A 57,671-nucleotide genomic window follows, 5' to 3' on the forward strand; every position below is an offset into this window, starting at 1 on the left:
AGGGAGAAGATTCGAATGGCAATTCTAATATCTGAAGAAGCAATTCATACATTTCATACAGAATGGGGTTTAGAAGAAGGTCAATATGTACGAATTTATGCAAAGTATGTAGGTGGAGGGGGAGATGCGTTTTCTATTGGTATAAACGTTAGCGCAGACCCAATTGATCCTGTACTTGTTGAGCCGATCGGCGGTTATCATTTCTTCGTTGAAGAGAGTGATGCATGGATTTTGAAGGATACACTATTAAAGATTGATAGGAATGAAGACGGGATCGTCCTCAACGTCGAATAGTCGATTCACAAACCTGTGGTTCGTTAGCAGCGCGAAAGTCGAAATTGCTCAATAAGCATACTGGGACTCGTTGGCCGCTGGCTTGCTCGTCCACCGACGTTCTAACGAACCGTAGCACGCTTATTTGCCCGAAAACTGCTCTGTTTCTGCTCTAACGAATCGAGGAGAGCTTATTGCATCGATCTCAGTTGCAATTAGGCCAAATTGAGGCGAATAGCGCGCCTGTGGTCCGTTAGCAGCGCGAAAGGACTGAAATCGGCTCAATAAGCACACTAGGATTCGTTAGCCGTCGATGTGCTCGTCCAAACAGCGTTCTTAACGGACTGTAGCAAGCATATACACCCCGAATCTCGTCCACCAAGGTTCTAACGGACCGTAGCACGCTTATTTGCCCGAAAACTGCGCTAATTCCGCTCTAACGAACCGAGGCGTGCTTATTGCATCGATCTCGGTTGCAATTAGGCCAAATTGAGGCGAATAGCGCGCCTGTGGTTCGTTAGAAGCGCGAAAGGCCCGAAATCGGCTCAATAAGCACACTAGGATTCGTTAGCCGCCGGTTTGCTCAATCCACCAAGGTTCTAACGAACCGTAGCACGCTTATTCGCCCTGAAACCGCGCTAATTCCGCTCTACCGAATCGAGGAGAGCTTATTGCATCGATCTCGGTCGCAATTAGGCCAAATTGAGGCGAATAGCGCGCCTGTGGTTCGTTAGCAGCGCGAAAGGCCGAAATCGGCTCAATAAGCACACTGGGACTCGTTGGCCGCTGGCTTGCTCGTCCACCTAGGTTCTAACGGATCGTAGCAAGCTTATTTACCCGAAAACTGCTCTGATTCTGCTCTAACGAATCGAGGAGAGCTTATTGCATCGATCTCGGTCGCAATTAGGCCAAATTGAGGCGAATAGCGCGCCTGTGGTTCGTTAGCAGCGCGAAAGGCCCGAAATCGGCTCAATAAGCACACTAGGATTCGTTAGCCGTCAGATTGCTCGTCCACCGACATTCTAACGAACCGTAGCACGCTTATTCGCCCCGAAACCGCGCTTATTCCCCAATCCCCCACAATAAGCACAATAGGGTTCGTTAGCTGCCTAGTCGGCAACCAACGAACCCTATTTATCAAGCTTCCATTAGCCTTGCAAATCCAAAACGCCTTGGTAAATCGTATCGAACAGATCTTGCAAATACTCTTCCTCAATGCACGAGAATGCGACGCGAAGATCTGTCTCGCCAAGAGCGATCGTTCCGATCTGATATTGATCGAGCAAGTGAACGCGCAATTGGTCGGCATCCACCGTGTTCAGCTTCAAGCACATGAAGTAGCCGGAGTTGAACGGGTAGTAGTCCCAGACGTCGCCGTATTTGCCGCTGTCGAGGATCGCTTTGACCTTGTTCGCACGGCCTTTCATGACGTTGAACTTCTCTTGCTTCTGGCTCGCGAATTCTGGAGAATTCAGCGCATGAAGCACGAACGTCTGCGAAGGATGCGAGCAGCTGGAGATCGTCGCACGGATGATGCCGAGTGCTTTTTGCTCAAGTGCTGCTAACGCTGCAGCTGATTCCGACGCGAACGTAATGAACCCGACGCGGAAGCCCCATACATATTCCTCTTTGGTCGCACCGTCGACTTTGATCGGCAGGATGTTCGGATGAAGTCCCGCTAATTTACCGAACAATGATTCTTGCAACGAATCTTCGAAGAAGAGACCGAAGTAGGCATCGTCGGTGACGACCACGAGCTTGATCCCCGCTTCCGCTCCCGCTAGAAGCGCTGCGATGATCTGATCGCCGTCTTCGAGGCTCGGCGTGTATCCCGTCGGATTGTTCGGGAAGTTCAGCACGACGATGGCTTTGCCTTTATCCTTCTGCGCGAGAATCGCTTCGCGAAGTCCTTCGCTGTTGAATTTATAATCTGGGGTATAGAGCGGGAAGTTCACGATTTCTGCTCCGCGGCGAATACCGAAGGTCAGCTCATAGTTCTCCCAGTTTTTGTCCGGATAGATTACCGCATCGCCTGCATCCGCGAACAAGTCCGCCACGATGCTGAGGCCGTGCGTCAGCGCGTTCGTTACCATCGGATTACCGAAGGATTTGCCTTCGAGCGATGGGTTTTCTTGTAGCATTTTGTTCCGCCAAGCGGTGCGGAGCTCCGGCTTCCCTTGGGGTGGCGCATAAGGATAGAGATCCTTCGGTGCATAAGCGGACAGCGTGTCCTGAATGACGCTCAGATGCATCGGCCCTTTGCCTTCTGTCGCAATCCCGATCGTTGCATTATATTTTTTCGCTTTACTACCAGCTTCTGCCGATTGGCTTAGAATGCCTTCCTTTGGGAAGTAAATCTGTTTCCCTAAAGTCGATAACATCGCGTAAACTTGTGGCGTTTCTTCTTGCAAAGTGTTGTTTAATTGCTGGGCTAATGGATTCATTTTTTTGTCATCCTTCCAGAATCAGTCTCATGAATGAGGTCTGTGAATTACGATACTTCGTGCCTAAACACATTCCTCATATTATAGCATTTTGGAAGGCAACCGTCACTTCCAGGATGGAAATTTTCACCGGTGGTGCGGGCAATATTTTTTCATCAGAGCGATGGTCTCCGCATCGAGTTCGGCTTGGCGCTCGGCAAGGCCGGATGTAATCTGATCGAACTTCGATTCATTGGCATTTTGTCCAAATTTGAACTTGGCCGTGATCGATTCGACGGAGAGGCGAACCATGGCGACGCCAGCCACCTGCTTCGCATATTTGGAGTCGGTCATGTCAAACGGCGCGTACCCGCCTTCGGGTTGCAATTTCTGCATGAACGCCGTGAAGACACGGGCTTTCTCCTCGAGATCCTCCATGACGGAGGCCGTCCCTTTGAGCAGCACCGATTTGAAAAAAGCCGTTGCTGGACAAGCGTACGTCGGATCGGTGAAGTAGGACGGGATGAGCGCATATTCTTTGGCGACGGAGAAGGTGACGCGCGCATCGTTTTTCATTTGGCGCATCTTGTCCCCGATTTTGCTGCCGTGAAAATAAATATCCCCTTCGAAGTACACATAGTTCAGCGGCGTAATATGCGGCCAGCCATCCTCGCTGATGGTCCCTAGAAATCCGAAGGTCATTTCCGTTAAAAAGGATTCAATTTCTTGTTCTTCTTGGATCGAAAATTCTTTTCTGCGCATGGTTCTGTTCCCCTTCTTCTTCTTTTTCAACTAACAATAACGGGGATGTTGACAATAAAAAAGAACCAATTTAGAGTATTTTTATTAGACCATTTTGTTAGGTGAGAGATGAAATCGGCGTAAGGGGGAACGGAAATGGATTTCGGCTTGCCATTTGCATCCTATTTACAGGAATATCGCTATAAATATTTGGCCTTGTTCCACGCCCTTCGCGCAGCGATACTAGAAGGGACGATTCCGCATGGGGCGAAGCTGCCTTCAACACGGGAAATGTCGAACTTGTATCAATTGTCTCGTGGTTCGGTCAATCAAGTATATGACATGCTGCTGGCGGAGGGATATGTGACAGCTGCAGTTGGCAGCGGCACTTACGTAACGTATGAGCTGCAGGAGACGCAGGCCGCAGACGCTGAGATTCCCCTGGAGATCGAACTATCAACTTGGGGAAGACGCGCCGCACAAGGGAGGGCGCTGCCTCGCGAACATTGGCCAGAGCCAATGAAGCAGCCGTTCATTAGCCTGGAGATGGGGAGGATGGTCTCGGAGGCATTCCCGACGGATACGTGGAACCATGTGCTCTATCAAGAAATTAGGCAGTTCGAATCTGTTAGAGGGGACGTTGAATCTCCAGATACGCTGGGACATGGACCACTGCGTGAGGCGATTGCGCTCCATTTGCGCCGGATGCGCGGGATTCAAGCGGATCCGAAGCAAGTTGTCATATGCAATGGTTCGATGCAGGCGATTGCCCTGCTTGCGCAGCTGCTCATCGATCCGGGAGACGCTGTCATCGTGGAAAACCCAGGATATATGGGGATGAAAAGGGCGATCGAAGCGGCCGGTGGGAGAGTTACACCGAATGCGGTGGATGAACATGGGATTTTGGTGCAAGACTGGGAGGAGAAGCTTGTCTTCGTTACCCCGAGCAGACAGTTCCCGACCGGTGCCGTGCTGAGTCTGGAGAGAAGACAACAGCTGCTCGCATGGGCTTCGAGGCGCAACGGTGTTATTATAGAAGATGATTATGATAGTGAGATTCGGTATGGCGGCAGGCCGATTGAGCCGCTCAAGTCGCTCGACCTAGAAGGCCGTGTCGTCTATGTGGGCACATTCTCGAAGACGATGTATCCCGGGCTTCGGATCGGTTATGCGGTCCTGCCGACGTGCCTCGTTGAGCCGATGCGTCGCGCGAAGGAAATCTACGAGCCAAGTCCCATCTCCATGATGGAGCAGCGCGCACTGGCGGCTTTTATCCAGAATGGGCACTATGAACGGCATTTGCGGCGCATGCGCCGAGTATATAGCAGAAAATATGCGTTCTTTTATCGAATGATGCAGGAACATGTCGGTCATTTGTTTAATGTATTACCTTGTGACGCTGGGATGCATGTCTATGCGTCGTGGCGAGGAACGGCTGATGACTATGCAGCCTTTCGAAGCGCTGCAGCAGCGCATGGTGTAGGGTGGACGGATGGCGGAAGATATATCTATTTACCGGACACGCCGATCGCCGCTTGTTTTGGGTTTGCGCATTTGCATGAGGAAGAGCTTCTTCAAGGCATTCTGCGAATGAAGACAGCATGGGAAGACAGACACACGTATTTACGAAGCAGAGCAATGAAGAATTAATAGTGGATGTTCAATTCTTGGTGTGGAAGAGCCGACGTTTTGAACGCTCATTAGAAGTATGAAGCTTTCGCAGATCTGTAGGAGGGAATCGAATGATTGATGTATCACCTTCATCATTTGTATTAAAACCGGCTTTTGCCAAAATCGTATGCGAGCCGAACTGGAAATGGGCGAAGCGGGAGAAGGCGCTGGAGAATTATGATCTATTCTATGTATGGAGCGGCGAAGGCGAGTTGATCTTGAATGATGAACCGTACCAAATCGGCAAGGGCAGCTGTTTCTTATTCCGTCCCGGAGATCATACAAGCGCGACGCATAATCCGCAGAAACCGCTTGTTCTTACGTACATCCATTTCGATGTGGAAGAGGCCGTGAGCATGATTCCCGCTCGTTATCGGGTCATCCAGGATACACTTGATTTTGAATATTTATTATCTCGGTATGTTCGCTTGTTTCTCGTGCAGACGTTCGCCGCGGATGTCGAGGCGAAGCTGATGCTTAAGCAGATGATGATTCATTTGCTCCGGGAAGAGCAGGATGTACCCGTGGAGAAGAAAGTGAGCAATCAGATCACGGAGGTGATCCATGAGATTGCCAATTACATTCGCCAGCACCCGAGCGTGCAGCATCGCGTAGAGGATTTAGCGAAGCGTGCGCAGTTGTCGCCGCGGTACTTCTCCATTAAATTCAAGGAACTAATCGGGGCTTCAGTGCAGTCCTATATCATTCGGACGCGGATTGAACGGGCGGAGCATTTGCTCCATCATGCGGGGATGAATGTGACTGAAGTCGCGGATGCACTCGGCTATCGGGACATTTTCTTCTTTAGTCGACAATTTAAGCAGTATACTGGAAAAAGTCCTTCGGAGATTCGTTAGAAATGTTAGGAATAAAGAAGGATTTCACATAATGCATGTTCCTATTTTGGAAAATTATGTTATAATTAGAGCACAATAGACCCGATGCTCGGTTGCATTCCCAACAAGTCGGATGACGGAGGGGGTGTTGCTATGGAAGTAAAGGATGCATTAACATTGATGCTCTCATTTGGGCTATTTCTCATTACTTTGCTTTCGTACATGAAAAAAAAGTAGACCTCCCTTGATTATCTTCGCGGATAAGGGAGGTCTTCAGATACGATGCTATGCAGCCGGCCGCCTGTGAAGGCGATCTATTGTCAGGACCTCTAGTGCGCCAACACTTCCGGTCCTTATGAACGCTCTCCATCCCGCCAAGGATGGAGGGCGTTTTGTGTATGATTATGCAATGATTTGTATAACGTTTGGGGTGCTGCCCCTTCACATAACGCTATTCTAACATAGTTGCCAATATTTTGAAAAGGGCAAATCGCACACCCGCGTCCGAATTAGGCTTTGGGATGGAGCGTGCCGAGGGCTTCGCCCATCTTCACTTTGGAGCCAAGCGCTAAGTCGCTGCGCGGCGTAAATGTCCGGTTCTCGGTAAGCAATACGACGGTAGAACCGAATTCGAAGTAGGCGAGGTCTTGCCCCTTCTCCCATGATTTGGGCAGCGGCTTCACATATTGAATGCTGCTGACATTCATCGCGCCGACCTTCACAACAACCACTTCACCGTATTGATGACGTATGTATGTAATCAGCCTTTCGTTCCGGCTAAGCACCCGCTTCATATGATTCAGTCCGAAGTCGTTGACCGGATAGACTTTCCCAGGCACATGCTCGGATTCAACCAAGCTTCCTGCGACAGGGGTATGAATACGGTGGTAGTCGGTTGGGCTTAAGTAGAGTACGAAATAAGTTCCGTGCTTATACTTCTGCGTATAAGGGGATTGATTGAGCAGCTCTTCGATCGTGTAATCCTGTCCCTTTACATTCAGCAGCAGACCATTTTCAATCGGACCCATGCCGGTGATCAGTGCGTCTACAGGGCTGACGAGGGTATCCGGATTCGGATCAATGGGACGAAGTCCTTGTTTGAGTCGTCTTGTAAAAAATTGATTCAACGTACGATATTCATGTAATTCTTTCTCCGCATCTTCAATCGGTATTCCGTAAATTTTCGCAAATCTCGGAATGAGATGCCGGCTTGCGCTGGAATGGGCGAACTTCCCCGTAAGCTGAGAGATCCACTTGCGCGAGGAGAGCTCGGTCATTAACCGCAGCAATGTTTTGGCCATGTTTCTTTCACCCTTCCTTCTCATCCGTTAGTTTGCCATATAACGCAGGGTAAATCAATACGGAAGATGGTAGGGGCTTGGTGGGCGCTCGCGCAAAACAGCCAGAAAGCCGGGCAAAACCGGGTCTATGCAGCTACCTGTTCTGCCCGTCACGAGGTCCATGCAGGGCGTTACCCCAAAGTTAGTGGCTTGTGCGGCTCCGTTGAATGAATATAGTCTGTATGCTCTCGTCCCCAGCTGCACATCTGATCCAGGATCATGCGCAGAGAGTGTCCGCGTTCTGTCAAGCTGTATTCCACCCGAGGCGGGATTTCTTGGTGAATGACGCGATGGATCATTTGGTCCGCTTCGAGCTCTCGAAGCTGCTTGGCTAGTGTTCCTTGCGAGACATCGGGAATGATGCGCCGTAATTCGCTGAATCTTTTAGTCCCCTCGGTCAGCAGGATGAATAGAATGAGGGGCTTCCATTTTCCTTCGATGACGTTCAGCGTTGTCAGAACACCTCTTAACCTGGGTTCATGGTCATACCTCTGCATATTCTAGCACCTCCTATTTCTCCCCTTAGTATACGAATCCTGCAGATGCATTGCACCCCATTTTATGGCTCCTACCCGCTGCCTCCCGTCACGCATGAAGGTACGAATTTTCGTACCTAGTACGAATGAAGTGCGTACTTCCACAGGATCGGAATCCAAGCTAATAATAGAGTGCATAGGGTTCATATTCTGATAAGAGATGAGGAATGCAAGATGGCAGGACATACACTACATAAGCAACGAATTGTGATTATTGGCGGCAGCACAGGCATTGGATTCGCGACGGCACAGGGAGCCATTGCGGAAGGCGCGCAAGTCGTAATTGCTGGTCGTTCAAGGTCGAAGCTCGAACAAGCGAAGGCCGTGCTAGGGGACGGGCACGTAGAGACGTATACCGTCGATAACCAAGATGAAGGGCAGTTACAGTCGCTGTTCGAACAGATCGGCTCCTTCGATCATTTATTTACCCCCGGCGCTTCGTATGTTAGAGGGCCGATCACCGCTTCTTTGGAGGTTGCGCACAGCTGCTTCAACGCGAAATTTTGGCCGCAATATCATGCGGTGAAGCATGCGATACCGAGGCTGGATCGTCATGGTTCCATCGTGCTCATGTCAGGCGCATTCGGACAGAGACCGCTTGCGGATGGTGCGTCCTATGCGGCTTGCAATGGCGCGATTGAGAGCCTTGGCAAAGCGTTAGCGGTCGAGCTAGCTCCGATCCGGGTGAATGTGATCTCGCCGGGTACGATTCGTACGGCATTTAATTGGGAGGAGACGCCGCAATCGGTTCGCGATGCATCCTATGATGCGTATGCGCAAATGAATCTGCTGGGCCGGGTAGGACACGCAGAAGAAGTCGCTCACACCGTGCTCTACTTGATGAGCAACGGTTATACGACGGGCAGTACCTTGTTCCCGGACGGCGGGTATATCCTGCGCTGATCGTCAAGAGCCCCGCGGGTCTTTGGGGAGGCCAGCGGGGCTCTTTTCGCATTTATATATTGTGCTGCTTCATTAGATGACTCGCATACGCCATTGGATTGCGGAAGGTCGATTTCCAGACCTGTGTCAGTCCCGCTTCGCGGAAGCTGTAACGCTGATCCCGTCCATTGCATTCAATGAACATCGGTATGCCGTTTTCCGTTAGGCCGATATCAAGCCCCACATCAGCTAGATGGGGGAGTGACACCTCCAGACGTTTGACAATATACATAGAGAGAAAGCTTACCTGATTCATCAGGTATCCCTTTGATTGATTCGGTAGAGCTTTTGCTATCACTCGATCCGCTGGCAAGCTGGTGCCGCCTTTAGCGAGATTGGTGACATATCGATGATGGGCGGCGACACGGGCGATCATGCCGGTGATCTGCCATTCGCCGTTCACGCTTCGCTGCACGGATACTCTGAGGTCGAAGGGACGACCGTTGTATTTCGCGAGCGGGATATATTGTTGAATGAGGTATTGTTCTTTACCGATTTTGCGCTGTATGACTCCAGGCAGCTCACCCATCCGACATTTGACCGTTCTCCAGACGGTCTTTCTGCCTTGAACCGGGTAAGTTGCATGCCATATGCCATGGACGCGCCTGAGCTTCATGACTCCGCGTCCGAGACTGCTGTTATTCGGCTTCAGAATCAAATCAGCGTGTTGTTCCATCATATGATGCAGGTTCAAGGGATTGAGCGGCAGCGTCTCCGGCAAATGGGTCTTGAGCAGAAGATCATGTCGGAGCAATTCATGGACGTAGAGCTTCCCGTAACGATTTTCTTCGTTAAATACATAAATTCCACTCTCAATAAGAGACCGAATTTGGTGCTGCACATCGGATTTGAAATAGATCGCTCGATTGTGCACAACATGTGGGGTAGGGACGCTTTTGCGAATATAGCCGTATTTCGATTTCACATAAGCGGTTGTGAAGGGTTCCCCCGGCTCAATATCTGCGAGGCGAAAATAACACGGGGTGATACCGAATTCTTGACCGGCCTCTTCGTAGGCGGATAATGATTCATTCTGCGTTCTGCCTAACGGTATGCCGCGATACGCACTGGCATTGAGTAATATGCCCACATAGGCTTCCCCCATGAGCTTCTCTCCTCCTGTTCTATCGGATACATAGACGTTTGATGCTTGTATGTTAGTGTATGAGTTAGGTGAATGATTCGAAAAGGCGGTTGCAGGCGGTGATTTGACCATTTTTGGCTGAGCACAGATCGTAAGCGGACGAAGGTGTATATGCTGTGGTATAGATTCTGAGTAACCTCTAGAAGGGAGAACTGTGATGGCGCGACCTAAAGTGGCAGTTGTTACGCCAGGCTCCTTTCCCATTCCATCGGCTCGGAGCAGTTCTGTGGAGCGGGTGGTGGAGCAGGTCATTCCACTGGTGCAGGATCGGCTTCATTGCGTTATCTTCGGCCGATCTGCGAAGCATCTACCCAGCTATGGAACGGTGCATGGCGTGCCTTGTTACCGGGTTCCGTACGGGAATGGGGCAAGGTACATTCAAGCGGTTATACGGCAGCTTCTCCTTCTGAGGCCGGATGTGATCCAGGTGGAGAACCGACCGAGATATGTCTTGTCGATTAAGAAGCGTATGCCGCGTGCACGCGTGATTCTAAGTTTGCATTCAACGACATATATCTCCCAGGCTGTCATATCCAAGAAAACGCTGCGGCGATCACTGCAATGTACAGATTGTATTATGGTGAACAGTTTTTTTCTGAAGACGTATTTGGTGCGTCGATTTCATGGACTGGATGCGAAGATTTTCGTGAATCATTTAGGGGTGAATATGGACCAATTCGAGCCGCGCTGGAGTGAGGGCGGCAATCTTAAGCGGATCGAATGGCTGCATCGACAGGGTCTTACGGGACGCAAAATCATTCTGTTCGTCGGCAGGCTCAAACCACAGAAAGGGATTCATTATCTTCTCGAGTCCATGTACAACATTGCTCGGTTGGAACCGAGTGCCATGCTGGTGGTTGTCGGCGGCGCCTTCTATGGGTCGAGCCGCAAAACCGCTTATGTTCGTAAGTTGGAGCAGATGGCCAAACGCATACCGCAGCATGTGCGATTTGTTCCCTATGTGCCGTATGATCAAATTGCGCGATGGTTCAACATTTCGGATGTTGTTGTTGTGCCTTCATCGAGGAATGAAGCATTTGGACTTGTTAATGTGGAGGCAATGGCAGCAGGGGTGCCGGTCATTGCCGCAAACGCGGGCGGTATACGGGAAATTGTTCAGCACGGGGTAACGGGATATTTGGCGAATCCTCCGCAGCTGGCTAAGGAGCTCGTGAACTGCATTGTGCCTGTTCTTCGAGATCCTGCGCTGCAATTGCGATTAGGGCTTGGAGGGGTATATCGGACACAGCAGTATTTTACGTGGAAACACACGGCAGAGCGCTGGACAGAACGCATCGAACAGATGCTGCGGATCTGACCCACTCCGCATCAATCATTTTTCTAGCATAAAAAGTAGTGCTTATCGTCCTTTTCCGGATGATAAGCCTATTTCATCATCCTTCTAACGGGACTAGCTGTGTCGTGCGTAGGAAGGGGATCCATCGGATTATCTTTTTATGGTTAGGCATGTGTCATGTCTCTAGACGAATGCATATGATGCAAATGACGATCTATGCAGGAAGGAGAGGGCATATGAAAAAAATGAAAAGATCGGCGAGATCGACGAAATCGAAAAAGCCGCTTTATTATGTCGATAACCCGAACTCTCGCGAATTAAGCTGGTTGGAGGAGTACAAACCGCAGGTATCCGTTAATAACCGCGAAGCAAAGGATGTATCGATTAATGCGATGACTCCACTTCCAATTCGGCCTGAAGTACAGATTGAACCTGAACCTCATGCAACAGAAATATTGCCAGAAATAATTGAAAAACCTGTCGAAGACATACAAGAGATCACGCTAGATGATGTAGAACCGCAAGCCGAACCGGAGAAAGAAACGGACACCGAACGTGTGATGGAGGCCCAGCAAGAGAAGGAGCCTGATCCGCAACCTAAGCCGAGGAGAAGCTCAAGTAGTATAACGAACGAAGTTGAAGCGGGACAGCGTGTACAGATGAGAGGGAGATCGAGACGATCAGAATCTCAAGTCGAAGCAAAGACATCTACGCTTCCTCGCGCACCCGAAGAATTAAAGAGCAATCTGGTGCAGCAACCATCACCTCCGCTACAACCACCACCATCACAACCACCACAACAACAATTGCAAACGCAACACCCAACAGATGATATCGATGATGAGGGGAATAGTCTTTCCCGTCTATTCTCACCGTTTGGGCGGAACAAAGGCGTTGTGTATACGGATGACCTGGTTGATGGAGCCGTAACGAATGAGAAATTGGCTCCGTATTCCATCGACAGTTCCAAATTAAAGAAGGAAAGCATCACGGCTGACGCCTTGAAGGATTACGCGATTCAGAGTATCAAGATTGCCGACGGTGCGATTAATGCCGCCAAAATTGCACCGGAGTCCATTTCAGGCGAACACATGGTTCGTCAATCCATCACCAGCGGCAAAATACGTGACCGCTCGATTACAGGCGAGAAGATCAAAGACGGCAGTATTACTTCGGAGAAATTGGCCGATAAAACCATTGATTCCAATAAAATCGCCGAGGGTTCCATTCAGACCAAACATTTAGCAGATCTTATCATCTCGGGCGATCTGATTCAGAATCAATCGATCACATTCGAGAAAATACGCAGCGGTGCGGTACAGACGGAGAATCTGGCGAATGAAGTGATAGATACATCGAAGCTAAGCGACGGTGCAGTAACGACCGATAAGCTGCATGATGAAGCGGTGACAGAGAGTAAGATTTTCCCGGGCAGCATCGCCGGTGTTCATTTGAAGGAAGGTGCCGTAACGAAGCGGCATATCGCGAACAAATCGATCCGTCGCGAACATATTGAAGACGGGCAAATTGTGTCGCAGCATATTCTCCCTCAATCGATTGATTCCACGCATTTGCAGCCGAATTCAGTCACCTCTGGACTTCTCGGTTCGGGTGCTGTGGGAAGCAGCCATATTCAGGAGGAAGCGATCAAGCAAGCGCATATCGGAATGAATGAAGTGCAGACGTGGCATGTGGCAGATCAGAGTATTACGTCTGCGAAGCTAGCAGATCAATCCGTACCGACAGTAAAAATTGTTGATCATGCCGTGACGACCTCTAAAATCGCAGACCAGAGCATCATTGCGCAGAAATTAACGGATGAAGTTATTCAAGCCCGTCATATGGCTAAAAATTCGGTGATTTCCGAGAAAATTGCGCAGCTTGCCGTTGATTCTAACCACATTAAACCGGAAGCCGTCGGCTCGGAGCACATCCAAGAACATGCCGTGATGGAACAGCACCTGCAGAGCGGCGCCGTTACATCGGATAAAATCGTTGCACGGTCCGTGCAATCCGACCACATTCAGCTTCACAGCATTCGAACAGAGCATCTGGCGGATGACTCGGTAACCTATCACAAGATCGCCCCAAATAGCGTAATGACGGATACGATCGCAGACGGTTCTGTGACGGAAGCAAAGCTTGCATCTCAGAGTGTTACTTCTGATATTCTGGCAGATGATGCTGTTCAGACGTTCCATATTGCAGATAAGTCGATTATCTCCTCGACAATCGCTCAGGACGCGATTCAATCTAATCATATTCAAGCCGGTTCGATCGGCAGTGATCATCTGCAGCCGTCCTCTGTAGGTCAATCGATGTTAAAGAACGAGGCGGTGACAGCCGACAAAATTGCACCCAATGCGATTCGAGACCGTCACATCGGACCAGGTATGGTGTTCTCCCACCATCTGGGGGATCATGTGGTTACATCGCTCAAGCTCTCGCCTGAAAGTGTATCGACAGATAAGCTGAATGATCATGCCGTAACCACGACCAAACTTGGGAATCAAAGCGTGACATCCGACAAAATTGGGATCGGAGCGGTTGAGACAGCCCATTTAACGAAGGGGGCAGTCAAGTCGGATACGATCGCAGATCAAGCGATCCATTCGGAGCATATTCAAGATCAATCGATCGGCACGCAGCACTTACAATTTGATGCCGTTGGCACAGAGCAGGTGCAAGACGGATCAATTACTTCCGAGAAGCTCACACGACAGAGCATTACGAGCGATAAGATGGCGATCGGTTCGATTGAAGGGCAGCATATTCGCAATCAAGTCATTCACAGCAGCCATTTAATGCCCGAGATTATCCAATCGCAGCATTTGAAAGATGAGAGTATCACAGAGAATAAACTCGAAGACGGCAGCGTTACGAGCAATAAGCTCGCCTTAGAGAGCGTGACGGAAGACCATCTGGCCCGTTACTCCGTATCCCAAGATAAAATCCAAACGGAAGCGATCGCTTCCATGCACCTGCAAGAGCAATCCATCCATAGCAATCACCTCAGCAATCAATCTGTAGGAGAACGTCATATCCAGTCTGATGCGATCGTAACCGAGATGATTCAGAATCATGCCATAACGAGCGACAAAATTGGTGCAAGCGCCATTGAAGGCAAGCATATCGGCCTCGAAGTGGTATCCGGCAAACATCTGCGCGTGGAGTCTGTTCAAGGATATCATCTGAAAAAGGGCGTCATTAGCCTATCGCATTTAGGGCAAGATGTGCTGAGTGCAGATTGGATGCCAGACAATAGTATAGATGGCGAAAAAATAAAACCTGGTGTCATTGATACAGACCATCTTGCGAACCATGCTGTTACTGGAAGCAAATTAGTATTTAATTCGGTTACATCCGATAAGATCGCACCTGGCGCAGTTCAATCCGAACATGTACAGCTGGAGAGTATTCAGAGCAAACATTTGCAGCCTCAAAGCATCCAATCCAGCCATGTTCAGAATGGAGCCATTCAAGCAGAACATCTTGCCCAAGGTTCCGTGTTCTCCATGCATATTAAGCAGGAAGCGATTCAGGAAGGGCATTTGCAGACCGGATCGGTGGGTTCGGCACAATTGCAATCGAGCAGCGTATCGGAATCGAAGCTGGTAGCGGGATCGGTAACAGCCTCGAAAATTGCGCCGGAGTCTATTCATGGGGAGCATTTGGCAAGAGAACTCATTCAAGCCGAGCATCTAAGTCCATCAAGTATCGGCAGCGTGCATTTACAATCGGAGATTATTGATTCAAGCCATTTGAAGCATGCGGTTGTTTGCTCGGAGCATTTAAATGAAGGCGCCATTGTATCGCATCACCTGCGGGAGCAAGTCATTACGGAAGCGCACATTCAGAGCAATGCGATACAAACGGGCATGCTGCAGGACTATAGCGTGACACGGAATAAATTGAATGACAGGGTCGTCTCAGGCGATAAAATTGCGCTGAAATCGGTAGCAGCGGGGCATATCGTGGATCAATCAATTCAATCCGAGCATTTGAATGAAGGTATCGTTGAAGGGAAGCATATCGGACATTCGCAGATTGCTGCCGAACATTTACAGCCGAATAGCGTTACAGAAGCTCATTTGCAGCATGGAATCATTCAAAGCGCGCATCTACAGGATGGCATCGTGACCAGTGAACATTTGCAGGATCATGTGATCCAAACACGCAACTTGCAAGAAGGATCGGTCACGCGCGATAAGCTCAGTAACGGCTCTGTAGGTCGAGACCAACTGGGTCATAAAGTGGTAACCTCCTCGCATCTAGCATTCGAAGCGGTTGGTTCGGCACATATGCAACCCCATAGTGTTTCGGCAGCACATTTGCAAGAAAGCATCATTAACAGCAAACACTTGCAGGATAACATCGTGCAGAATGCACATTTGCAGGAGGGTTCCGTTCACACCCGTCACTTGGAAGAAGGGGCCGTAACTATTGATAAGATGAGCGTGGGATCGGTTGGCCGGACGCAGCTTGTTGATCAGGCGGTAACATCGTCGCACTTGGCATTCGAATCCGTCAGCACCGAACATCTGCAACCTCAGAGTGTATCGGGAGCTCATCTGCAAGAAGGGATCATCGAGCGTATACATTTGCAGCATGGCATCGTGGCGAATGAGCATTTGCAAGACGGCGCGGTTCACACCCGTCACCTGCAGGAAGGTTCGGTGACACGAGATCAGCTGAGCGATGGTTCTGTAGACAGCAAGCATTTGGTTGATAAAGCGGTAACGTCGTCGCATCTCGCATTTGAAACGATCAGTTCAGAACATTTGCAACACCAAAGTGTTGCGGCAGTCCATCTGCAAGAAGGCATTGTTCATGACATTCATTTGCAGAAGGGAATCGTGAATAGCAGTCATTTGCAAGAGGGGGCTATCGAAACCCGCCACTTGCAGGACGGTGCAGTGACGAGAGATCAATTGAGCACGAAATCCGTTGGCGCAGAGCAGCTTGTTGATGAGGCAGTGACCTCAACACATCTAGCACCGGGCGCAGTAAGCAGCGCACATCTGCAACCGCAAAGTGTTACAACAGCTCATTTACAAGAAGATATTGTCCAGAGCGCACATTTGCAGAATAATATCGTGGGCAAGGAGCATTTACAGGAACATTCGGTTCAGACGCGGAACTTGCAAAATGGGGCGGTTACCCGTGAGAAATTGAGTGATGGATCGGTAGGTCAGGAACAGCTGGTTCCTCATGCCGTAACGTCTTTGCATTTGACACCAGGATCCGTTAGCTCCGAACATCTCCAGCCGCATAGCATTACAGAATCGCATCTAACCGAAGGGATAATTCAGAGCGCACATTTGCAGCATGGTATCGTGACCAGTGGGCATTTACAAGATAACGCTATCCAAACGCAGAACTTGCAAGACGGAGCGATTACACGCGATAAGCTAAGCGATGGATCCGTCGGTCGGGAACAGCTCTTGAGCAAATCTGTAACTTCCTCGCATTTGGCGCTAGAATCCATCCGCTCCGAACATCTGCAACCTTTCAGCGTATCCGGATCCCATTTACAAGAAGGTATCGTTCAAGGTACGCACTTACAGGAAGATATCGTAGGTAGTGAGCATTTGCAGGAAGGCAGTATTGCGTCTCGGCACTTGCAAGAGGGATCGGTAACACGTGATAAGCTCAGCGACGGTTCTGTAGGCAGCGAGCAACTGGTTGATAACGCGGTAAAGTCGTCACATCTGGCCTTAGGGGCAATAAATTCAGAACATTTGCAACCGAACAGCGTTGCGAGAGCTCATCTGCAAGAAGGCATCGTCCAGAGCATGCATTTGCAGACGAACATCGTGAATAGCAGACATGTGCAAGAAGGATCCATTGGAACTCGGCATTTGCAAGCAGGTGCGGTTACGCAAGATCGAATGAGTGTTCAATCTGTGGGCAGCGAGCAAATCATTGATAAAGCAATAACCTCCTCACATCTAGCTCCGGGCGCAGTAAGCAGCGCACATCTGCAACCGCAAAGTGTTACAACAGCCCATTTGCAAGAAGATATTGTAGAGAGCGCACATTTGCAGAATCATATCGTGGGCAGCAAGCATTTGCAAGAACACTCGGTTCAGACGCGAAACTTGCAAGATGGAGCGGTCACCCGTGAGAAATTGAGTGATGGATCGGTAGGTCAGGAACAGCTGGTGCATCATGCTGTAACATCTTTGCATTTGACACCAGGATCCGTTAGTTCCGAACATCTGCAGTCGCATAGCATTACAGAATCGCATCTAGCCGAAGGCATTATTCAGAGCGCACATTTGCAGCATGGTATCGTGACCAACGAGCATTTACAAGATGACGCGATTCAAACGCAGAACTTGCAAGACGGGGCGGTCACGCGCGATAAGTTAAGCGATGGATCCGTCGGTCGGGAACAGCTCATAAGCAAATCTGTAACTTCCTCGCATTTGGCGTTCGATTCGATCCGATCCGAACATCTGCAACCATTTAGTGTATCTGGAACCCATTTACAGGAAGGTATCATTCAAAGCACGCATTTACAGAAAGATATCTTAGCCAGTGAACATTTGCAGGAAGGCAGTATTGCGTCCAGGCACTTGCAAGAGGGATCGGTAACACGTGGTAAGCTGAGCGACGGTTCTGTAGGCAGCGAACAACTGGTTGATAACGCGGTAACGTCGTCACATCTGGCCTTAGGAGCAATAAGTTCAGAACATTTGCAACCGAACAGCGTTTCGAGAGCTCATCTGCAAGAAGGCATTATCCAAGGCATACATTTACAGACTAGCATCGTGAATAGCAGACATGTGCAAGATGGATCCATCGAAACCCGGCATTTACAAGCAGGTGTGGTTACGCAAGATCGAATGAGTGTTCAATCCGTGGGCAGCGAGCAGATCGTTGATGGAGCAGTAACTTCCTCACATCTAGCACTAGGCGCAGTAAGCAGCGCACATCTTGAGCCGCATAGTATTACAACAGCCCATTTGCAAGAAGATATTGTAGAGAGCGCACATTTGCAGAATCATATCGTGGGCAGCGAGCATTTGCAAGAACATTCGGTTCAGACGCGGAACTTGCAAGATGGGGCGGTCACCCGTGAGAAATTGAGTGATGGATCGGTAGGTCAGGAACAGTTGGTTCATCATGCTGTAACATCTTTGCATTTGACACCAGGATCCGTTAGCTCCGAACATCTCCAGCCGCATAGCATTACAGAATCGCATCTAGCAGCAGGGGTTATTCAGAGCGCTCATTTGCAGCATGGTATCGTGACCAACGAGCATTTACAAGATGACGCGATTCAAACGCAGAACTTGCAAGACGGAGCGGTCACACGCGATAAGTTAAGCGATGGATCCGTCGGCCGGGAACAACTCATGAGCAAATCCGTAACTTCTTTGCATTTGGCGTTCGATTCGATCCGATCCGAACATCTACAACCCTCTAGTATATCCGGAACCCATTTACAAGAAGGTATCGTTCAAAGCACGCATTTACAGAAAGATATCTTAACCAGTGAACATTTGCAGGAAGGCAGTATTGCGTCCCGGCACTTGCAAGAAGGATCGGTAACACGTGATAAGCTCAGCGATGGTTCTGTAGGCAGCGAACAACTGGTTGATAACGCGGTAACGGCGTCACATCTGGCCCTAGGAGCAATAAGTTCAGATCATTTGCAACCGAACAGCGTTTCGAGAGCTCATCTGCAAGAAGGCATTATCCAGAGCCAGCATTTACAGAATCATATCGTGAGCATGGAGCATCTGCAGAATCATATTGTGGGCAGCGAGCATTTACAGGAACATTCGGTTCAAACGCAGAACTTGCAAGATGGGGCGGTTACACGTGAGAAGTTGAGTGATGGATCGGTAGGTCAGGAACAGTTGGTTCAACATGCCGTAACGTCTTTGCATTTGACACCAGGATCCGTTAGTTCCGAACATCTCCAGCCGCATAGCATTACAGAATCGCATCTAGCAGCAGGGATTATTCAGGGCGCACATTTGCAGCATGGTGTCGTGACCAGTGGGCATTTACAAGATAACGCTATCCAAACGAAGAACTTGGAAGACGGAGCGGTTACACGCGATAAGCTAAGCGATGGATCCGTCGGCCGGGAACAGCTCATGAGCAAATCCGTAACTTCTTCGCATTTGGCGCTCGAATCGATCCGATCCGAACATCTGCAACCATTTAGTGTATCTGGAACCCATTTACAAGAAGGTATCGTTCAAAGCACGCATTTACAGAAAGATATCTTAACCAGTGAACATTTGCAGGAAGGTAGTATTGCGTCCCGGCACTTGCAAGAGGGATCGGTAACACGTGATAAGCTCAGCGATGGTTCTGTAGGCAGCGAACAACTGGTTGATAACGCGGTAACGGCGTCACATCTGGCCCTAGGAGCAATAAGTTCAGATCATTTGCAACCGAACAGCGTTTCGAGAACTCATCTGCAAGAAGGCATTATTCAAGGCATACATTTACAGACTAGCATCGTGAATAGCAGACATGTGCAAGATGGATCCATCGAAACCCGGCATTTACAAGCAGGTGCGGTTACGCAAGATCGAATGAGTGTTCAATCCGTGGGCAGCGAGCAGATCGTTGATGGAGCAGTAACTTCCTCACATCTAGCATTAGGCGCAGTAAGCAGCGCACATCTTGAGCCGCATAGTATTACAGCAGCCCATTTGCAAGAACATTCGGTTCAGACGCGGAACTTGCAAGATGGGGCGGTTACACGTGAGAAGCTCAGCGCGAGTTCCGTAGGTAGTGAACATCTCGTTGACAGAGCGGTAACGTCGGCCCACTTAGACTTTGGAACGGTTAGTTCCGAACATCTGCAAGCCATGAGCATCTCGGGCACGCATTTGCAAGATGACATCGTCCGAAGTTCGCATTTACGAAATCGTATCGTGAGCCATGAACATTTGCAGGAACATGCCGTGCACACTCAGAACTTGCAAGATGGAGCGGTTACCCGGAATAAGTTAAGCAATGAATCGGTAGGCAGCGAGCAGCTCGTTGATCATGCAGTGACCTCTTCCCATCTGGCAGAGGGTGCCGTCAGATCCGAACACATCGGGCATGCCGCGATTACGATAGATCATTTGCAGCAGGGAATCATCACGCAACTTCAAGATATCAGTCTCAGCACGCTGGAGCTGCGAGAAGGCAGCGTATCGAATGAAATCTTGCGTGACGGCGCTGTGACAGCGAATAAAATTGCTGCCCACGCAATCAGCTCTTCGCATCTCATTGGAAGCTCCATTCAATCCGAGCATATTGGAAGCGGTCAGGTCGAAGCAGCGCATATTCAAGAACATGCCATCCAAGCGGCCCATCTAAGCCCGGGGATTGTCGATCAGACCCATATCGCAGAGCAGAGCATTGACGAAACCCATTTGAGAGAAGCTTCTGTGTTAGGCCGTCATATTGGGGATGATGAGATTGCGACGGATCATCTTCGCTCTCAATCAATTGTATCTCGCCATATTCAGCCTTCGTCGATTCTTTCCTGGCATTTGGGGCCGAACAGTATTGGCGGAGAGAAGCTTCAGGATCATTCCATTACACCTCAAAAATTATCCTTCCAGCCGGTGCAAACCACCGCTTCGCAGCAGTCTACCATACAGCAATTCGGAATGACGCCGTTCTCCTTCAATTTGCTTGACGAGAAGCTGGAAGTGACGATTCCTTTTGAAGAGAGCTTCGCAAATACCGATTATGTCATTGTAGCGATGACGAACCAATCTTCTTGTTATGTATCTTTGAAATTGAAAAATGAACAATTTGCAGTTGTCGATGTGGTACGCAACCGATTTACACCGGAACCAAACGGGATCATATCTTGGATAGCCATGGGTCCAAAAGGATAAAGACAGCAAGACGCGAGTGAGTTCACTCGCGTCTTTTCGTGCGAGGATATTCGAATGGCAAGGAAAGGCGGGGGTTCTCCCATCAGCATCAGTACAACTGCCGTTACATAAACCAATGCACAACATAAAATGTCTTGTGTATAGGTCAAGGATAGTACAAGGGACTCTTCTCTCCATAGGAGGTGAATCGACTTTGATTGTAAACGCTCGGAAGCGTAAGACCAAACCCCGTCAACGTGCTCACACCTTCCGATCCCAGTCCCAGACACCGTATCTTTCCGTAATTATTCCTGCCATGAACGAACGGCGCACGATTGCGAAAGTCATTCGAGAAGCGAAGAAAATACATCCGAATACCGAAGTAATTGTCGTTGTGAACGGGTCAAGGGACGGAACGAAACGCATTGTGAGGGCTCAACGGGTCACGATGCTTGCATACGATGAGCCGTTAGGACATGATGTGGGCCGAAGCATTGGAGCGAATGCGGCAAAGGGACAAATCTTGTTGTTCATTGATGGAGATATGATCATCTCCCACAAACAATTACAGCCTTTTGTGAGGGCCGTGGCGGATGGAACGGATGTAGCGCTCAATGATTACTCGGGACCGACACATAAAAGCGTTGTGCACGGGGTCGTATTAGCCAAGCATGTGCTAAATGTGATGCTGTCTAGATCGGACTTAAAAGGGGCATCGATGACTGCCGTCCCGCATGCGATTAGCAGGCGCGCATTAGAAGTCATTCAATCTTCCCAGTTATCCATTCCGCCGCTCGCCCATGCCATCGCGATCCAGAGCGGACTTAACGTCAGAGCGGTTAAGCGCATTAATGTGGGCCGATTAAATCCAATTCGCGTTCGCCATAAACAGGGGGATCCGTTAGAGAAGTTAATCGTAGGAGATCATCTGGAAACGATGGATTGGCTAAGCAGACAACGGGGGGCGCGGGGGGGATTCACGGATTTAACAAGGCAACGAGAGATCGTGAGGTGAGAAGATGAGAAAGCGAAGAAGGGTGCTCTCATCCAAGCAGAATCGGGCTTCTAGCATCAAAAAGAAACGATCCAGTCGACCGTTATTATCGCGTAGCGTCATTCCTGCCACCCCTAAGTTCGACCCGCCAACTCGTACGGTATCGGCAATATTATCGGTCTGTAATGAGGAAGATTCCTTAGAGGCGGTTCTTCACGAGCTGATGAAGCTGCAGGTTCATGAAATCATCCTCGTGATGAATGGCTGCACGGATCGCAGTTATGATATCGCACGCAAGGTACCCATCGCGAAAATCATCCACTATCCGGATCCGATTGGACACGATGTAGGCCGAGCGATCGGCGCTAAAATGGCTGTATCCGATATTCTGCTCTTCCTCGATGGTGACATACCGATCCCGGCGCATGCCTTAGCCCCGTTCGTGCATGCCGTGCAAGCGGGTGTGGATGTGGCGCTAAATGATATCACCCCGTATTTGTCCACCTTTGATCGCCGTGATGCCCTCAGCCATTGCAAAGAATTTCTTAACCGGAGTCTAGGGAGAGGGGATTTAAAGGTAAATTCCATGACAGCCGTTCCTCATGCACTTTCTCGCAGAGCCTTGGAGACGATCGGATATCCTCATCTGATGGTTCCGCCGAAGGCGCAGGCGATCGCGATAATGAGAGGATTACGCGTTGAAGTCTGTTGCTCCGTCAATGTTATTGAACGGAACAAAACGCGCCAGATCAATGTCGGACACGTTAATCCTGTTGCAGAGCTCATTATCGGTGATCATCTCGAGGCGATTCGTGAAGCGATCGATGTATTAGGAAGCCGGATGTCTCTGCCGGATCATTCGCGTAAACGAATAGCCTCAAGGAGGAACGGTCGATGAGGACGACAAGCATCATCATTCCAACCTACAATGGCCAGAGGCATCTTGAAGCATGTGTCGCCTCTGTTCGCAAGTATACAGAAGTACCGTATGAGCTGATCATCGTGGATAATGCCTCGACGGACGACACAATTGATTATTGCCGAAGGGAAAAACTGACGTTTATTTCACTTCCCCATAATACTGGCTTCCCAATCGCCTGTAACTATGGTCTGCGTGCCGCTCGGGGCGATGCGCTGCTCTTACTGAACAACGATGTGATTGTATCGCATCGATGGTTATCGAATATGCTTACGCTGCTGAATCAGCATGAGCACGTTGGTATTGTTGGCCCGATGGCGAACTATGTGAGCGGACGTCAGAAAGTGGTCTATCCCTACCATAGCTTGGATGAGTTTCAACGTATTGCTTATGAAGTCAATCAATCAGATCCTTCCAAATGGCGGCAAGTCGAGCGGCTTGTTGGCTTTTGTTTTTTATTCAAACGTGAATTAATGGAGCGAATCGGGTATTTGGATGAACAATTTTCGCCGGGGCATTTCGAAGATGATGATTATTGCTATCGCGCAAGAATCAATGGTTATCACCTGTTCATCTGCGGCGACACGCTCGTTCATCATCATGGCAGCGCCAGCTTTAATGAGCATCCGAGTGCTGCGTTGCGTCAATTGATAGATCGAAATTACGCCATATTCAAGAACAAATGGCATGTAGATCCTCACATTTTTATATAAAAATGAATTCCGAGAGGGAGGGATTTTCGTGAAAGGCATTATTCTAGCCGGCGGAACGGGATCACGTTTATTTCCGCTAACAAAATTGATTAATAAACACTTGCTGCCCGTCGGGAGATTTCCAATGATTTGCTACGGGATTGAACGTATGAGGAAAGCGGGAATCCAAGATATTCTGCTGATCGTCGGCAAATCATCCGCGGGTCTATATACAAATTTCTTAGGAAGCGGAGAAGAATGGGGCGTTAATATTTCCTACAAAATTCAAGAGAGCGCCGGAGGAATCGCCCAAGCATTGAATTTAGCGCGAAGCTTCGTATCGGCTCAGGATCGATTCGTCGTGCTGCTTGGCGATAATTTGTTTCATGACGATTTGACACCTTATGTAGATGCATTTAATCAGCAACCTTCCGGAAGTGCACGTGTTCTGTTGAAGCATGTGAATGATCCCAAGCGGTACGGGGTGCCTGTGTTCCATATGAGCCAACCCAACCTTATTCAATACATCGAAGAGAAACCGAAAAATCCGCAATCCAATTATTGCGTAACCGGTATCTATATGTATGATTCGTACGTATTCGAAGCCATTTCTCAAATTGCGCCATCTGCCCGTGGAGAATTAGAAATTACAGATGTAAATAATGTATATGCCAAGTTAGGCCGTCTGCAATTCGATATTCTTCGAGGTTGGTGGACAGACGCGGGTACATTTGATTCTTTAGATGAAGCGGGTAGAAAGCTTCGGGGTTTGAAGCTGTAACAGCTGAATGATCGCGGTCAATTGCCGAGAAGTCGATTACGAATGTGGTAAAAAAGAAAGCGGGGTGACGGTATGCTCGTTCTATCAAAAAGAAATCGCACCACAAAAGCAGTACGCAGCAAAGCTGGAAAAAATTCGTACAAACCGCAGAAAATCCGAAAAAAGCGATGGGCTGTTTCTCATAAATTCGGTTATAAGTCGTACACAAAGAAACGAACTAGCGTGGCTTATCTGCGTAAGAGGCATCACGCCAAAGAGAATCACACCCTAAGTCATAGGCTCGCGCAAGAGATGACCGAAAATGAAGAACTACCTTCCGTGCAGGAGGACGATCAGAAGCAAGGTGGGCACGATGGACACAGTCGCAGTTCATATGATCGTGGATTCGATGCGGGTTACTATGAAGGCGGTGAAGGGATTCTCGCTCAGATGATTCCCGTATTCAACGTCTTGCCGGATATCGATGTGCGTGAAGTCATTCGACTTGGACTTGGGCAAGTGCAGCATCAGCTGCAGCCTTTAGTTGATCCGTTTACGATTTATCACGAAATGCAGGCAGCGATCGAGTCGAACCAACCAATGTCGCTCGTACGGTTAGGCGATGGCGAGATGCTGACGCTCGCGCATGATTTAGTTATAAGTACGGAGCAGGCTCGCGCGGATGGCCCTTTCCTATCCTATGCAGGTGTCAATTTGCCGGATCATCATGGCCGAACGATACTCGCTGATTCTATCAAAAGGGCGACGATTGTAGGGATTCCAATCTCACGCATGCGGAATTTCCAAGGATTGCTGTTTCCTGCTTTGCGAGCCCACGGCATTGATTACCGCGATTTGCGGATGACCCTATCGACCATCAATTATTTGTTCTATCAATTGGGGTATTTAGCGTTGTTGCTCGAGGGGCGCCGTGTTCTACTCGTCGGTAATGAGGCGCCGGCCCTCGCGCCAGTGCTTGCCTCACGAGGCATCTCGATCATTGGGATCGTTACGCCAGTACATGGGATACGTGATGTGGACCGTGTTATTGGAGAAATTGCGCAACATTCATTTGATATCGCACTCGTAGCAGCGGGTATTCCTGCCGTTATTATTACGGAACGCATTGCGACAGAGCTAGGGCGGGTAGCGATTGATTTTGGCCATTTAGCCGACAAAATCGCCAAGGGACAACCGATCTAAATGCAGATCAGAATGGAGGTGGAACGGGATGTTAAAGACCAAGCAGAAGAAGACGGGATCTATGCAGATACAAAATCAATATCAAGTTGGATTTGAAGCGGGATACCAGGAAGGCTTCCAGACCGGTCTATCCAGGTTCTCCATCCTGTTCGAAGGCACAAGCATTATCATTCCTACTTATAATAAATTGGATTTCTTGCGTCAGTGCATCGATAGCATTCGTAAATATACAGAGGTTCCGTACGAAATTATTGTCGTGGATAATGGTTCGACGGATGGAACACGCGATTACTTAAAATCATCTGCGATGGAAATTCGTTACCATATGGATGATCATAACCGCGGGTTCGCAGGCGCTGTTAATATCGGGCTTATGATGGCCAAGGGCAAGACGATTGTTGTGCTTAACAACGATATTATCGTCACGCAGAACTGGCTCTCGAACATGCTTCGATGTCTGCACAGTGATGAACGGATTGGGGTTGTTGGGCCTACGACCAATTATGTGAGCGGTGATCAACGAATAGATGTACCGTACAGCACCATTGCAGATATGCATCAATTCGCGAAGCGATATAATGCCTCTGATGCGAGCAAATGGCAGCGAACAGACCGCCTCGTCGGGTTCTGCTTCCTGTTTCGCCGTTCTTTATTAGAACAAACCGGTTACATGGATGAGGGCTACGAAGTCGGCAATTTCGAAGATGACGATTGGGTCGTCCGCGTCCGCCTTCAGAATCTTGCGTTGATGATCGCCCGCGATACGTTCATTCATCATTTCGGAAGCCAGAGTATGAAGGAACTTGGCACGCAATTCCATGCCGTGAACGATCGGAATCATATGTTTTTTTCGCAAAAATGGAGTAACCCCTATGATCTCATATATCAAGTGAAGCTAATGGCTGAAATGTATGGTATGGTCCCTCAGAAACGATCGACGAAAGATTTCTATCCATCACATATTGTCATTAAAGGAATCGGACCACAGTTGTATTGGATTGAGAACGGAGAGAAGCATCCATTCGATACCGCAGGGAATCAATCGCCGCCGATTACCCCGTTGTCCCAGCTTGAACTACGTTATTGGCCGACAGGAGCTGAAGTCTCGATTGACCATGTGAAATCACGATGGGATCATGCAGGCTTACCCTCTCCAGATGGGATTGAGGACCATTCGGGTGTCGTCGTAGAAAGTGCAAACGGAACGTTATATCAGCTGGAAGGACGCACGAAAAGACGTATAACGAATGAGTATGCTGCCCGCCGTTGGCATTTGCAAGATCGTCCTCGCACGGCTTGGATGGATGACCAATTGAATCAATTCGCGGAAGGGCTTCCGATCATTGCCCCTCCACTTATTCGAGATCATCACTTGTAGAGGTTATTCGAAAAGGCAGCATTTGTCCGCATCAGAAAGTGATGTTCTTTCTGATTGGCGTCTAAACCTACATTACGATCGCGGTCGCTCACTCTAGAATTTGCTTTGATAAAGGTTTATACATCACGAAGTCATTCAAGAAGCATATCCGACATCGAATCTTGCGTTCACCTTCTAAGTCCGGTACTCATTTAGGTTTCGCCTAAACTCCGTTTCTCCTTCTTCAGGTTCTCGCAACCTTCTCGGTGCTGAAATGCCGACTTATTGAATTCACATTTGTAGGTTGCTTACCCACATAGATAATCGTCTGTGATCTGGGCGAATGCTCTGTAGCACGGTACATTTGCCAGCATATGCTGTAAAAGGTAGTGCTAAGGGCTCTCTTTGTTGATTTTCCAATTAGGGAGGGGGGTTCCCGTGCAGAACAAAATAACAGATATCATTTTGCATATGTCGAATTCACAGCAGCATATGGCTTCGATTATTGAAGCAAAGCGTCATGTAGCGGTTCGGATGGCACAAATTATTCATGCGATTCCTGATCAACATCCGAATTTCGAGGGTGTAAGCGGGCTGATTGAAGGCTCGGGGATGATTACGAAAAGCATCGTCTCTTATCTGAACGTTATTGCGGATTTGCAGGAAGCGATGGCCGAAAATCTGACCCATGTCATGAAAGAAATCGGTGAGCGGCAAGAAGAATAAAAACCAGACAATGGATTGCAGAGGTTGTGAGACATGAGAGAACAAGCGTTTCTTCAAATGCTGGAAGCTTCCGCAAGGATGCAGTGGAATGTTGCAATGATTCTCGAGGCGAAAGCCGTAGAAGCTGAGAAGGTTCGCAACTGGGCGCTTAATCATTTATCGGAGCATGCCTTCACGAGCCATACGGAATTGCTCAAAGAGTCACTCGGCATTCACGATCAACTGGTGGATGTGATCGACGGATTAACGAAACTGGAGAACGGACTTGCGCACAATTTAAAGGTTGTTCTAAGTCGGGAAGCCGAAGGGGGATTTGGCGGCGGGTTTGAAGACCAGTTTGGAATGGGAGATTTCGATGATGGATCTTCATCGCCAGGAATGGACCGCAAGGGTTAATTTTGTGAACGCTGTTGCCAGAAGCCAGAGCGCGTTATCACGGATATTAGAGTCGGTGGCGGATGTCGCGGGGCAAGACGTCTCGAAAGAGCTTGCCAAAAAACTATGCGACAATATTCAAGTACTGACCGATTATCAGAGTGCGCTGTGTCGACTGGCACCAGGAATTCGTTTCACGCAACGACAAAAAAAGGGAACTCCTACAACGCCATGGACCAATGCTGCCTACATTCGGACAACGAACATCACCCGAGGAGTACAGGAGGAAAATAGGTATGGCCAAGATTGTAAAAATCAAAAAAAAAGTGCTGAAGAAAAAAGGAAGACTAAGAAAAGCTAAGAGTCCTTTGCTTAAAAAAAAGCTAAAATCTCAATCTAAGCGTCTTTTCAAACGAAACCTACGAAAAAAAATAGCAGGGAAAAAGCGCCTTCGTAAAGTGGTAAGAAAGCGCCGTGTGAATTCGGCGCTGATCGGTAACCCCGAGCATCACGGCCAAGTATTTAATAAAGAGTTCGACCAAGCATATAATGAAGGGTTTAATGCTGGATTTGCACAAGGCTTCGAGGATGGTCATAAGCAAGAGTACAGCAATCAATAGAACAAAAAGAGGTATCTCATACAGTGAGATACCTCTTTTTTAATTCACCCATTTCATATGGGTCATTCGCCAATTTTGGAGGAACTTGGTTATTCGTCCATGATGCAAATGTCTGCTCAGCATATATAGTATAGACCTATTAATTTAACTATAGACAGGATGAATGAAGTGGAGAAGGCAATTCATCGTTATTCGAACAGTGGAAGGAATGAAGGGTATCAGCTTGGGTATTCGAATGGCTATCGGCTGGGAAGTTGCCAAGCGGTTCTCAATCGAATTCCGGAGGAGCACCATCCTGTTCGTAACATGAAGGTCGTGTATATTCCGCAAGGTTTTGATGCCATCGACTTGGGAATAACAGAGTCTCTCCGGGGGCTGGTGAAGGATCTGATTGTTGCAGGCAGCGCAGAGATGATGTCGGTTGTTCCAAGAGAAAGGCCGGATTTGGTGTTAGTCATGAATGGCTTGCATGTGTTTCCACCAGAACATCATGACCACATGGACCAAATCCGCCAATTGGGAATCAAGACCGCGTTATGGCTAGCCGACGACCCTTATTTTACGGACTATACCGCAAGCAATGTGCATCACTACGATTACATCTTTACCCATGAGCAGAACTGTGTTTCCTTCTATAAGGAACTTGGCTGCAGTCAAGTCCACTACTTGCCTTTAGCGATGTCCCCTGTGACATTTCATCCCAAACATGTCGCAACGCAGTACTTGTCAGATATATGCTTCATTGGCAACGCCTTCTGGAATCGTGTGTCGTTGTTTGACACGCTAGCTCCTTATTTGGCAGACAAGAAAACGGTTATTGCTGGCGGACATTGGGATCGCTTAAGTCGGTATGATCTTCTTAAAGACCGAATTAGACACGGCTGGGTTCCGATTGAAGAAACGACAAATTATTATAATGGAGCCAAAGTTGTAATCAACATTCATCGTCCTACGGAAGCGGGATCCGATAACAACAACAGCAGGAATATTATCGGCACTTCGATCAACCCGCGAACCTACGAAATTTCAGGGTGCGGGACGCTGCAAATTACCGATGTGCGTGATGATTTAAGCCTACTATATCGGCCAGGATATGACATCGAGACATTCTCGACTCCTGAAGAGCTGCAGCAAAAAATTGAATATTACTTACAACATGAAGAAGAGCGAATTCGAATCGCACTTCGAGGTCTCCATACGACAAGGCGGAAACATATGTATACCGATAGACTAGAGCGTTTATTGGATATCGTCTTTCGTTCGTAGCGGGTTTCATCGTAATCCCCTAATATTTCGTGTGTGAAGGAGTGGCGTTATGACATTTCGTTTTACAACGGGCGTATCCGTACCTAAATCCCTGATCAGCCGTTATTCGGTAGGAACGAAAACGCGTAGCAAATCAAAATCGAAATCCAAGAGAAAAATCCGAATAACGATCTCACCAAAAACAGAAACAAATCATGCAAGAGATATTGTCGATGAAGTCAGAAGACAAGGTAGAGATACCGGGTTTGATCGTGGGTTCGATGAAGGATATTTGCGGGGACGCGCCAATGTGATTATGAACACGATTCAAGATCCTCCAAGGGTACGCCCCATTCATGTCATGTACGTAGCGTCGGGTAAAGGATTTCCATATTCTCCGCTTGATGAAGCAATCATTTCGACCCTGCAGGGGATGGTTGCTAGAGTTACACCAACCGATCCGAGACAACCGATTGCCTCGCAAGCCGCAGAATTGAATCCGGATCTTGTACTGGCGCTGGATGGGATGGAACTGCCGATTGAACAGATTCAAGCGGTTCGATCGCTCGGCATTCGCACGGCAATATGGCTAACGGATGACCCGTACTATACGGATTTCACTTCAAAGATGGTTCCGCATTACGACCATGTTTTTACGCTGGAATTAAACTGTGTTCCGTATTATCAAGCGCTGGGCAATCCTAATGTTCATTATTTACCGTTTGGATTTCATTTGGGACAATACCGTCCGCTAACGACATTAGCTCCGGTCCGCCGCGACATTAGTTTTATTGGGTCTGGGTATTGGAATCGAATCGCCTTCTTTGATGAATTGACGCCTTACTTGCAAGATAAGAACGTGACGATTTCCGGTCTCTGGTGGGATCGACTTCGGGATTATTCGTCCATCAAGGGGAAAATTGAACTGGACAAATGGATGGGACCGCAAGAAACGTCCGATGTCTACAACGGATCCAAAATTGTGATTAACATGCACCGTTCATACGAGGATGACAGCGTGAATAACAATGCAAGCAGAATACAGGCTATTTCACCGAATATTCGTACCTTTGAGATCTCTGCGTCGGGTACGTTGCAACTAACGGACGTCCGTAGTGACCTGGCTCGGTTCTATACGCCTGGTGTTGAAATCGAGACGTATTCTTCGCCGCAAGAGCTAAAGGATAAAATCGATTTTTATTTAACGCATGAGAAAGAACGTCGGGAAATTGCGCTACGCGCTTTGTCGCGTACGCTTCGCGAGCATTCATATAACAAGCGTATCGATTATATGCTATCGATGATCTTCGAATCATAAGCAACAGATGAGGCCCTCTCCCGGTATGACGCAAGTTATACCGGGTTCTTTCATGATTGAAATGGGACAAAGTGGAAATTTGTACGAATGTGTACGGTTCAAGTGTCGTGCCGATGCGATCGCCCTTCTAATATATTGTACTACCACATGAAAGGGGGGTAACGATACCTGTTCATGCAGAGGTAGTTCAAAAAGCTGACTTTCCGTCTTTTTGAACACATGAGCACTGGATTTCATGAAACGGGGCTAAATTATGAAGCCGAAAATAATGTTGTTCTCACACATTTGCAACGCAATTTATATTACGGGAGCCGAGAAGCTGCTCTTGTTCTTTGTACAAGAAATACTGCCCCAATATCATTGCGTGATTGTCGTACCGAATGAAGGAGCCTTAACGCATCAAGCAAGAGCTCTCGGGGCCGAGATTATCATCCTGCCTTGCCCACTGCTGTATCTGATCTATCAACCCACGGATTATATTAAGGCCGAACTTGAGTTATTGAAGCAAAAAGATGCCTGGGGCCATATCCTCTATTTATTACGCACGAACAATCCCGATATTGTGATGACGAACACATGTGTTCATGCACTGCCTGTCGTAGCTGCCAAAAGCCTTGGGATTCCAACCATATGGCAGATTACCGAGACCATGGAGCAGAATGAATGGACGCATCTCTCGGTTGAGATTATTCATCAGAACGCTGATGTCATTCTCGGCATATCAGAAGCTACGGTGCGGTCTTTTGTAGGTGAGGATGTAAGGAAAAAGATCACCATTCTCCCACCATCTTGGCGCATGGAGGAACTGCAGCCGGAAGCGTGGGGGCATAACCGAATCTCCAAACGCAAACAGCTTCGTATTCAAGAATCCAGCATGCTTATCGGGTATATCTCCTCTTACATTTATCCAAGTAAAGGGCTTTATCATTTTATCAAAATGGCGCTGCAAATTTGTGAGGAATACAGTTTCACCGAATTTGTCATCATCGGGAAACCAAAAGATGAGACGTATTTTCAGAAATGTATTTCATTAATCCAGAATTCAAAATATTTTCATCGATTTCATTTCATTCGTTTTGAAGCGAACATTCAAGCTGTATATCCAGCCATGGACATCGTCGTCGTGCCCTCTCTAAGTCATGAAGGATTCGGTATGACGGCGCTCGAGGGACTTATCTTCGGCAAGCCGGTTATTGCTTATCGTTCTGGCGGGCTGAGTGAAATCTTGCAAGCAACAGGTAACAGCGAGTACCTGGTAGACGTTGGGGATATCGATGGGTTAGCAGCTTGTGTACGCGATCTGCTTAGTCATCCCTTCAGAGTGCATCAGGTGGGAGCGCGTAATCATCTTCACGTGCAGGCTGCGTTCGGTATCGATAAGTATCGAATGGACCTTCAGAACGTGCTAGCCAAACCGGAGTTGCATGTTAAGAAAAGTCCGGCAGCAAGCTCAGTTCGAGCCGCAAAGAAGATGAGCCGCGTGAAGAGAACGAAGACATCGGCAAAAGGAAAGAAGCGTAAACGGGTCATTCGAGTCAAACGGAAACGCTCCTCCCGGAGGAATAAGAGCGGTAGACGCAGGTAACGATCACCTCCGTGTTGCTCCGTTCACCACTCATGTTCTCTCAATTTATGCTAAGAGGTGATTGCAACATTATGCGTATCATGACCATCTTGGGTACACGGCCTGAAATTATTCGGCTCAGCCTAATTATTCGCAAATTGGATCAGTTTGCTGAGAAACATGTGGTTGTGCACACAGGACAGAACTTCACATCATCGTTAAGCGGTATTTTTTTTGATCAATTGCAGCTTCGGGAGCCGGATCATATTCTGCTCGAAGCACAACATTCGTTAGGTGGTCAACTTGCGAGGATGTTCGTCGAAGTGGAGTCGCTCTTATTCAAGGAACGCCCGGATAAAGTATTGCTCCTCGGCGACACGAACAGCGCGCTGTGTGCGATATTAGCCGAGCGGATGGGGTTTCAAGTCGTTCACATGGAAGCGGGAAACCGATGCTATGACTTATCGGTGCCAGAAGAGAAGAATCGCCGCGTGATCGATGCGATCTCTTCCATTAATATGCCTTATACCGAGCAGAGTAAGAAACATCTTGTGCGCGAAGGCGTGCCAAGTGAGCGTATCGTCGTGACAGGCAATCCAATATACGAGGTGCTGGAGCATTATCAACCGCAAATTGAACAGAGCGATATTCTCGATCAGTTAAAGCTGACTTCACGCAAGTATATGCTGGTGACCACGCACCGCGCAGAGAATGTGGATCACCCGGAAAGTCTAAATGCCATTATGGAAGGGTTAAACAAGATTGCGGAGCGATTTGGAGAGCGGATCATTTGCAGTACGCATCCGCGCACGAGATCGCGCATCCGTGAGAGCTTAAAGCTTCAAATGCATCCACTTGTAGAATTTCACGAGCCCTTCGGTTTTTTTGATTTCGTGAAGCTGGAGCAGCATGCGCGCCTTGTGTTGACAGATAGCGGAACCGTACAGGAAGAATGCTGTATTTTCCAAGTGCCAACGGTGACCATTCGCAATTCAACCGAACGTCCAGAGACGGTGGATTGCGGAAGCAATATCGTATGCGGCGTGAATTCGAAGTCGATGATGGAAGCGGCGGTGATCATGTCAGCATTGCCTGCACGCTGGGCGTGTCCATCCGGGTATCTGGCAAGTGATGTTTCTGATAAAGTCGTAAAATTTTTGCTTGGAGGGAGACTTCATGTTTAACAATCAACGCATTTTGGTGACGGGCGGGACGGGATCCTGGGGTTATGAATTGATTCGCCAGCTTCTGCCGCAAAATCCGAAAGAGATTATTATCTACTCCAGAAACGAAACAAGTCAGGTGGCGATGAGCCGGACCTTTGAAGATCCAAGGTTAACATTTCATATTGGAGATATTCGCGATCAAGAATCTATTATGCGCGCCTGCGAAGGCGTTGACTATGTGTATCATCTTGCAGCGCTTAAGCATGTTCCAGTCTGCGAAGATCATCCGTATGAAGCTTTAAAAACAAATGTTGTCGGTACCCAGAATGTGATTGAGGCTGCAATCAAAAACAATGTCAAAAAGGTTATTTACATTTCAACGGACAAAGCAGCGAACCCGTCGAACTTCTATGGCATGACCAAAGCGATCGGGGAGAAATTGATCGTGTACGCGAACTTGCTGCACTCCGATACGAAATTCGTCTGTGTACGTGGAGGTAACGTTCTGGGCACGAACGGCAGCGTCATTCACTTGTTTATGAGCCAAATCAAACAGAAAAATCAAATCGGCCTGACCGATAAGAAAATGACCCGCTTCTTCTTAACGCTCCAAGATGCGATCACGCTGCTGTTCAAAGCATCGATTGAAAGCGTCGGCGGCGAAATTTTCGTCATGACGATGCCAACATGCAAAATCGTTGAGCTCGCGGAGGTATTAATCGAAGCTTCGGGTAAGAAAGACGTTCGAATCGAGGAAACCGGAATTCGCCCTGGGGAGAAAATTCATGAGATTCTCATGAGTGATTACGAAAGCGCGACGACGGTTGTATTCGATGAGCAATATTTGGTCATTTTGCCAACGATCGATATTCCTGGACTGAAAGATCACTATCACCGTTTCCCACTTGTCGAATTCAGCAGTTTCAGCTCATCTCAGAATTTAATGGATAAATCTAAAATCAAAGAGCTTCTCATTCGAGGAGGGTTCTTGGCATGAAAATGCTGATCATTGGCGGTAACGGGATGGCGGGTCATCTATTGGTCCGCTATTTTCGGCAAAAAGGAGAATACCAAGTCTACTATACAACAAGAGGTACTGTCGATCGCGATGGCCTTTTGCTGGACGTTACAGATGATCAGTCCGTCCATGCCATCCTTCGAGCCGTACGTCCTGATATCATCGTGAATGCAGTAGGTATTCTGAATCAAGCGGCAGAGCACAATCCAGCTCTCGCTTATGAGGTCAACGGTATATTCCCACACCGGCTTCGAAAAGCGGCTGACGCGCTCGGCGCTCGGCTTATTCATATCAGTACGGATTGTGTCTTCTTAGGGGACAGAGGCAGCTATAGCGAGGCGGATATACCAGACGCTGCTTCCGTATACGGGCGTTCGAAGGCAGTTGGTGAGGTGAAAGACGCCCCGAATCATGTGACTGTCCGGACATCGATCATTGGACCTGAAATCAGGTCTTCCTGTATCGGATTAATGCATTGGTTCATGCAGCAGAAAGGCGACGTCAGCGGTTATTGCCGCGTTCTGTGGAACGGCGTGACGACGCTGGAGCTTGCTCGTGCGGTCGAAGCCTTCGCGATGAATCGGGTATCAGGGCTTGTCCATCTCGTCTATCCGACGCCGATCAGTAAATATGAATTGCTGCAATGCATGAAGAAGGCATTTGACAAGCAGGACGTTCAGATTATTCCTGATGAAACCACAACTCTCGATCGTACGCTCATCGCCACCCGCTCCGATGTTCAATATGTTGTGCCGCATTATGAAGAGATGCTGCAGCAGCTTGCTGAGTGGACTCGGAACCAATGAAAGGAAAATCCATTCTCATTACGGGAGCAGGCGGGTTTACGGGCATGCATGCATGCGAATATTTTGCGGGAATCGGGATGCAGGTGTACGCCTCCGTTCGACATCTGGATACGAATGTGCTATTCGGTGAGAAAATCGTATGCGATATGATGCACAAAGAGCAAATCTATGCTATGGTACGGCAGCTTCAGCCGGATTATGTCTTGCATTTGGCAGGCAGAAATTCCGTACCTGAATCTTGGAAGGAACCTGTCTCCTATTTGGAGACGAATGTGATGTCGACCTTTTACCTTCTGGATGCGTTACGTGAGATTCCCAAGTGTCGTACCCTCGTGATCGGCTCCAAGCTGAAGTTTGATATTCGTGTGACCTCGCAGCCCCCACATCCCTATAGCTTAAGCAAAACCATGCAGCAAATGGCAGTCAATACATGGGTCCATCTATTCGGGCAATTCATTATGCTGGCAGAACCTAGCAATTTGATCGGTCCAGGGCCATCGACAGGTATTTGCGCACTCCTTGCTAGAAAAATGGTTCAAGTAGAGAGAAACGTCACTGTAGAGCCGTTTCGCCTATCATCTACCGAAGAAACGCGAGACTTTCTAGACATTCGTGATGCTGTGAGAGCGTACAGAATCATTCTGGAGAATGGTAAGCAGGGACAAAGTTATCCGATCGAGTCAGGTAAATTGCTCCGACTAGGAGAGGTGTTTCAGACCTTTCAGCATTACGCGCGGACACCGATACCTGTAGAAGTTGCGGGCAATGATGCCGGCATTCATGCTCCAGTCCATCATGCGAATCCGTTCGTGATGAATGAGCTCGGCTGGCAGGCGCGCATTCCTTTTGATCGATCGGTTCAGGATATTATTCAATATTTTAGGAATCAGTGAGGTGGTAAAGTTATGAAACCAAAAGTAAGTATTATCATCCCATTCTACAATTGTCCATACATCGAGCAAGCGATTCAAAGCGCACTTAATCAGACGTACGATCAAATTGAAGTCATCGTGATTGATGACGGTTCAACGATGTACGCGGAGCGAATTACACCTTATCTGGATCATGTCCACTATTTGGGCAAGGCGAACGGAGGAACAGCGTCTGCGTTGAATCACGGAATTAATATGTCTTCCGGCGAATATGTCGCCTGGTTAAGCTCAGATGATTTATTCTACCCAAGCAAAATTGAGAAGCAATTGTACTTTATGTTGGAGCACAATGCGCGAATCAGCTATACCTCATTTAATAGTATCAATGAAAAGAACGAAATAACCCAAATGGACGTTACACCCCGTTACCCGAATTCAATCGATTTCTATCGAACGTTTCTGAATGCAAATCCGGTAAATGGCTGTACCGTCATGATGCGAAGAGATTTTTTTGGACGAATTGGGATGTTTAACGAGAGTCTTCCTTATACACATGATTTGGATTTATGGTATCGCGCGCTCTTGAACGGGATTCACTTTCACTTCTTAGGGCAATCCTTGGTTGCTTATCGTTGGCACGAGGAAATGGGAACGAAGAAGCATTCGGAGGCAATCAAGCAAGAGGTGGCATTTACCATGGGTAAATACAAGCCATCGCTCGAATGGCTCATTTCGCAAATGGAATGAATAGGGACATAATTTGGGTTCATTGCCCTGTACATTCGTCGCGTCTGTAACAACGAGTCCGCAATAGAATATAGCAAGCGAATGGATATCATTGAAATTCCCCCTAACAGTGAACTGATCGTTACGATCAGTTCATTGATTAACACAGAAATTGAGACAATGAAAGATGTGCAGGTTCGTTTGCCCTTGTACTGCACATTCCATTCGAGACAAAGAAGGAACACAAAAATGTTCATCCATTATTCGATGAACATCATAAGCATATTGTCTAATCGGGAAAAAATTGATCTGCAGCAGCGGCCAGGCTGTTCGTGTGAATCCTTTGGTGCGAGGCTTGCCACAAGACTTTATGGTTATGAATCATTAACACCTGAGGTGATTGATGCAGAATCCCAAACCGCTGTGTCACTTGATTGGATATATGCTGTTCCTCGATAACCCTAACGACAGCGAATAGAAATTTAGAAGCTTGATGTGGAAAGTGATCAATAAAACGATGTAGGGCGACATGCGCATTGCGGCTTGGACCGCAGTGCGTACTGTGCTTATATAGGAACAACGGCTTATGAATTGATTGTTCCAACCAATTGTTCAATTGTTCCTCGGTTTGAAGCATGATTAATCCTGACATGAGGCGGGCTCCTTTATCTAAGGATATCTTCAACACCTGACCGGTTCTTCTATCACTTATCGTGTCATATGATGAAGTAATATCGTTACGAGAGAAGTAGAGGGGGGACTTGCACCTTGTGGCAAATACCTTGGATATCGTTTATCCTGCTTATTCTGGCGAGTTATCGACTAACTCGTTTAATTGTATTTGATCAGATTACATCATTCATTCGTCGCCCATTTCTGGAAGAAAAATTTCAACAAGATGAATCAGGGTTTGTCGTTGCGACGATTGAGGAGAAGGGCGGGCGTTTCCACGCATTCATGCGGGATTTGCTTACCTGTTATTGGTGTGTGGGTGTTTGGTCATCGGTCGCCATAACGCTCGCTTATTTATTGATTCCGTCAATTGCCTTTCCCGTTATTCTTATCCTAGCGATTGCCGGTGCAGCAGGGATTCTAGAATCGTTTGTTCGGGGTTAAATGTAAGATCCCCAGCATCGTCTCAAGACGATTGGCGAAGGTATGGCGTTGCAGTGTTCGGTCGTAAGCCTTTTTGGCCATCGATGTTCTCGCACTGTCGTCATGAACGAAGGCATGAATCTGCTCGGCGCACTCTTTGGGTGATGAGAAAGAAGTAATCTCCTCGCCAAGCGTATAACACTGTTCCAAATCAGGACGGAAATCCGTAAGTTGATAGGCATTGCAGGCTGCGATATCAAATGTCCGATTATTAATGGAGTAGCCTGGTACCCCCGTTTTATTTTTATCTAGAAAAGCGTCATCATGGCTTCGGTGAATATTAAGAACCACTTTGGCTCCGTTATAGTATCGAACGGTTTCCGGGGTGTTGACCCATTTTTTACGAATGTTCGGTATACAACCATCGGAAAGTTTGAGCGTATCCCAGAAATGGCCGACGATTTGAACCTTGACTTCACGGTCTAGATGCCGAAGCAGTTCTTCCATGAACGTGATTCGGTTCTGATATCCGGTCCCGACGAAGCACACATCGCTGTGGTAAGTAGGGTGCGTGGTGAATGGACGGAATACGTCCGGATCGGTTCCAAGCGGCAAGTGGAATACGCGTTTACAACCTATGCGTTCATAGAAAGGAATGCAGCCAGAATCAATCGTAAATACAACATCATAGGCTGCCGCGACCGCGAAGGCATTGTCGATGGCATAGGGGTCATCGGTGAACCAGACGGCTGTCTCGATGCCCATGTTGCGAATGCGGTGTACGAGATCGACAGGTAAATGCGATTTCGGACCGCATAGGGTCAACACCAGATCAGGCGCATATTGCTCGATCTCCGGCAATAAATGCTGAATCGGCGATCGGTTCAATAGAAAAAATCGAGTCTCGGGATATCTGCCGACCAGGGCCTTCATGAGCGCATTATCAAGCATATCGATGGGCCTGCGATATCCTGAAGCAATATAGTAGATTTTCATGTTTCTCTCCTGTATGCTGACGCTGCGAATTTATAAAAAAAAGGGATGGTGTGGACCACCCCAACGACAGCAGGTTTTCTGTTAAGTGAGCGGGAAGGGATATGGGGGACCAGGAAAGATCGTAGGACATTGATTCGGGAATGTAACCGTACATGGATTTTCCGGAATCGGAATATCCGCACGTGGTTGACACAATTCCGCTTCGACCATCAATTTGACAATCGCTGTAACTTGAATGCTTTGGCAGATGTTGATATCGACGTTCACAGAGGTATTGTCTACAACATCCAGAACTTCGATTGTCGTTCCAGATAAGATGACGGTCACTTCAACGTCTGTTCCTGGAGGCGCGCATAACAGTACTTTTTCAAATCGGACAAAACTCTTTGTGTAAGAGCAGTGAGGCAGGCCTGTGGAGTTATCAATGATTGTAACGCGATAGGTTCCTGTTTTTCTAATAACCACCCGTTGCAATGTTACTGTCGTCCCGCCAATGACCACGGGTACATTTTCTCTCACGGAACCAGGTTTCTCAACTGCTGCAACACTAACCAACTCGACTTCTACGTGAAACGACGAAGGCAACGGTAAGCATGCAACTGGGTCAATGATGGATTCATCAACGATTTGGACCACTTTGACAATCCAGTCGAATATCTTTGGAACTTGTATACACTCCAGTGTAGGTAACGGTAAATATTCTGGAGGTGTATTTTGCCCTTGAACTAATTTACGTTCCATTTATGTTTCGAGCCTCCTTTTGTAGTTGTTAAACTCAATTACAGTCTATGGGTATCGTGGTAAAAAGGTGACGGGTAAGTTTGATTTATTTTGTTCAGGGGGAATGCGTATGGAACAGCAAGTCGTCATTCGTAATCCAGCGGATATTCAGTGGTTTGGACTGAATAAAGACGGGTCCATTGCGTATTCGAAACACGGTTTGGACGGGATGTCTGCTCATAAACGTATCAAGGCGAGTGCACCGATTTCATCCTTCTGCATGCTCCAGAACAATGGGAGTATTCATATTTTAGCTGACACCACTAGCGGCATGTATTACATCAAAGTTGCAGAGCATAGCCGTGATCAGAAAGAGCTGCGAGTCGCAGCGAACAGGCAAGCACGGTTTCCATATTTGTTCATCTATAAATCGGTTCTCTATGTATGTTGTGTTGTTACAGAACTTGAAGAATCGAAGCTTTTCTTGAAGTCTTTGGACAATGGAGTATGGAATGAGAGGTATATACCATTATTTAGAGGTGAAGGTGCCTTAGTCCGTTTGGATGATGCGGTATTTACGATATCGAATCAAGGCAAGCTGCATGGATTGTTTCGATGCCTCAATCCCCTCGATGAATGTGTTCTGTATAGTTTGGAATATGATGTAGAGCAGGATGTCAGGAACGAACGCCGCTTATTTGCATTGAAGCAGAAGAACCAACGCTGGCATATGGGACTGGATGTTGACTGCCTTGGGATGCCTCATTTTGTATGGACGATCCTAAATGGAGGGTCAGTTGCGTATTATTACGTGAATGCAGCCCGCGAAGCGCGTTCATCGATGCCGCTATTAATCAACGGGGATCAAGATGCGGCTATACCGCATTTCTTATTTGCGAATGAATGCATTCTCGTATTGTTCTGGGACGGGAATGAAAAGATTGAATACGTATATTCCTTAAACCAGGGGCGGACGTGGTCTGCCAGCGGTCATATTCACTTTGGTAAGCAGTCTTCCTTGCGGATGGTTCAATCCATCAGGAAACAGTCTACTATGATTTCGCCGGCGAAGGTGCTGGGGTTTCATATGCCTTTTTTTCGGTCGCTTGAATTTATAGACCTGTTTAATCCGTTCATCGGATTGGGATTCTCCGCATCATCGGTGGAGCGATTTCATTGGATCAAATTGCAAATGGAGTATCTTTATCGTGATTACCTGCAACATACAAATCAGTTAAGACAGGAAGCGAGCAAAGTCGCTCTTCTTAATGAAGCAATGGAAGATCAGGTCAGGAGCCTGATGAGAGAAGTTGATCAATTGAAGGAAGAGGAAAAGAAGGTATTGGAACAGCTCAAGGCTATGAACGAAATGAAAGAAGATGAAGAAGAACATTTTTCTCTCCGCTTCATAAGATAGTATATACAAATGCCTATGTGCGGAGGTGAACAGTATGGAAATTCGAATTAATTCTGTTACGCTGTGCCATATATCCGGCGCATTACTTCGAGATGTCTATGATGTATTGACGCGGTATGCCATGCAATTTCATGTCGACCATGATCACCAAAGGCTGTACATTGTTAGTCCTGTGCAGGGTATTCGGATATACTGGGAAGTGAACGACGGGCTGATCCCGCTATCCGTGACCGAGAGGGTCAATGCAAGCCTGACGCAACTAGGATTCGATGTTCGTGTCATCGCGGATGAAGAAGAGAAGAGACGTCAACAACGATTATGGGATTCATCGAAACCAGGTCTATGGTTATCTGTTGGTCGTGACAAGCAGTATGCAAGCGGCATGACCATCTATTTCTCGCTTAATAAAATGAAAGCCAGTAAACAATTCGCATCTCTACTGAATCAGAACATTGCCAAAATGACGGATATTCCGGTAAATGGCGCTTTCTTTGAATGGAAAAATACGATGAACACTTTGATCCCATTAGCCGGTTCAGAACCGTCGATCCCAACTGTCCAATTGGCTTGCAATGACTTTGCGAAAATGAGTGAACGTCAGATTGAAGATTTTACTTACTGTATTACACGATCGTTTACTGCATTCTATCACCAATCCTTCCTGATTGATGTTATCCAGTATTTCATGTACTTCCAAAAGGCGGCTGCCTCGATAGAACCAGAGCCAGTTGAAGAGATCAGGCAGGTCTTGGCGGTAAATGAGGCACATGAAGAGGAAGTACAAGAGCAAGTGCAAGAGCAAGTTCAAGTGCAAGTGCAAGTGCCGGAGCAGCACGAAGAAGTACAGCCAGTAAAACAACCCATCGTTGATGTGCAGAGCACAGTTGAGCAAGTTGCCGTTCAACAAGAAGAGCAACATGAAGAAGCACTGTACCAAGAAGCAGAGGAAGAGGCTGTTCAGCCACACCATATCCCGATCGAGCAACCAGAGGAACCCATCACTCACGCCGCAACGCCAAGTACAAATCACTCCACTTTTTCTTGGATGCAATCACAAATGGTAAGAAGAGAAACGAAGAAACCCGAGAGTGGTCTCACGACAGATTCATTCATGGGGCAAATGAATCGATTGGCGCAAGCGTCGCAGAAGCAAAAACATGAACAAAAGCCCATTAATCTGTTGACGATTAATCGACAAAAGTGACAGGAGCTGATTCGTATATGGACGGCTTCGTCATGACCACGAATGTATACCGACAAATGGCCAACTACTGTGTCTTGCAACAACCGATTGAAGCATGCGGATTTTTGTCTGGATCGAATCAGGTGGCTACGCGATACTGGCCTATTCGGAATGATGATCAAAGTCCCGTTTCATTTACGATGAATCCGGTTGAACTTGATGAGGCATTCACACGGATCGAAGCATCCGGCGAGGCGTGCTACGCGATGTTTCACTCGCATCCTACGGGTCTTCCTTATCCTTCGCCGTTTGATATTGAACATATGGCATATCCGATCTCCTCGATCATCGTATCGCTGATCGGCAATCGCCCGCGTATTCGAAGTTTTACGATTCAAGAGGGAAAAGCATATCCTGAACGAATTATTCTGGTGCCAATATAGCGGTTTTCAAGCGCTGAATCCACGTCAGAGCCCAAAAACCGCTGTTTTGTCATTTTACGGGATGATCAGCCGTAAGGGGATAAGAGTGAGACTCCAATAATAATGAGTGAAATAGATTATGGCAGCGTAAGGATGGATTGATAGATATCCGCAACGAAAGCAAGGCCAGCTGTATTCGTAGCACCGTTATTGACATAGTTGGCGACTTCGAACGAGAAGACGAAGCTCAGGTTAAGAGCTGCGCTAAGCAAACCGAAACTTACAGGAATCGTATAGAAACGGACGTTCTGCCAATTATAAGGGAAATGGTTATCTGGGAAGATGCCTGAGTTCGGGTTTAAAGATCCAGCGTTCAAATCAACGTCCAATCCTGTAACTGGAACAGGTAGAATAACGATGCCGGTTTGATCCACAGCCTGAATCCGAGCAGTTACTGCATTATCGGCGAACACAGCCATCGCGATGACGAATTCTCCGAATACACCCAAAGATAATGGAATGTTAGACGATCTCGCAGCAAAACCTTTCGTTTCGCCAGGAAGAGGGACGGGCTGAGTCCATAAAAATTGAGGATTTGGTTGTGAGTTAAATGCCGTATTGTTGTCATTATCAAATTTACTGATTTGCGGCCAAATGAGTGGGGCATTGCCGACGTTGACTGCATTTGCAGCGCCTCCGGCTAACAAAGAGGTAACGGCTGCTGCTCTGTTCGCGCCTGTTACGACATTGCCCGTGGAGCTTACAATGCGTTGAAGGGGTGAAACCGAAATACTTGGCATACATAATCAACTCCTTATGTGATCTACAATATGATGTAACAAATTAATCTCTTATCCCCGTACGATGTTAATATATTCAGCTACTCTATCTATTGTATGGTTAATCTACTACTACCAATCGTCTATTTTTCATTCAGCATTGATAGTCGTACTTTTTCATAGAGTAGGGAAACCCGATTTAACTAAAGCGACTTAAGAAACGAAAAACCGCGGCCGTGTTCGGTCTGCGGTTCAATACAAGTTTTTACGACTGATTATACATGTACGCAGGTTGGTTAAGGTTTGGGTGATTGCCCTCCTCTTTTTTCAACCTTCGAATCAATTTTGAAGGTGAAGTCTATTTCATTATATGAATCACAATAGTTTAAAGTACGGGTGGTTCACCCAATATGTACATAGACGATGATCCGAGAAAATACACGGTTCTAGCATGAAAAAAATAATTGATACGGGGATATCTGCCAATTTATTATCTGTCAGGTTAAAGACCCATTAGCCGCTCTCTACTATCGCATAATATATAAGGGCATATATAGTGATACTTTTTGCGAGTAAAGGGAGTGAACCATGAAGCGCATATTAATTTGCGGAGTTGCCGGCTTTCTCGGTTCTCATCCGGCTAAAGAATTGGTAGCGGAGGCTGGTTGTGAAGTCATCGGCATTGATAATTTATCTACAGGTCGAGAGAATAACCTTGAATGGATCATGAGAGAGGCTAATTTTACTTTGATCCGATGCGACGTAGCTTCTAATGAAGAACGATCGCTGGAACTAATCGCTAAGGTAGACCAAATCTACCATTTCACAAAGAAAAAATGAGGCGAAAATGGTCTATACGAGCAAGAGTGAAGTGTATGGCGAAAGGACTGCTGCGAGCGATTGAAGCACTCAAGCAATCGATATTCAAGGAGGGATGGGCATGAACGTGGTATGCATTGGTTCCGGCTACGTCGGTTCGATAACGGCAGCATCTTTCGCCAAATGGGGGCATCGAACGACGATCGTAGATGTGGACCAGCGCAAAATCGATCTTATCAATGCAGGCAAAAGCCCCATCTATGAACCCGGGTTAGATACGCTAATCGCTCAGCTTGTTAAGGACGGGTTAGGTAAGCTGACTGCAACAACGTCATATAGCAGCGTTTCTGAAGCGAATGTCGTAATCATCGCCGTCGGAACCCCTTCGTTGAAAGACGGCACTGCGGATTTGAAATACGTTAAATCGGCTGCGGCAAGTATAGGTACCAATCTAAATCCTAATAGGTTTACGGTGATCGTGAACAAATCTACCGTTCCCGTAGGAACGACGGATATGGTAGCTTCAATCATTGAAGATGCCTCAGAATTAAAAGCGGATGAGAACTTCGCGGTCGTGAGCAATCCTGAATTTTTAAGAGAAGGTTATGCGCTGGAAGACGTATTTGGTCCCGATCGAATCGTCGTTGGATCGAATCATAAGCGGGCGAGACGAGTGATGAGGCAGATGTATAGCGAGTTATTGAAACATGCACCGAAAGTCAAATATGTCGAAACGGATGTGAAATCGGCTGAATTGATTAAGTACGCTTCTAACGCTTTCCTGGCCGTGAAAATCAGTTATATTAACGAAATGGCTAGGTTGTGCGAATCACTGGGTGCGAACGTGCTTGAAATTGCCAAGGGAATGGGGCTTGATTCGCGCATTGGGGACAAATTCCTCCAAGTTTCAAGCGGGTGGAGCGGCAGCTGCTTTCCGAAAGATACGAAGGAGTTGCTTGCTACAAGTCGGAAATACGGATGTGATCTTAGCATCGTAGAAGCGAGCGTTACATCTAACGAGAGAATGCACCGTTACTGCGTTGAAAAGATACAACGTCAGTTAAAAACGTTAAACGGGAAAACGATCGGGATTCTGGGTCTGACATTTAAACCGAATACGGACGATGCGCGTGAAACCCAAGCCCAGTATGTCATTCGGACGTTGCTCAGGATGGATAGTAAAGTGAATGCGCATGATCCGAAAGGGATGGAAATGTTCCAAATGATGAATGAAGGACTCGCTGTACAGTATTGCTTGCAGGCAGAAGAGATAGCTAAACGTGCAGATGCGCTTATTCTGTTGACGCACTGGGAGGAGTACCGGGCGTTAGATTGGACTCGGATTTTTCACGCTATGCGAACGCCTTATATTCTGGATACCCGAAATTTTTTGGACGGCAATACACTACGTGCCATCGGCTTTCATTATGAAGGGATAGGTGTGTAAGTCAAGGGTCGGACGAGGGTAGCAGTGAAAAAAGATTATTCCAGCAGCCGGATTACATGCAACGATTTATGATGAATAGGGTAAGTTGAAATAGAAGGAACATTCAAAAAATCGCCGTCCATGCCAACGATGGACGGCAGTATTGTTTTTTTGTCACTTTTTTGCTGTATCGTAGATATGAATACATATGGGGTTTACAACAGGATACATGTCATCTGGTGAAACAATATAGGCATCAATTTGAATGGATCCGGGCAGCTTAGGGAATTGGCAGTCAATTTGAAGCTCTTTTAACTCGTAATACGAACCCGGTGTAAGAAGAATTGGTTTAATCGATCGAATGCGGTATTCGCCAGTCTTTTTGCCATGGGAGACCCAGTCTTCTCTATCAAACGACCAGCCCTGCTGTGGACCGTTCTTTGTCTTCATGTACACCCCGAATACTTGAATTAAGCTCGGGGATAGTACTTTTCCGCTCAGCTTCCCTATGTTTTCTGGTGAGATGTGAATCATGATTTCAGGATTTTCAAGCGTTTCACTGCCTATATTTCGAAAGAATAAGTTCGCATAAATGGAAATACGCTGCATTTCAAAATCGATATCGGTAAAATGCTGAAAGTACGATTCGATCCCTGCAATTTTGTTCGGTTCATTCATCGGTAGATTCCCTTTCATTGATTTCGGGTTATTTTAAATAAGAAATGAACGACTTTATCTTTCACGCTTTTCTTTCTTGCATCATCACGATGATCAAGCGGTACCACATTCGATTGCGCCTCTGTTATGATTTCATTTCTTGTTTGTACCGGCGAAAAGACTCTGTTCGATGCAAGGACGAGCGCTTTTTGATCCACATTGGATGTGTGAGTGTGATGAGTAGTCGCTTTGCGTATGGCTAACTCTTCGTTCAGGATCAAAAGCCGTGCCTTCAGGGCTGCAACATGCTCTTTCCACATTTTTATCGATTGTTCTAGCTGTTGTTGTTCGGATAGAAGCTCCTCTTTCTGCTTGATCATGGACACAGCAGATGCCATCCAGCGTTCTGTAAACAGCAGAGATTGACGAAAATCTCGATCGGACCTGTATTGATCGATACCGAATCCCATTCGTTCGTTTAATCGATGAAGACTGTCTGCGAACCAATAAGGGGTTATGATGCCAAATGAAGGATTCTCCGTGATGGCAATCCATTTCACGAAGGATTCCGCGTTTTCTGCTTTAAAGGGTCCCCAAGAGCTTGTGGATCGTTGGTAATGAAGCTGATACAAGAGATGATCGGCTACCCATATACATCGAAGCTGTTGTCCTTCCATGATGAATGTTGCATGCTCCACCTTGACATACGGTATCGTGATTGCACTTTTGGTGCTCGCAAGCATGCGCTGGGCATGATCTAGCTGGTGGTAAGTGAGATGCAGCCGACCTTGATAGAATTGCAGGATTACGATATGCAATGTTGCATCTACTTCTGACGCTAGGAGCGGGAACAGCCTGCAATGATTATTCACTTCCAAGATTGTGAGCGGGTCTAACCATTCTTCTTTGCCATGATCATATTGCAGCAGACAGAACTGTCTGCTGTTCTGAAGGCGAAGCGTATATCCCAGCGTAGTTGTTTTGTCGTTCATTTGAAGTTGAACTTGTTCAATATGATCCGATTCGATCAATATCGTCGGTTCAGACCAGTGGACTCCTGAGAGTTGTCTATATTCCACTCGATTTGCATAAATGAGATACAAATGAAGTTGATTTGAGCGGCATCCTAATTGAATATCGGTGACGTCATCTGCATTCCGTTCCATCGGGTACAATTGGAGTGTATATTTGCGAGGATGCAGAACAGCGTGAATCAACATATTACAATGATCGATATAGACCATGTGAATAAACTGTTGTTCATCTTGGCATATGCCGAGTCGCTCGGGATTGCCCTCCAGAAACAGCTCGTTCGGATGCTCTTGCAAGCAATGTTCATGAGGAGCAATGACATAACCATGTTCTGTCGGCTTGATGATGGATAAATGATAACGATTTGCTGCGATATGGTGGATTTTCATTCGAATTCCTCCCAACCAAGCGAGCTCAAATCAGTTCAATATCATCCTATTCATGAATCGAACTGCGGAGAACTATAGGGATTGAATGGCTGACACGACATCCTGTGCGGCTTGTTCCGGCGTAAAATGCTGCCGAATGTACTGTTCAGCTGCTGCACCTTTGGCTTGGGCGGAGGTGTAATGTTCATAGACATAACGCATAATCTCTTTCAAATCAGAGACCGAAGCTTCTGCCCAGAGCTGATCACTCTGATAGCCGTCATAATAGGCTTGAGGTTTGACGGGAATGAGTTGGTATGGTATCAGATAACTGTTATCTTTATGAAGAAAATCTGTATGTCCACCCCATCCGGTTGCGATCACCGGTAATCCTCGTATAGCCGCCTCCATCATCGGGTAGCCGGCGCCTTCTCCACGGCTCGGCAGTACAAAGGCATGACAGCTTGCATATAGTGCCTCCATCTCCACTTCACTGCGAATCTCCAAATCGACATAGACGGGGGCTTGAGGCTCGAGGATATGCAATTTTTGTTTCATTGCTTCAATTTCTTGAAGTATATTGGGCGAACCTACAGTCTTAATGACAAGTGCCACGTGATCATGCGCAGAGAATGTCTCCCAGTAAGCTTGAAGAAGAAGATCGAACCCCTTACGTTCAATCCATGAGAATACAGACAGAAAGCGAAATGGAGGGAGATGCATCAGATATGCTGGACGATGCTCCGAGTAAGCGCCTGATTCCGGCTTGATTAAGCAGGGGCGAACATAGTGCAGCGGCACCCTAACGCCAGATGAATGAAATGCTTCCATGTTATGGCGGCTGGGTAAAAAGACCGAATTCATCTGGTTTGCCTGTTGCACCCACCCTACTGATATTTTCGATGTTTCCCAATAGGTAAACCCAACCGAAGGATGCAGCTTTCGGCGCCATATTTCCGGAATTTGATGGTAGATGTACACTTTGCGCCCAGGTGATTTTCGTTTGGAAATTAAGTGTTGCAGAATAACTTGCTGGTTGCGAGGAAGTTCTACCGCTGGGAGATGGGGATCGAACGCTTCCACTTTCACATCGACTCCCAAGGCATGGAGTGACAACACATATTGCCTTGATGCCTTGGCATATCCGGTAAAATCAAATATATTCCCAACCCAAATGATTTGCGTCATGGTGGTTCCCTCCCTACCTCAGAGTGTATTTGTCAGATATGAGAATTAGAAGGAACAACGCAAAAAACTCGCTTTCCGCTAGGTAAGCGTGAAGCGAGTTGACGAACAGTTCTGTGCCCGTAGTTAGGCGCCAAATTGGCGAAGCGTGTGCTGTAATCGATGCATAACCTCGGTCCAGTTGTAGGTCTTAGCCGTTTCCAGACCGTTCTTCGCTATATACTCGGCAAACCCCCGGTCTGTTAGCACACGGATGATGCCTCGTGCTACAGCTTCGATATCACCTTTTTCAACTAGCACGCAGTTCCATCCGTCTTTGCAGAATTCCTCATTGCCTTCCGCTTTGGTAGTTACGACCGGTGCTCCGCAGGCCATCGCTTCCAGAATTGGAAGCCCGAATCCTTCATGCATGGAAGTCTGAACGAACACGCCACAATTGGCATAGAGGTAGGCAACGCCAGGGTCATCCTGATGTGAGAAATGCATCGTAGGTATGCCGAATAGGTGAGGCCTCTCGGTGCCAAATGTTACCATAGATGCCTGTCGAACATGTCGCATGACGAGTTTCATCGCTTGGACTGTAACTTGGAATCCTTTCAAATGTTGACTTTTACGGCTGCAGGCGAGCACGCGAAATGGATCATAATCGTGGGTACGATTCGGTTTGTAAATATCTTGGTCCACGGCAATAGAGATGTTGGTCGCTTGTTTCTGGAACCGCTCCAACAGCTGATTTGTCGTCCAGTTCGCAATGGTCAATATATTCACGGGTGCTCGATAGGTTTCTAGCACTCTAGCCTGCATTTCTGGTGATTGTGGGTAATAGCTTTCCTCTATATCTTGCACGAGGTAGAGCGGGACGCCAGTTCCGCCTTGGTTTGGGTCGCAACTGTACCAGACCGTGGGGAGAGTTTTCCACCAAGTAGCGATTTTAATTGCATTTATTTGCTTTAATTCCTTCAGCATCGCAGGGTAGTTCGGAAAACTTCGTACCGGGACTTTCAATGGATACCAGTTCGGGTGTTGGTCAAGCGCAAACACCTGTACTTTCATGCCGGCATCGTGCAGTCGGTTCGCTTGCTCGAGGACATTCTTAATGCCGCCGGCAAGACCGATTACTTCTAGCACATAGATAATTTCAAGTTTACTCATTATTTAGAATCGAACCCCCATCCATTTAGACCAAAACGTATTTTTCGACTCCAGTTCCTTTCTACGCCAGTAAGGATTTTTATTGGCGGGTGTCGTGCCTCGCGTTTGGCCTTCCAAGTGTATGGCATTGGCAGTACCGCAGTATATAACTCTCCAGCCATGCTGTTTCGCACGGTAACACAAATCAATATCTTCATAAGCAATGTAATATTCTTCGGACATCATACCGATGTGCTGAAACAGTTCCTTATGGATCAGCATAAGCGCTCCGGTAACAGCATTAGCATCTTCAACAGCAAGTGCAGGAGGATGATTACCCGGAAGGAAGCGGTAGCGGTGATCGAAATTTCCCCTGCCCGAATAGTAGACGCCTCCGTGCTGTATCGTATGATTCGAGTAGAGAAGTCTTGCACCTACAATCCCAACCTTTGGTGTCGATTGGATCGTATGAATCATGGGGGCAAGCCAACCCTGCTCATGGAAGACGATGTCATTGTTAACGAGGAGTACGTACTGTCCCTGGGCTTCTCGGATCCCGGCATTCACCGTAGCGCTAAATCCGCTGTTAGACGGTTTAAGAATGCACTTGATCGACGCAGTATTAGCCCATTCTTTTAAAGCCTGCTGAATGTGACTTGGACTTCCGTCATCTACAATGATGATTTCATAAGGTGTTTCCGATACGGTCTGTATGAAGCTGTGATAACATTGTTTCACCAAGTCAACTTGATTGAAGGTTGGGATAATGACACTGATCATGTACAGAACTCCTTCATGAGTTACCTTGAAATTTCGAGCAATCGATGAAGCATGTTCGCGGCGCTATGTTTCCATGAATAACGCTGCGTAATGGTTTGTCTACCGGCTTGTGCCTTCATCGCTGCTTCGTTTGGATGGGTATAGACATAACGTATTAACTGCTTAAGATGATTTTTATTTGGAATGGCCCAGAGTAAGCGAGGATTGTTTGAACTTGCATGTACGAACCCTTGGACAGAAATCATGTAACCGTTTGTTTCATTGAGAAAATCGAGATGGGCTGACCAATTTGTCGTAATGACAGGAAGTCCCGTCGCCATCGCTTCCATAACGGTTAGACTCCAACCTTCTCCACGCGTTGGAAGGACATAACAGTTGGCGCTATTATAGAGTGCTGCAAGCTCTTCTTCCGTCCAGCTTTGGACGGAGGACAGCAATATGACGTGAGCAATGTCTTGAACTCCGATGCTCGAAGCGATTTGTTCAATGTACTTCTGTTGTACCGCGATTTCGTCTTCCGAAGATGCGCGTGTTTTGATGATGAGGCAGACGTCTTCGGAAGCTGTGAATTCTTCGAGAAATGCAGAGACCAGCGTATCAATCCCTTTACGTCCATCAAAGGAACAGACGCTTAGAAAAGAATAACTGCGTTGGCCTGGTATCGATAAGGGGGCTTTGCCAGGGGTGAACATGGACGTATCCACACCGTATGGCATCACTCGAATTTTATGCGGCAGGACCCCGCTCTTGATAAAGGTTACACGGTTAAATTCAGAAGGGACCCAAATTTCATCCATCATATTGCATCGTTTGGACCAAGTAATCGGGATTCGACTGCATTCAAACATGGTCATGCCGATGCAATACGATGAGTCTCTTCTCGTAAAGTAAGCTGCAGGATAATGGAAAAACGAAAGATGACGCTCGGGAAGCGGGGTGTATACCAGCGAGTTAAGAAGCGATTCCTGCTCATTGCCAAGAGGAACTCTAACCACTTCATGATGTATTGGCGTATAACGAACTCGAACGCCGTGCTGAATCCATTCTGATATGATATGTCGGTTTGCCTTGGCATACCCTGTCGGTTCAAACATAGTCCCAATATTGTTGATGAACGGTAGATTTTCCATCTAACAAACTCCCTGCTGTCGGAAATGCTATCCATAATCGATCTTGATGTTATTTACATATGTAATCATGGGTTAAAAGGACACGGCATTTTGGTTTAATATCTTTTTCTAATAGGAATACACGCCCTCACCTTCATGAACAACCATGACATAATCTATTAGTATACATTTGCCATCTGTCACAATACCTAGAGAGAAGGGATAGGGATGCTCATCTATGGTACCGAGCGCATGAAGAAGAGTCAGATTAGACCTTGGTATTGTATGAAGAATACAAAAGTATGGAAGAGCAGCAAAATAAAATCATGCCAAGTAACGGTAAGAAAAGAGGATCAATCGATTGGCAAGACAAATTCTACGATTACATGGATCCCCGTAAAAAAAGCAAAAAAAAGAAAAAAGAATCGTGTAGAATGCAAAGGAGCTTTTATTCCGTCCCTAGCTGTTCATAAGTTATGTAAGTCTATTACTGCTCCCTCAAAGCGTTCATGTTACCGAAAAAAATCAAAGAAGAAAGTCTATAAATCCAAAATAAAAAAGAGACGTATACCTAAGTATATGGCTTTAAGCCAGAATTCGTTCCCGAGTTCTCCTACAGTTCCACCTGCAGCTTTGAACGTTATAACCCCCGACTTTGGAAGGCCTGCAACCAATCTTGTTGTGCCAACAAGTTCGCCGTCAGATCTGAGCATGCAGGAACCGTTGGCTATAGCGCCTGAAATCCCTCCTGGTCATCCTAGTCCTGCAACCGTTCCATTCATAGAGTCCTTTGTTCGGACAACTAACGCTTTCCACCAACCTGTTTATATTCAAGCCCCCAAAATTCTTGCCAAAATCAAGGTTCCCGTCTGCATTCACGCAGAGGTTTCTTTTGATCACCCTGTATTGGAAATCATGCGGGAATCCGAAAGCGTGGTTCTCAACGAATGTCATTTGGTGGCCATTCACACTCAAGATTGCTTCGTTAATGAAGGAAAATTATTTATTGAGGGATGTATTGTGACGAACATGGAGTATGCTGCGGCTGAAGTATTGTCAGACCAAGGAATTAGAGGAGATATCTATCATACTTCGGCGCGGATTCCTTTTACATGCTGCACTCATATCAACTTTAATGAAGGGAATGAGCCAGTTCTTGCAGCACAAGGAAACGCTTCATCTCTATTTATTAATTCGAAACATCAAGGACCTGAGCCGCATCTTAACTATTTCTCGAACCAAGCGGTATATAATCAACAGCCATATTGCGAGCTCGTCAGTTATACGATCGATGAGCTTGTACAAGGAAAAGGAATGGTAAGGTCTGATGAATGCTGCGGTGAGAAGACTTTCAAGGTACTAACGAAACATATTGTTCTGCATCTTATGATTGAAGTGTTGCAGGTTCAGCAAGTTCAATTGGACTGCCAGAAGCTATTGTAAAAATGGGGAGGTTAATCGGGACAAAGCACGGATGCATAACCTTCTGGACCCTAATATAAATAGTATAAAGACATGAAGGGGGGGATCAAATAAGCCACCTGCGAGATGTCCAGACCCTATCATGTTAAAAAAAAGCATTAAGCTTACTATTAGAGGAGGTTGCATCTATGTATAATGACCACAAAGAGCACAAGGAAATGCCAAAACCACACAAATCCGATTGTCGAGTGAAAAGTGAAACTCTATCGGAAAGCATGAACGTAGATAGAACACCGCGTAATACGATTAAAGTTCCAGTCGTATTGGCAGAACCAGAAATTCAATTCTGTGTTGAGAGCACGATTTGGCTGGATAAACCAGCACTCGAAATCAAACGCGTTCTGAAAGATGTATTCATCGATCAATGTCGTTTGGTAGCAACAGACATCTGCCATGAGACTAACACAGTGAACAGAGGTAAACTATTTATTTTTGGTCATATTCGTAAAAATATTGAATTTGCAGCTGTCGACCATGAATCCCATCCTGGCGATTGCGTTCATGGTAACATCCGCCACAATACGGTCTGTGTCGATTTCGAAGCATGCACACCAATCGATTTTACCCATGCTTCCTTCAAACCGGATCTTGCGCCAATTAATAAAAAATCATTCGAATTTTTGGATAAAGACGGCGACAGCCCGAATTTGAAGATCAAACAGTTCCATAATGAAGTTTTCTACAATGAACTTCCATTCTGCGAGCTTGTAAGTGCTAGATTTGACGAAATTGATTTTGGCTTCAAGAAACATGAGAAACACCATCATGGAGAAGGTTGTGGTCATGATGGCGATTGGGATGATAAAAAAGTTGATTGCGATTTGGATAACACATTCCAAAAAGTGAAAGAAAAAATCGTCCTTCATGTTACTGTTAAATTGTTGCAAATTCAACAAGTACAAATTTGCTAATAGATTCGAGCACAAAGAAGACGGGATGACGGATTTGCCGTTGTCTCGTCTTTTTTATTTTGTGGATGAGGGGAATAGACGTCTATACCCATTATTGCAAAGGTGCATATAATAGATCACTGATGGTTTATGTGGTGACACGTCTTAGATCAAGGAGGGATTCACATCAAAACGGCTGTGTTTTCCGTTGCTCAAAAGCTGCAATGGCCTAATATATATTTATCATCCAAGCTGATTCATGGCTGCCACCCGGATTGGGATTATTATGTATTATTTTCGGAAACGCGAGAAATTGGCATTCATATGAATCAAGTCGATGGAAAATTCTTTATTCGATCTATTCCCGAGCTGGATGGATTCGCTTCAATATTTGATAGCGGAAAATATGGAATCCCTGAAATGTTTCATTGGCTGCAGGTACGAAATGGTTATACGAATGTTATTTATTTGGATATAGAAAGTTACGTCTGCGATCCATTAGAGGAAGTAACGGAAGCGTTAAAACTTGGAAAAGGCTTGGTTGTGGTATCGAATCCGAACCTTCCCCATGAAATCTTGATGTTGGCACTTTCGAAGCAAATCGACATGTCCTTGCTCGTACAGAAATGGAATGAAGAAGGGATTCAGGAGTTCATTCGCAGCGTGTCGAACAAGATTCAATTTCAGCAGCCAAGATATCAGTTCAGTTTAGGTGATGATAATTGGTCTCAGATCCAATATATCTCGGGACAAATTTATATCGGAGGCGAACGTTTGGCATTATTTCATACCCAATGGATTCGAGATCGTGTTCTGGATAAAGGGCTGTCAGAGAATGGATATCAGCATTTGATCTATGCTAGGAAATTCGAATTATTTCTAAATCAAGCATGCCAAAGGATTCATAAGTATAGAAGTATTGGCGGTGAAAATCCATTCCTGCATAGCCCGATTTTTCTATCGGAACAGGCTCGTTTTTCGGATCGTACATTAAACATGCCACTCATCACCCCACTTATGGCGATGATTTGGTCTATGAGAAGTGATTTACAAGCCGTATTTTCAGATCCTTGGGGGTATCAACGTAATCTGTTCTGTCAGTGGTTCGTTATTTATTCACCCCATGAATACCAATTCACGTCAGAATATATTCAACCTGTCCAATCCTCAATGCATCAGTGGAGCTTTTGGAACATGAAGCAGAAGGGAAGATAGCGGTGCAATGAACTATACTGGGATATATTGGATGGGTCCTGTATTTGACATGAGTGGTTACGGGAATGTGTCTCGAAATTATATTAAGGCTTTGGAATCTGCGGGCATCCCTGTTTTTATTCATTCGACTGGAGGGAATCATGCACAGATCAGTCATGAAACGAGGCAATGGTTGCAGCAGGTTTCTACTACCGAATTAGGAGATCGGGTCATTTTTGTTCGACATGGACTCCCTGAATTATTCGATCAACATATCCCTGTCCCTAATGTCGTGAGGAACGTTGGAATCACATTGTTCGAGACCGATCGAATTCCGGCGAGTTGGGTTGCTCTTTGCAACAAAATGGATGAAATATGGGTACCTAGCCAATTCAATCACAAGACATTTGCGCAAAGCGGTGTGTTACCTTACAAGTTGAAGGTTGTTCCCTACGCGATTGACATTTCTGTCTTTGATCCTGAAAGATCGTATCTCAAGTATCATATTCCTGGAATTATGCCATCGTTTGTTTTTACTTACATTTTTGGATTTGATTTTCGCAAAGGATATGATTTATTGATTCAAGCATTCTGCGAAGAATTTGCACCCTATGAAAATGTGATGCTAATCCTAAAAGTATATATACACAGCAACCATTCATCAGAATATGTCATGGCTGAAATAGCTTCCAATATTCCTCCAGAGCGATATCAAAAGCAGATTATCATTGTGCTCGAGTCACAAAGTCATGATCAATTAATCAGTTTGTATCGCAGCACAGATGTATATATATCGATGGATCGTGCAAGCGGTTGGGGGATGCCGGTGATGGAGGCGATGGCTCTCGGTATTCCTACCATTGCCATACGTTGGGGAGGGGCTGTTGAATTTATGAATGACAGCAATAGCTTCCTCATCGAGCCTGAGGATCGGCTCATTCCGGTATCGGAGAAGCTGCAATTATCAAGGCCAGAATACTACCTTGGACATCAGTGGGTCGATGTGAAAATTAATCATGTTCGGGCAGCCATGAGAGAGGCTTATGTAAACAAGGAGAAAAGAGAAAAAGTCGCTAGGCAAGCTGCCTACGACATGCATACGAAATATTCGCCTCAAAGGATCGGCACGATGATCAAACATCTTATATTGTCTATCTATTAAAAGGCTTTGTATATAATTCCTGATGGGGTTTACCGCCCCATTTAGCTACATAGTAACGCTCATATAGTGGAAATGTAACATTGTGCAATCGCGCCAGCTGCGGGTCCGATTTAAACGTCGTTCCTCCACCGTTATGATGTGTGACGATATGATTCGTCTTCATGACGGGATATCCTGCGAGCGTCAATCTCCAATAATAATCTTGATCCGCGAAATATCGAGGAAAAGTAATGTCCCATTCACCGACCAATCGCATGGCTTCTACATTGAATGCGATAAAAGGAGGCGACGCATTCGATGTGAGGACTGCCCCCCAGTTCTGTTTTGTAAGAATTAGATTTTGTACATAAGGCAGGAATGTTGTAGATACGATTGCGTCGATTTCAGCATCGTTATGCATAAAAAGGATGAC

At 46.9% G+C, this 57,671-nt stretch carries 52 protein-coding genes (2 of these 52 only partly in view); 36 read left to right on the top strand and 16 right to left on the bottom strand.

Annotated elements, in window-relative coordinates; translation table 11 throughout:
• A protein-coding gene (locus tag GCU39_RS30750) for a UDP-N-acetylmuramate dehydrogenase (protein WP_227793385.1) crosses the window boundary here: on the top strand, position 1 shows a 1-nt sliver of it. The gene continues 986 nt to the left of window position 1, outside the view; just 1 of its 987 coding nucleotides falls inside the window; its start codon lies off the left edge, out of view; the stop codon is cut by the window's left edge — 1 of its three bases falls inside, at position 1.
• Between the two features lie 14 nt (positions 2–15).
• Entirely contained in the window at positions 16–294 is a 279-nt protein-coding gene (locus GCU39_RS30755; protein WP_152396955.1) for a HesB/YadR/YfhF family protein, read from the top strand.
• 1,127 nt (positions 295–1,421) lie between these two features.
• Here GCU39_RS30755 and GCU39_RS30760 read toward each other — a convergent pair.
• Positions 1,422–2,717 (bottom strand): aminotransferase class I/II-fold pyridoxal phosphate-dependent enzyme, encoded by a 1,296-nt coding sequence (locus GCU39_RS30760; protein ID WP_152396956.1) that lies wholly within the window; start codon positions 2,715–2,717, stop codon positions 1,422–1,424.
• A 126-nt stretch (positions 2,718–2,843) separates the two neighbouring features.
• Positions 2,844–3,458 (bottom strand): pyridoxamine 5'-phosphate oxidase family protein, encoded by a 615-nt coding sequence (locus GCU39_RS30765; RefSeq protein WP_152396957.1) that lies wholly within the window; start codon positions 3,456–3,458, stop codon positions 2,844–2,846.
• Between the two features lie 135 nt (positions 3,459–3,593).
• Between GCU39_RS30765 and pdxR the strand changes: the two genes are divergently transcribed.
• The 3 genes from pdxR to GCU39_RS32140 all read left to right on the top strand — a co-directional run bounded on the left by pdxR (position 3,594) and on the right by GCU39_RS32140 (position 6,181).
• A complete protein-coding gene (gene pdxR, locus GCU39_RS30770) occupies positions 3,594–5,087 on the top strand; it encodes a MocR-like pyridoxine biosynthesis transcription factor PdxR (RefSeq protein WP_152396958.1) in 1,494 nt (497 codons plus the stop codon).
• A 92-nt stretch (positions 5,088–5,179) separates the two neighbouring features.
• A complete protein-coding gene (locus tag GCU39_RS30775) occupies positions 5,180–5,965 on the top strand; it encodes a helix-turn-helix domain-containing protein (RefSeq protein ID WP_152396959.1) in 786 nt (261 codons plus the stop codon).
• 159 nt (positions 5,966–6,124) lie between these two features.
• A complete protein-coding gene (locus GCU39_RS32140; protein ID WP_245583883.1) occupies positions 6,125–6,181 on the top strand; it encodes a putative holin-like toxin in 57 nt (18 codons plus the stop codon).
• 272 nt (positions 6,182–6,453) lie between these two features.
• Here GCU39_RS32140 and asd read toward each other — a convergent pair whose 3' ends face one another.
• Complete coding sequence (gene asd, locus GCU39_RS30780; protein WP_152396960.1) at positions 6,454–7,245, bottom strand: archaetidylserine decarboxylase; 792 nt, start codon at positions 7,243–7,245, stop codon at positions 6,454–6,456.
• Between the two features lie 170 nt (positions 7,246–7,415).
• Positions 7,416–7,781: a winged helix-turn-helix transcriptional regulator gene (locus GCU39_RS30785; protein WP_152396961.1), complete on the bottom strand. Its 366-nt coding sequence runs from the start codon at positions 7,779–7,781 to the stop codon at positions 7,416–7,418.
• Between the two features lie 213 nt (positions 7,782–7,994).
• On the opposite strand from GCU39_RS30785, the gene GCU39_RS30790 reads away from it, so the two are divergent.
• Entirely contained in the window at positions 7,995–8,723 is a 729-nt protein-coding gene (locus GCU39_RS30790) for an SDR family oxidoreductase (RefSeq protein WP_152396962.1), read from the top strand.
• 52 nt (positions 8,724–8,775) lie between these two features.
• Here GCU39_RS30790 and GCU39_RS30795 read toward each other — a convergent pair whose 3' ends face one another.
• Positions 8,776–9,867 carry a YheC/YheD family endospore coat-associated protein gene (locus GCU39_RS30795; protein WP_193726695.1) on the bottom strand — a complete coding sequence of 364 codons (1,092 nt, stop codon included), beginning with the start codon at positions 9,865–9,867 and terminating at the stop codon, positions 8,776–8,778.
• A gap of 196 nt (positions 9,868–10,063) precedes the next feature.
• On the opposite strand from GCU39_RS30795, the gene GCU39_RS30800 reads away from it, so the two are divergent.
• The 20 genes from GCU39_RS30800 to GCU39_RS30890 all read left to right on the top strand — a co-directional run bounded on the left by GCU39_RS30800 (position 10,064) and on the right by GCU39_RS30890 (position 37,433).
• The gene (locus GCU39_RS30800) at positions 10,064–11,224 is read left to right on the top strand and encodes a glycosyltransferase family 4 protein (RefSeq protein ID WP_152396964.1); all 1,161 of its coding nucleotides are present in this window, start codon (positions 10,064–10,066) and stop codon (positions 11,222–11,224) included.
• A 215-nt stretch (positions 11,225–11,439) separates the two neighbouring features.
• Positions 11,440–21,072, top strand: coding sequence for a WIAG-tail domain (locus GCU39_RS30805; RefSeq protein ID WP_152396965.1), 9,633 nt, complete (start codon positions 11,440–11,442; stop codon positions 21,070–21,072).
• A gap of 193 nt (positions 21,073–21,265) precedes the next feature.
• Complete coding sequence (locus GCU39_RS30810) at positions 21,266–22,066, top strand: glycosyltransferase family 2 protein (RefSeq protein WP_227793386.1); 801 nt, start codon at positions 21,266–21,268, stop codon at positions 22,064–22,066.
• Positions 22,067–22,070: 4 nt separating this feature from the next.
• Complete coding sequence (locus GCU39_RS30815) at positions 22,071–22,943, top strand: glycosyltransferase family 2 protein (protein ID WP_152396967.1); 873 nt, start codon at positions 22,071–22,073, stop codon at positions 22,941–22,943.
• Positions 22,940–23,677, top strand: a complete 738-nt coding sequence (locus GCU39_RS30820; RefSeq protein ID WP_152396968.1) for a glycosyltransferase family 2 protein — start codon at positions 22,940–22,942, stop codon at positions 23,675–23,677. Before GCU39_RS30815 ends, GCU39_RS30820 begins: the two co-directional genes overlap by 4 nt.
• Before the next feature lie 28 nt (positions 23,678–23,705).
• Positions 23,706–24,437, top strand: a complete 732-nt coding sequence (locus tag GCU39_RS30825) for a sugar phosphate nucleotidyltransferase (RefSeq protein ID WP_152396969.1) — start codon at positions 23,706–23,708, stop codon at positions 24,435–24,437.
• 7 nt (positions 24,438–24,444) lie between these two features.
• Positions 24,445–24,708: a hypothetical protein gene (locus GCU39_RS31695; RefSeq protein ID WP_193726696.1), complete on the top strand. Its 264-nt coding sequence runs from the start codon at positions 24,445–24,447 to the stop codon at positions 24,706–24,708.
• Positions 24,709–24,728: 20 nt separating this feature from the next.
• Positions 24,729–25,619 carry a GT-D fold domain-containing protein gene (locus GCU39_RS30830; protein ID WP_227793387.1) on the top strand — a complete coding sequence of 297 codons (891 nt, stop codon included), beginning with the start codon at positions 24,729–24,731 and terminating at the stop codon, positions 25,617–25,619.
• A gap of 28 nt (positions 25,620–25,647) precedes the next feature.
• Entirely contained in the window at positions 25,648–26,997 is a 1,350-nt protein-coding gene (locus tag GCU39_RS30835; RefSeq protein WP_152396970.1) for a glycosyltransferase family 2 protein, read from the top strand.
• 417 nt (positions 26,998–27,414) lie between these two features.
• The gene (locus GCU39_RS30840) at positions 27,415–27,702 is read left to right on the top strand and encodes a nucleoside-diphosphate sugar epimerase (RefSeq protein ID WP_152396971.1); all 288 of its coding nucleotides are present in this window, start codon (positions 27,415–27,417) and stop codon (positions 27,700–27,702) included.
• Between the two features lie 33 nt (positions 27,703–27,735).
• The gene (locus GCU39_RS30845; RefSeq protein WP_152396972.1) at positions 27,736–28,098 is read left to right on the top strand and encodes an alpha-helical endospore appendage domain-containing protein; all 363 of its coding nucleotides are present in this window, start codon (positions 27,736–27,738) and stop codon (positions 28,096–28,098) included.
• A gap of 275 nt (positions 28,099–28,373) precedes the next feature.
• Positions 28,374–28,697, top strand: a complete 324-nt coding sequence (locus tag GCU39_RS30850) for a hypothetical protein (protein ID WP_152396973.1) — start codon at positions 28,374–28,376, stop codon at positions 28,695–28,697.
• Between the two features lie 159 nt (positions 28,698–28,856).
• Complete coding sequence (locus GCU39_RS30855; protein ID WP_152396974.1) at positions 28,857–29,963, top strand: CgeB family protein; 1,107 nt, start codon at positions 28,857–28,859, stop codon at positions 29,961–29,963.
• 49 nt (positions 29,964–30,012) lie between these two features.
• Positions 30,013–31,260: a CgeB family protein gene (locus GCU39_RS30860; protein ID WP_152396975.1), complete on the top strand. Its 1,248-nt coding sequence runs from the start codon at positions 30,013–30,015 to the stop codon at positions 31,258–31,260.
• 253 nt (positions 31,261–31,513) lie between these two features.
• Positions 31,514–32,845 carry a glycosyltransferase family 4 protein gene (locus GCU39_RS30865; protein WP_152396976.1) on the top strand — a complete coding sequence of 444 codons (1,332 nt, stop codon included), beginning with the start codon at positions 31,514–31,516 and terminating at the stop codon, positions 32,843–32,845.
• Positions 32,846–32,916: 71 nt separating this feature from the next.
• Positions 32,917–34,008 (top strand): non-hydrolyzing UDP-N-acetylglucosamine 2-epimerase, encoded by a 1,092-nt coding sequence (wecB, locus tag GCU39_RS30870; RefSeq protein ID WP_152396977.1) that lies wholly within the window; start codon positions 32,917–32,919, stop codon positions 34,006–34,008.
• A complete protein-coding gene (locus GCU39_RS30875; protein WP_152396978.1) occupies positions 34,001–34,987 on the top strand; it encodes a polysaccharide biosynthesis protein in 987 nt (328 codons plus the stop codon). Before wecB ends, GCU39_RS30875 begins: the two co-directional genes overlap by 8 nt.
• Positions 34,984–35,814 carry a dTDP-4-dehydrorhamnose reductase family protein gene (locus tag GCU39_RS30880; protein ID WP_152396979.1) on the top strand — a complete coding sequence of 277 codons (831 nt, stop codon included), beginning with the start codon at positions 34,984–34,986 and terminating at the stop codon, positions 35,812–35,814. The genes GCU39_RS30875 and GCU39_RS30880 overlap by 4 nt, the downstream gene beginning before the upstream one ends.
• Entirely contained in the window at positions 35,811–36,707 is an 897-nt protein-coding gene (locus GCU39_RS30885) for an NAD-dependent epimerase/dehydratase family protein (RefSeq protein ID WP_152396980.1), read from the top strand. The genes GCU39_RS30880 and GCU39_RS30885 overlap by 4 nt, the downstream gene beginning before the upstream one ends.
• 12 nt (positions 36,708–36,719) lie before the next feature.
• Complete coding sequence (locus tag GCU39_RS30890; RefSeq protein ID WP_152396981.1) at positions 36,720–37,433, top strand: glycosyltransferase; 714 nt, start codon at positions 36,720–36,722, stop codon at positions 37,431–37,433.
• Positions 37,434–37,701: 268 nt separating this feature from the next.
• On the opposite strand, the gene ytxJ is transcribed toward GCU39_RS30890, so the two are convergent.
• Positions 37,702–38,064 carry a bacillithiol system redox-active protein YtxJ gene (ytxJ, locus tag GCU39_RS30895; protein ID WP_152396982.1) on the bottom strand — a complete coding sequence of 121 codons (363 nt, stop codon included), beginning with the start codon at positions 38,062–38,064 and terminating at the stop codon, positions 37,702–37,704.
• A 116-nt stretch (positions 38,065–38,180) separates the two neighbouring features.
• Between ytxJ and GCU39_RS30900 the strand changes: the two genes are divergently transcribed.
• A complete protein-coding gene (locus GCU39_RS30900) occupies positions 38,181–38,528 on the top strand; it encodes a DUF1360 domain-containing protein (protein WP_152396983.1) in 348 nt (115 codons plus the stop codon).
• Here the strand turns inward: GCU39_RS30900 and GCU39_RS30905 are convergent.
• Positions 38,505–39,503, bottom strand: coding sequence for a CgeB family protein (locus GCU39_RS30905; RefSeq protein WP_152396984.1), 999 nt, complete (start codon positions 39,501–39,503; stop codon positions 38,505–38,507). The two genes, GCU39_RS30900 and GCU39_RS30905, sit on opposite strands and share 24 nt — an antisense overlap.
• An 81-nt stretch (positions 39,504–39,584) precedes the next feature.
• Positions 39,585–40,244, bottom strand: coding sequence for a BMQ_0737 family morphogenetic spore coat protein (locus tag GCU39_RS30910; RefSeq protein WP_152396985.1), 660 nt, complete (start codon positions 40,242–40,244; stop codon positions 39,585–39,587).
• A 109-nt stretch (positions 40,245–40,353) separates the two neighbouring features.
• Between GCU39_RS30910 and GCU39_RS30915 the strand changes: the two genes are divergently transcribed.
• From GCU39_RS30915 to GCU39_RS30925, 3 genes are read left to right on the top strand one after another with little or no spacing between them, the layout of a single operon-like run.
• Positions 40,354–41,640 (top strand): hypothetical protein, encoded by a 1,287-nt coding sequence (locus GCU39_RS30915; protein ID WP_152396986.1) that lies wholly within the window; start codon positions 40,354–40,356, stop codon positions 41,638–41,640.
• Between the two features lie 34 nt (positions 41,641–41,674).
• Positions 41,675–42,844, top strand: coding sequence for a hypothetical protein (locus GCU39_RS30920; protein WP_152396987.1), 1,170 nt, complete (start codon positions 41,675–41,677; stop codon positions 42,842–42,844).
• Positions 42,845–42,861: 17 nt separating this feature from the next.
• Complete coding sequence (locus GCU39_RS30925) at positions 42,862–43,266, top strand: M67 family metallopeptidase (RefSeq protein ID WP_152396988.1); 405 nt, start codon at positions 42,862–42,864, stop codon at positions 43,264–43,266.
• A gap of 116 nt (positions 43,267–43,382) precedes the next feature.
• Here GCU39_RS30925 and GCU39_RS30930 read toward each other — a convergent pair whose 3' ends face one another.
• Positions 43,383–44,045, bottom strand: a complete 663-nt coding sequence (locus GCU39_RS30930; RefSeq protein ID WP_152396989.1) for a hypothetical protein — start codon at positions 44,043–44,045, stop codon at positions 43,383–43,385.
• 567 nt (positions 44,046–44,612) lie between these two features.
• Here GCU39_RS30930 and GCU39_RS30935 point away from each other — a divergent pair.
• A complete protein-coding gene (locus GCU39_RS30935; protein WP_152396990.1) occupies positions 44,613–44,864 on the top strand; it encodes a GDP-mannose 4,6-dehydratase in 252 nt (83 codons plus the stop codon).
• A 100-nt stretch (positions 44,865–44,964) separates the two neighbouring features.
• Positions 44,965–46,290, top strand: coding sequence for a UDP-glucose dehydrogenase family protein (locus GCU39_RS30940; RefSeq protein ID WP_152396991.1), 1,326 nt, complete (start codon positions 44,965–44,967; stop codon positions 46,288–46,290).
• A gap of 153 nt (positions 46,291–46,443) precedes the next feature.
• On the opposite strand, the gene GCU39_RS30945 is transcribed toward GCU39_RS30940, so the two are convergent.
• The 6 genes from GCU39_RS30945 to GCU39_RS30970 all read right to left on the bottom strand — a co-directional run bounded on the left by GCU39_RS30945 (position 46,444) and on the right by GCU39_RS30970 (position 52,552).
• Positions 46,444–46,947: a D-Tyr-tRNAtyr deacylase gene (locus tag GCU39_RS30945; protein ID WP_152396992.1), complete on the bottom strand. Its 504-nt coding sequence runs from the start codon at positions 46,945–46,947 to the stop codon at positions 46,444–46,446.
• A 14-nt stretch (positions 46,948–46,961) separates the two neighbouring features.
• Entirely contained in the window at positions 46,962–48,347 is a 1,386-nt protein-coding gene (locus GCU39_RS30950) for a hypothetical protein (RefSeq protein ID WP_152396993.1), read from the bottom strand.
• 72 nt (positions 48,348–48,419) lie between these two features.
• Entirely contained in the window at positions 48,420–49,514 is a 1,095-nt protein-coding gene (locus tag GCU39_RS30955) for a glycosyltransferase (protein WP_152396994.1), read from the bottom strand.
• Between the two features lie 123 nt (positions 49,515–49,637).
• Positions 49,638–50,663, bottom strand: coding sequence for a glycosyltransferase family 4 protein (locus GCU39_RS30960; protein WP_152396995.1), 1,026 nt, complete (start codon positions 50,661–50,663; stop codon positions 49,638–49,640).
• A gap of 3 nt (positions 50,664–50,666) precedes the next feature.
• Positions 50,667–51,422 carry a glycosyltransferase family 2 protein gene (locus GCU39_RS30965; protein WP_152396996.1) on the bottom strand — a complete coding sequence of 252 codons (756 nt, stop codon included), beginning with the start codon at positions 51,420–51,422 and terminating at the stop codon, positions 50,667–50,669.
• 20 nt (positions 51,423–51,442) lie between these two features.
• Positions 51,443–52,552 carry a glycosyltransferase family 4 protein gene (locus GCU39_RS30970; protein ID WP_152396997.1) on the bottom strand — a complete coding sequence of 370 codons (1,110 nt, stop codon included), beginning with the start codon at positions 52,550–52,552 and terminating at the stop codon, positions 51,443–51,445.
• Between the two features lie 231 nt (positions 52,553–52,783).
• Between GCU39_RS30970 and GCU39_RS30975 the strand changes: the two genes are divergently transcribed.
• The 4 genes from GCU39_RS30975 to GCU39_RS30990 all read left to right on the top strand — a co-directional run bounded on the left by GCU39_RS30975 (position 52,784) and on the right by GCU39_RS30990 (position 57,259).
• Entirely contained in the window at positions 52,784–53,974 is a 1,191-nt protein-coding gene (locus tag GCU39_RS30975) for a DUF7852 domain-containing protein (protein WP_152396998.1), read from the top strand.
• Positions 53,975–54,141: 167 nt separating this feature from the next.
• Positions 54,142–54,924 (top strand): CsxC family protein, encoded by a 783-nt coding sequence (locus GCU39_RS30980; protein WP_227793389.1) that lies wholly within the window; start codon positions 54,142–54,144, stop codon positions 54,922–54,924.
• A 303-nt stretch (positions 54,925–55,227) separates the two neighbouring features.
• Positions 55,228–56,118, top strand: coding sequence for a hypothetical protein (locus GCU39_RS30985; protein ID WP_193726697.1), 891 nt, complete (start codon positions 55,228–55,230; stop codon positions 56,116–56,118).
• A gap of 31 nt (positions 56,119–56,149) precedes the next feature.
• Positions 56,150–57,259: a glycosyltransferase family 4 protein gene (locus tag GCU39_RS30990; RefSeq protein ID WP_227793390.1), complete on the top strand. Its 1,110-nt coding sequence runs from the start codon at positions 56,150–56,152 to the stop codon at positions 57,257–57,259.
• Here GCU39_RS30990 and GCU39_RS30995 read toward each other — a convergent pair.
• Positions 57,249–57,671, bottom strand: partial view of a glycosyltransferase family 2 protein gene (locus GCU39_RS30995; protein WP_152397001.1) — the 3' portion only. 234 nt of this gene lie beyond the right edge of the window; only the last 423 of its 657 coding nucleotides appear in the window; its start codon lies beyond the right edge, outside the window — the gene reads right to left on this strand; its stop codon occupies positions 57,249–57,251. The two genes, GCU39_RS30990 and GCU39_RS30995, sit on opposite strands and share 11 nt — an antisense overlap.

It is taken from the genome of Paenibacillus guangzhouensis (genome assembly GCF_009363075.1).
Taxonomy (GTDB): Bacteria; Bacillota; Bacilli; order Paenibacillales; family Paenibacillaceae; genus Paenibacillus_K; species Paenibacillus_K guangzhouensis.

What these genes read in the sequence shown, in the direction of transcription:
- GCU39_RS30935 (WP_152396990.1), top strand. Translation starts at nt 44,613, where the DNA reads ATGAAGCGCATATTAATTTGCGGAGTTGCCGGCTTTCTCGGTTCTCAT.
- GCU39_RS30845 (WP_152396972.1), top strand. Translation starts at nt 27,736, where the DNA reads ATGAGAGAACAAGCGTTTCTTCAAATGCTGGAAGCTTCCGCAAGGATG.
- GCU39_RS30915 (WP_152396986.1), top strand. Translation starts at nt 40,354, where the DNA reads ATGGAACAGCAAGTCGTCATTCGTAATCCAGCGGATATTCAGTGGTTT.
- GCU39_RS30830 (WP_227793387.1), top strand. Translation starts at nt 24,729, where the DNA reads ATGACCGAAAATGAAGAACTACCTTCCGTGCAGGAGGACGATCAGAAG.
- GCU39_RS30955 (WP_152396994.1), bottom strand. Translation starts at nt 49,514, where the DNA reads ATGACGCAAATCATTTGGGTTGGGAATATATTTGATTTTACCGGATAT.
- GCU39_RS30860 (WP_152396975.1), top strand. Translation starts at nt 30,013, where the DNA reads ATGACATTTCGTTTTACAACGGGCGTATCCGTACCTAAATCCCTGATC.
- pdxR (WP_152396958.1), top strand. Translation starts at nt 3,594, where the DNA reads ATGGATTTCGGCTTGCCATTTGCATCCTATTTACAGGAATATCGCTAT.
- GCU39_RS30815 (WP_152396967.1), top strand. Translation starts at nt 22,071, where the DNA reads ATGAGAAAGCGAAGAAGGGTGCTCTCATCCAAGCAGAATCGGGCTTCT.
- asd (WP_152396960.1), bottom strand. Translation starts at nt 7,245, where the DNA reads ATGGCCAAAACATTGCTGCGGTTAATGACCGAGCTCTCCTCGCGCAAG.
- GCU39_RS30985 (WP_193726697.1), top strand. Translation starts at nt 55,228, where the DNA reads ATGAATCAAGTCGATGGAAAATTCTTTATTCGATCTATTCCCGAGCTG.
- GCU39_RS30950 (WP_152396993.1), bottom strand. Translation starts at nt 48,347, where the DNA reads ATGAAAATCCACCATATCGCAGCAAATCGTTATCATTTATCCATCATC.
- GCU39_RS30890 (WP_152396981.1), top strand. Translation starts at nt 36,720, where the DNA reads ATGAAACCAAAAGTAAGTATTATCATCCCATTCTACAATTGTCCATAC.
- wecB (WP_152396977.1), top strand. Translation starts at nt 32,917, where the DNA reads ATGCGTATCATGACCATCTTGGGTACACGGCCTGAAATTATTCGGCTC.
- GCU39_RS30800 (WP_152396964.1), top strand. Translation starts at nt 10,064, where the DNA reads ATGGCGCGACCTAAAGTGGCAGTTGTTACGCCAGGCTCCTTTCCCATT.
- GCU39_RS30835 (WP_152396970.1), top strand. Translation starts at nt 25,648, where the DNA reads ATGTTAAAGACCAAGCAGAAGAAGACGGGATCTATGCAGATACAAAAT.
- GCU39_RS30795 (WP_193726695.1), bottom strand. Translation starts at nt 9,867, where the DNA reads ATGGGGGAAGCCTATGTGGGCATATTACTCAATGCCAGTGCGTATCGC.
- ytxJ (WP_152396982.1), bottom strand. Translation starts at nt 38,064, where the DNA reads ATGTCAGGATTAATCATGCTTCAAACCGAGGAACAATTGAACAATTGG.
- GCU39_RS30755 (WP_152396955.1), top strand. Translation starts at nt 16, where the DNA reads ATGGCAATTCTAATATCTGAAGAAGCAATTCATACATTTCATACAGAA.
- GCU39_RS30765 (WP_152396957.1), bottom strand. Translation starts at nt 3,458, where the DNA reads ATGCGCAGAAAAGAATTTTCGATCCAAGAAGAACAAGAAATTGAATCC.
- GCU39_RS30910 (WP_152396985.1), bottom strand. Translation starts at nt 40,244, where the DNA reads ATGGAACGTAAATTAGTTCAAGGGCAAAATACACCTCCAGAATATTTA.
- GCU39_RS30940 (WP_152396991.1), top strand. Translation starts at nt 44,965, where the DNA reads ATGAACGTGGTATGCATTGGTTCCGGCTACGTCGGTTCGATAACGGCA.
- GCU39_RS30930 (WP_152396989.1), bottom strand. Translation starts at nt 44,045, where the DNA reads ATGCCAAGTATTTCGGTTTCACCCCTTCAACGCATTGTAAGCTCCACG.
- GCU39_RS30790 (WP_152396962.1), top strand. Translation starts at nt 7,995, where the DNA reads ATGGCAGGACATACACTACATAAGCAACGAATTGTGATTATTGGCGGC.
- GCU39_RS30785 (WP_152396961.1), bottom strand. Translation starts at nt 7,781, where the DNA reads ATGCAGAGGTATGACCATGAACCCAGGTTAAGAGGTGTTCTGACAACG.
- GCU39_RS31695 (WP_193726696.1), top strand. Translation starts at nt 24,445, where the DNA reads ATGATCGCGGTCAATTGCCGAGAAGTCGATTACGAATGTGGTAAAAAA.
- GCU39_RS30925 (WP_152396988.1), top strand. Translation starts at nt 42,862, where the DNA reads ATGGACGGCTTCGTCATGACCACGAATGTATACCGACAAATGGCCAAC.
- GCU39_RS30775 (WP_152396959.1), top strand. Translation starts at nt 5,180, where the DNA reads ATGATTGATGTATCACCTTCATCATTTGTATTAAAACCGGCTTTTGCC.
- GCU39_RS30855 (WP_152396974.1), top strand. Translation starts at nt 28,857, where the DNA reads ATGAATGAAGTGGAGAAGGCAATTCATCGTTATTCGAACAGTGGAAGG.
- GCU39_RS30760 (WP_152396956.1), bottom strand. Translation starts at nt 2,717, where the DNA reads ATGAATCCATTAGCCCAGCAATTAAACAACACTTTGCAAGAAGAAACG.
- GCU39_RS30805 (WP_152396965.1), top strand. Translation starts at nt 11,440, where the DNA reads ATGAAAAAAATGAAAAGATCGGCGAGATCGACGAAATCGAAAAAGCCG.
- GCU39_RS30990 (WP_227793390.1), top strand. Translation starts at nt 56,150, where the DNA reads ATGGGTCCTGTATTTGACATGAGTGGTTACGGGAATGTGTCTCGAAAT.
- GCU39_RS30905 (WP_152396984.1), bottom strand. Translation starts at nt 39,503, where the DNA reads ATGAAAATCTACTATATTGCTTCAGGATATCGCAGGCCCATCGATATG.
- GCU39_RS30975 (WP_152396998.1), top strand. Translation starts at nt 52,784, where the DNA reads ATGAAGAAGAGTCAGATTAGACCTTGGTATTGTATGAAGAATACAAAA.
- GCU39_RS30970 (WP_152396997.1), bottom strand. Translation starts at nt 52,552, where the DNA reads ATGGAAAATCTACCGTTCATCAACAATATTGGGACTATGTTTGAACCG.
- GCU39_RS30820 (WP_152396968.1), top strand. Translation starts at nt 22,940, where the DNA reads ATGAGGACGACAAGCATCATCATTCCAACCTACAATGGCCAGAGGCAT.
- GCU39_RS30850 (WP_152396973.1), top strand. Translation starts at nt 28,374, where the DNA reads ATGGCCAAGATTGTAAAAATCAAAAAAAAAGTGCTGAAGAAAAAAGGA.
- GCU39_RS30880 (WP_152396979.1), top strand. Translation starts at nt 34,984, where the DNA reads ATGAAAATGCTGATCATTGGCGGTAACGGGATGGCGGGTCATCTATTG.
- GCU39_RS30920 (WP_152396987.1), top strand. Translation starts at nt 41,675, where the DNA reads ATGGAAATTCGAATTAATTCTGTTACGCTGTGCCATATATCCGGCGCA.
- GCU39_RS30945 (WP_152396992.1), bottom strand. Translation starts at nt 46,947, where the DNA reads ATGAATGAACCGAACAAAATTGCAGGGATCGAATCGTACTTTCAGCAT.
- GCU39_RS30885 (WP_152396980.1), top strand. Translation starts at nt 35,811, where the DNA reads ATGAAAGGAAAATCCATTCTCATTACGGGAGCAGGCGGGTTTACGGGC.
- GCU39_RS30960 (WP_152396995.1), bottom strand. Translation starts at nt 50,663, where the DNA reads ATGAGTAAACTTGAAATTATCTATGTGCTAGAAGTAATCGGTCTTGCC.
- GCU39_RS30865 (WP_152396976.1), top strand. Translation starts at nt 31,514, where the DNA reads ATGAAGCCGAAAATAATGTTGTTCTCACACATTTGCAACGCAATTTAT.
- GCU39_RS30980 (WP_227793389.1), top strand. Translation starts at nt 54,142, where the DNA reads ATGTATAATGACCACAAAGAGCACAAGGAAATGCCAAAACCACACAAA.
- GCU39_RS30875 (WP_152396978.1), top strand. Translation starts at nt 34,001, where the DNA reads ATGTTTAACAATCAACGCATTTTGGTGACGGGCGGGACGGGATCCTGG.
- GCU39_RS30965 (WP_152396996.1), bottom strand. Translation starts at nt 51,422, where the DNA reads ATGATCAGTGTCATTATCCCAACCTTCAATCAAGTTGACTTGGTGAAA.